The following is a 54,995-nucleotide window of genomic DNA, read 5'->3' as shown; positions in this document are numbered from 1 at the left end:
CAAAATGAGGCGATTTATTCAGGTTTCAAGCGCTTTTTTGACGTCCCGAAGGAGTTTTTGACATTTGACGCGCGGAAATTGCCTGGGCCGCGCCGGGCAGCCGCTGTCACGCGATCGGCACTGGCTTGTCGCTCGCCGAATTGGCGGATGTCGGCCCAACGGGGCCAGCGGACGGCACGGGCACGACAGGAATAATGGGGTGGATGCCGAGCAAGGCCGCGAGCGGGCCGTGCGGACCGGCGAGTTCGTCGATCGTATGGCGGTCCAGTTCCGCGAGAAATGCGTGACGCGCCGCCTCCAGCACGCTGCGCAACCGGCATTGAGGCGTGATGACGCAGGAGCGGCTCTCGCCGTTCTGGTCCGGCAAACAGGCGACCAGCGCGAAATCGCTTTCCGTGGCGCGCACGATCTCGCCGACGGTCAACGCGCGGCTGTTTTCGGCCAGCCGCAGGCCGCCGTTGCGCCCACGCACGGTCTCGACCCAGCCGAGTTCGCTGAGCTGCTGCACCACTTTCATCAGGTGATTTTTGGAAATGCCGTACGAATCGGAGATATCCTGGATCGTCGACAAGCCCTCGCCGCGGATAGCCAGGTAAAGCAGGACGCGCAACGAGTAGTCGGTGTAGTCGGTCAGTCTCATAGGTACAGTGTCACGATGAGCGCAAGCCGCGATCCGTGGGATAACCGCGTCGACGCAAGGGTTGCCGGGGGCCGCGGCTTCGCCATAAGATGCAGAGTTGCTACATTTTTAATTGGGCTGCACGAATGAGGCCGGACGTTAGACACCAATGGTAACGTTTCTCGGTGCCCGTTCACATGAAACGCATGGTATTTACGGCCCACTTCCGCTCGATCAGCCTAATTTGGGGGCAATCCTGACGGTTTGTGGCGCGGTGTGGCGAGCTGCGGAGCAATCGTCGCCTATTTCTGGAATTCGCATGAAACCCTCATTTCCCGCCGCGCCGGTTGTCGAGCGCGCCGCCGAGCCCACCGAAGCGAATATTCGCGCGCTCGTCTACGCCTTCTACGACCGCGTGCGCGCCGACCCGCTGCTCGGCCCCGTGTTCGATGCGACGCTGGCAGGCCGCTGGGACGATCATCTGCCGAAAATGTGCACCTTCTGGGCGTCGCTCGTGCTCGGCGCGAAGCAGTATCGCGGCAATGTGCAGCAGGCGCATCAGCCGCTCGAAGGTGTCGAGCCGCAGCATTTCAGCCGCTGGCTGTATCTGTTCCTGGACACGGTCGAGTCGCGTTACGAGCCGGTGGCCGCGGTCAGATTCATGGAACCGGCGCTGCGCATTGCGCAGAGCCTGCAATTGAGCCGCTTCGGCTGGGACTACAAGATTCCGGCGGAACAGCAGGCTTTGCTCGAACGCGTCGCGCCGAAGCGCCCTCCGCGCGACGATGAGCCGCAGCTTCCGGAGCGGCCCGCGGGCGAGCCGTTTCCGACGCGCATTATCGGGCGTTCGCGCGACGAGTGAGCTTGATGACTGGCAGCGTGGCCTGCGGCTACTGCGCGCCGCCATTCCCCGATTCGATTCCCCAGCGCGCAAGCGCGGCGTCGTCGGTCACGCGCGCGTCGACCCACCGCTCGCCCGTCTCGGTTTTTTCCTTCTTCCAGAACGGCGCCTGCGTCTTAAGGTAGTCCATCACGAATTCGCACGACGCGAATGCGTCCCCGCGATGCGCCGCCGTGGTCGCGACCAGCACAATCTGATCGAGCGGATAAAGCTTGCCGACGCGGTGCACGATCAGCACCTCGATGCCCTGCCAGCGCGCCTGTGCCTTCACGATGATCGCTTCCAGCGACTTCTCAGTCATGCCGGGATAATGTTCCAGCTCCATGGTTTCGACCGTGCTGCCGTCGTTCAGATCGCGCACGGTGCCGACGAAGCACACCACCGCGCCGATCTTCGGATTGCGGGCGCGCAGCGCGGCGACCTCGGAGGTGAGATCGAAGTTTTCGGTTTGGACACGAACGGGCATGGCCGGCTCCTGGCGGGTCAGCCGCCCGTGACGGGCGGGAAAAACGCGACTTCGCAGCCTTCGGTGATGCGCGTGCCTGCGTTCGTCATGACGTGATTGCAGGCCATGCGTAGCGCGCGGCCCTCGGCGAGCGTATCGGCCCAGATGCCGCCGCGCACGCGCAGCCAGGCGCGCACGTCGCCCACGGTCGCCACGCCGTCGGGCACCTCGACCGTCTCGTCGGCCAGATCGAGCGCTTCACGCACGCTCGCAAAATATCGGAGTTGAATCTTCATCGGATGCCGCCGGCGTCGCCGGCCTCAATTCAGCAATTCGGAAAAAGGGATGAAGCGCACGGTTTCGCCGGCGCTGATCGCATGGTTGGGCGGATTGTCGATCAGGCCGTCGCCCCATACGGTCGATGTCAGCACGGCCGAACTCTGGTTCGGGAACAGATCCAGCCCGCCGGCCGCATTGACGCGCGCCCGCAAGAATTCGTTGCGGCGATCCGCCTTGCCCTGCGTGAAGTCCGCGCGCAGCGACAGCGCGCGCGGCTCGACGGACGCAACGCCCGCCAGACGCAGAACGAATGGGCGCACGAGCAGCAGGAAAGTCACGAAGCTCGAAACAGGATTGCCCGGCAAGCCGATGAAAAACGTCTCGGTGCGGGCAGCCCCGGCGGTTTGCGCAGACGACGACGCCGCGCGCCGCACGGCGCCGAACGCGAGCGGCTTGCCGGGTTTCATGGCGATCTGCCACATCGCGAGGCGCCCTTCTGCCTCGACGGCCGGCTTCACGTGATCTTCCTCGCCGACCGACACGCCGCCGCTGGTCAGGATCAGATCGTGCGCCTGCGCGGCTTCACGCAACGTGGCGCGTGTGGCGTCGAGCTGGTCGGCGACGATGCCGTAGTCCGTCACTTCGCAGCCGAGTTTTTCCAGCAGGCCGTGCAGCGTGAAGCGATTCGAGTTGTAGATCGCGCCGGGTTTGAGCGGCTCGCCGGGCATGGTGAGTTCGTCGCCGGTGAAGAAAACCGCGACCTTTACGCGCCGCCGCACTTCGAGCTGCGCGCAACCGACCGACGCGGCGAGCCCCAACGCCTGCGGCGTGAGCCGCGTGCCGGCCGGAAGGATGACCGCTCCGCCGCGAATGTCCGCCCCTTGCGCGGTGATCCATTCGCCGGATTTCGGGCTGTGCAGAATCGTGACTTCGTCGCCGGCGGCTTCGGTTTGCTCCTGCATCACGATGGCGTCGGCGCCCGGCGGCACCGTCGCGCCGGTGAAGATGCGCGCCGCCGTGCCGGGCTTCAGCGGCTCGGGCGCGTGACCGGCGGGAATGCGTTGCGAGACCGGCAGACGGCGGTTGCCGTGCGTGGTGATGTCGGCGGCGCGGATCGCGTAGCCGTCCATGGAACTCGTGTTCATGGGCGGGACGTCGAGCGGCGACACGACGTCGGCCGACAACACGCGGCCAAGCGCTTCGAGCGTCGGAACAGATTCGCTGCCGATAACCGGGCTCGCGGCGCCGAGGAGCGTCGCGAGGGCTTCGGCGGTGGCGAGCATCGGAGCGCGGGGCGTGGGAGTGGACATCTCAGTTCGAAGCCGCAGGTTAAAAGAACATTGTAGCGGTCGATGGCCGCGGCTTGTCGTGCGGTGGCTTGGTGGAGGGTTTTTTCGGCGCTTGGGCCGGCGCTTGGGCCGGCGCTTCTGCCGGCGATTCTGCAGATTCTGGCCTGCTTGCCGCGGGGATTGCGGCAAGCGCGCTTGAACTCATGTTTGAACTCGCACGCGGGCCGCCGGCCCGCGCGTCACGGCAATCAGGCGCCCGTGTTCGCCGCGATAAAGTCCTTCACGCGCTGCGCGTCTGCCGGCACGACTTCGAATCGCTGCGGCAGCGACTCCAGCCCCGTGAACGCAGCCGGACGTTCCGGCTCGCGCAACAGCGCCTCGCGAATCGTTTCGCCGAATTTGATCGGCTGCGCGGTTTCCAGCACGATCATGGGAATACCCGACTGCAGATGTTCGCGCGCGACCTTCAGGCCGTCGGCCGTATGCGTGTCGATCATCGTGTCGTAGCGCTGGAAGACGTCGCGGATCGTCTCCACGCGGGTGTCGTGGTTGCTGCTGCCGGACACGAAACCGAACTCCTTCACGCGCGCGAAATCACCGCTTGCCGCGAGGTCGAAACCGCCTTTTTCCTCGACGTCGCGGAACAGTTGCAGCACGCGCGCCGGATCGCGGCCGAGCAGGTCGAACACGAAGCGCTCGAAGTTCGACGCCTTCGAAATATCCATGCTCGGGCTGCTCGTGTGATACGTCTCGGCCGCCTTGCGCACGCGGTAGATGCCGGTGCGGAAAAACTCGTCGAGCACGTCGTTTTCGTTGGTCGCGACCACCAGCTTTTCGATCGGCAAACCCATCATGCGCGCGATGTGACCCGCGCACACGTTGCCGAAATTGCCCGACGGCACCGTGAACGACACGCGCTCGTCGTTGCTCTTCGTGGCGGCGAAATAGCCCTTGAAGTAGTACACGACCTGCGCCACGACGCGCGCCCAGTTGATCGAATTGACCGTGCCGATCTTGTACTTCGCCTTGAACGCGTGATCGTTCGAGACGGCCTTCACGATGTCCTGCGCGTCGTCGAACACGCCTTCGACCGCGAGGTTGAAAATGTTCGGGTCTTGCAGGCTGTACATCTGCGCGGTCTGGAACGCGCTCATCTTCTTGTGCGGCGACAGCATGAAGACGCGAATGCCCTTCTTGCCGCGCATCGCGTATTCGGCGGCGCTGCCGGTGTCGCCCGACGTCGCGCCGAGAATGTTCAGCGTCTCGCCGTGCTTGTCCAGCGTGTATTCGAACAGGTTGCCGATCAGCTGCATCGCCATGTCCTTGAACGCGAGCGTCGGACCGTTCGACAGTTCCAGCAGCGACAGCGGCGCGCCGTTTTCGACGCCGAGCGTCTTGAGCGGCGTGATCTGCGCGGCGAGCCTGTCAGCCTCGCCGTCGTCGCGCACGTGGCAGTAGGTTTCGGCGGTGTACGTCTTGCGCGTGAGAGCGCGCAGATCTTCTACAGGAATGTCGTCGCTGAACTTCGACAGGATCTCGAAGGCGAGATCAGCGTACGGCAGCGTGCGCCAGCGCGTCAGCTCGTCGGCGCTGACACGCGGATATTGCGCGGGCAGATACAGGCCGCCGTCTTTCGCGAGACCGCCGAGCAGGATGTCGGAGAAGGTGTGGCGCTCGCCGGCTCCGGCGCCGCGCGTGGAGAGGTAGTTCATAGTTCGGCCTAGTTCAGCGCTTCCATGCGCAGCTTCGTGACTTGCGAGACGACGGTGTGCAACGCCTCGATCGACCTGATCGCGGCGTTCACATTCTTTTCTACCGTCTCGTGCGTGATCAGGATGATGTCGGTTTCGCCCTTGCCGTTCGCGTCGACCTGCTCCGATTCCTTTTGCAGCAGCGCGTCGATCGAGATGCCGGTGTCGGCCAGAATACGCGTGATGTCGGCCAGCACGCCGGTCACGTCCGCCACGCGCAGACGCAGATAGTAGCCGCTCGTGACTTCGTCGATGGGCAAGATCGGCGTGTTCGACAGCCGGTCCGGCTGGAACGCCAGATGCGGCACGCGATGCTCCGGGTCGGCCGTATGCAGGCGCGTCACGTCGACCAGATCGGCGACCACCGCCGAGGCCGTCGGCTCCGCGCCCGCGCCCTTGCCGTAATACAGCGTGGAGCCGACCGCGTCGCCGTGCACGACGACGGCGTTCATCGCGCCTTCCACATTCGCGAGCAGGCGTTTTTCCGGAATCAGCGTGGGATGCACGCGCAACTCGATGCCCTTTTCCGCGCGCCGCGCGATGCCGAGCAGCTTGATGCGGTAGCCGAGTTCCTCGGCGTATTTGATGTCGATCGCCGCGAGCTTGCTGATGCCTTCGACGTAAGCCTTATCGAACTGCACCGGCACGCCGAACGCGATCGCGCTCATGATGGTCGCCTTGTGCGCGGCATCCACGCCTTCGATGTCGAAAGTCGGATCGGCTTCGGCATAGCCCAGTTCCTGCGCGGCCTTGAGCGCGGTCGCGAAGTCGAGCCCGCGGTCGCGCATTTCCGAAAGAATGTAGTTGGTCGTGCCGTTGATGATGCCCGCGATGTACTGGATGCGATTGGCCGTCAGCCCTTCGCGCAGCGCCTTGATGATCGGAATGCCGCCCGCCACCGCAGCCTCGAACGCGACCATCACGCCGTTGGCGCGCGCCGCTTCGAAAATCTCGGTGCCGTGCACCGCGAGCAGCGCCTTGTTGGCCGTGACCACGTGCTTGCGGTTCTTGATCGCGCGCAGGACGAGGTCGCGCGCCACACCCGTGCCGCCGATCATTTCCGCCACGATGTCGATCGACGGGTCGTCGACGACCGCGTTGAAGTCGTCGGTCAGCGCGACGCTGGCCGCCTCGGCGCCGAGCGCCGCGGTCGCCTTCGCCGGATTGCGCACGGCAATGCGCGCAACCTCGATGCCGCGGCCCGCGCGACGTTTGATTTCTTCCTGATTGCGGCGCAGTACCGTGAAGGTGCCGCTGCCTACCGTGCCGAAGCCCAGCAGTCCAACTTTGATCGGTTCCATGCAGCGTGTGTCGAGTAAAGGATTAAAAAATGGGGCGCCGGGTGCGGCGCGGCTCGGGCCGCGCCTTGCGTATTGTGCGTCAGGCCGTGTGACGTTTGCGGTAACCGTCGAGGAAACGCGCGATCCGGTTGATGGAATCCGCGAGGTCGTCCACGTTCGGCAGGAACACGACGCGGAAATGGTCCGGCGTCTTCCAGTTGAAACCGGTGCCCTGCACGAGCAGCACACGCTCTTCCAGCAACAGATCGAGGATGAACTGCTGGTCGTCCTGGATCGGATAGATCTTCGGGTCGAGGCGCGGGAACATGTACAGCGCCGCTTCAGGCTTCACGCAGCTTACGCCGGGAATGGCCGTCAGCATGTCGTACGCGAGCTCGCGCTGTTTGTAGAGGCGCCCGCTCGGCACGATCAGGTCGTTGATGCTCTGATAGCCGCCGAGCGCGGTCTGGATCGCGTACTGGCCGGGCACGTTCGGGCACAGGCGCATGGAAGCGAGAATGCCGAGCCCTTCGAAATAGTCTTTGGCGTGGCGGCGGTTCTCGCCCGTCAGGCCCGAGATGAACATCCAGCCGGCGCGATAGCCGCACGAGCGGTAACTCTTCGACAGGCTGTTGAACGTGACCGTGAGCACGTCTTCGGAGAGCGAGGCCATGGAGGTGTGCGTCTTGCCGTCGTAGACGATCTTGTCGTAGACCTCGTCGGCGAAGATCACGAGGCCGTGCTGGCGCGCGATCTCGATCAGGCCGAGCAGCAGTTCGTCCGAATACAGCGCGCCGGTCGGATTGTTCGGGTTGATGACGACCAGCGCGCGCGTGTTCGGCGTGATTTTCGCGCGGATGTCGTCGAGATCGGGCATCCAGCGGTTCGACTCGTCGCAGATGTAATGCACGGGCGTGCCGCCCGAGAGGCTCACGCCGGCCGTCCACAGCGGATAGTCGGGCGCGGGCAGCAGCACTTCGTCGCCATCGTTCAGCAGGCCTTGCAGCGCCATCACAATCAGCTCGGACGCGCCGTTGCCGATGTAGATGTCGTCCAGTTCCACGCCGTGCACGCCCTTTTGCTGCGTGTAATGCATGATCGCCTTGCGCGCGGCGAACACACCCTTGGAATCCGAATACCCCGACGAGCTGGGCAGATTCAGGATCATGTCCTGAATGATTTCGTCCGGCGCCTCGAAGCCGAACGGCGCCAGATTGCCGATATTCAGCTTGATGATGCGATGGCCTTCTTCTTCGAGCCGTTTCGCGTGTTCGAGGACGGGCCCGCGAATGTCGTAGCAGACATTCAACAATTTGTTGGACTTGAGAATCGGTTTCACGGCGGGCACTTCATCCTGGTTAATTGGGCTTGGGGCATGGAGTTCGGGCACACCCGGCCCGGGGCAAACATTTCAACGCGCCGGCTGGCTCGCCGAGCTGGATTCCGGCGCCGGGCCGGCGAGACCGTTGCGCACGCGTCGCGGCGGATTGCGTTTGCGCAGCAAACGAAAAATCCCACGCGCAGCGGGACAAAAGCGGGACAAAATCAGACGAAAGCGGGCGAAACCGGGGCAGGTAGCCGACGGAGCCCACCCCGGGCCGTCAGCGCGGCTTGTGGCGGCACATGGGCGGGGGCGCCGCTGAGCGGCTAAAAAGTTATAATTTAGCGGATTTTGGCCGACTTCCGCAATGCACCAACCGCAACGGGAGCCTTTTCGGCCCTCTCGTGTCCCACTCGTGTAGAACCGCCCTGCTCGCGCTTCACGCCGACCAGGCCGTCAACGCACATGATGTCGCGCGACGACTTCGGAAAACGAATTTGAAATTACATCAGGATTCCAGCGGCGCCCTCAACACCGTGACCGGCTATGGCGCCGGCTATGTCGAAATCAATGCGGTGCGTCATTCGGGCAGCCTTCTCGTGCTGCCGGACGCGCCCGTCATCCCTTGGCCCGTGTCGTCTTTCGAGCAACTGAGCCCCGAACTTTTCGCGATGCTGGTGGAGCCCGCGCCCGAGGTCGTGATCTTCGGCAGCGGCGAGCGGCTGCGCTTTCCGCACCCGCGTCTGACGGCGGCGCTCACGGCCAAACGCATCGGCGTCGAAACCATGGACTTCAAGGCCGCCTGCCGTACCTACAACATTCTGATGGCCGAGGGCCGCAAGGTCGCGGCCGCGTTGCTGATCGAAGCGTAGCGGCCGTGCCGGGCCGCTCGCGTCGCCTCTGCGTGACCGACGACGGCCGCGCGAAGGCCCGCGCTTAGCGCCGGCGGGCCGCCCGCGCTCGCCGCGTCACCGGCGAATCACGTACACTGCGCGCCATCTGCGCCAGGCGGCACGCCCGATGGCGCAACAATTGCCCGCGCGCAACAGCGCAGCAAGACCGGCCGTCAGCCGCAGACAGCCGCCAGTTCCGAATAACAAACGCGAGCGCCGCGCATGCGGCGTCGCCCGAAAGGTTGAACATCCATGAACGATACGCCGTCGAGGCTACCGCTCAACCGCACCGCGATCCTGCTGCTGGTGCTGGCCCTTGCCGTGATCTGGTTCGTGCCGCTCGGCTGGCGCCATCTGCTGCCGAGCGACGAAGGCCGCTACGCCGAAATGGCGCGCGAGATGTTCGTCACCGGCGACTGGATCACGCCGCGCTACAACGGCTACAAGTACTTCGAAAAACCGCCGCTGCAAACCTGGTTGAACGCGCTCACCTTCGCGTGGTTCGGCATCGGCGAATGGCAGGCGCGGCTTTATACGGCGCTCACCGGCTTTGCCGGCGTGCTGCTGATCGGCTACACCGGCGCGCGCGTGTTCAACGCGGCGACCGGCGTGCTCGCGGCCATCGTGCTCGCGACCTCGCCGTACTGGAACCTGATGGGCCACTTCAACACGCTCGACATGGGCCTGTCGTTCTGGATGGAACTGACGCTCTGCGCGTTGCTGCTCGCGCAGCGCCCGGGCCTTTCGACCTCGTGCGTGCGCGGCTGGATGTGGCTGTGCTGGGGCTCGATGGCGCTCGCGGTGCTGTCCAAGGGACTCGTCGGTCTGATTCTGCCGGGCGCCGTGCTGGTGCTCTACACGCTGATCGCGCGCGACTGGGCGCTGTGGAAGCGTCTGCATCTGATCGGCGGCCTGATCGTGTTCTTCGCTATCGTCACGCCGTGGTTCGTGCTGGTGCAACAGCGCAATCCCGAGTTCCTGAATTTCTTTTTCATCGTTCAGCAGTTCAAGCGTTACCTGACGCCCGAGCAGAACCGGCCGGGGCCGTTCTATTACTTCGTGCCGGTGCTGATCGTCGGTTTCCTGCCGTGGCTCTCGGTGACCGTGCAGAGCGTGCGTCATGCCTTGCGCCTGCCGCGCCAGCCGAACGGCTTCGCGCCCATCACGTTGATGCTGGTCTGGACCGGTTTCATCTTCCTGTTCTTCAGCGCGTCGCATTCGAAACTGCTGTCGTACACGCTGCCCATCGCGCCGCCTATTGCGCTCATGATCGGCATGTACCTGCCGCTCGTCACGCGCGACCAGTGGCGGCGCCACCTCGCCGGCTATGCGCTGTTTCTCGTCGTGGCGGCGTTTGCCGCGCTGTTCCTGCCGCGCTTCGGCAGCGCGCGCAACCCGACCGAGCTGTACGCGGCGTATCGCGGCTGGGTGCTCGCGGCGCTCGGCGTCGCCTTCGTGCTGACGCTCGCCGCGCTCTGGCTGAATCGCCGCAACCGGGCCGCCAGTTTCGCCGCCATCGCGAGCTTCGGCGCGGCCTGGCTGCTGCTCGGCACGATCGCGGGCGTCGGTCACGACGTGTTCGGCCGCCTCAGTTCCGGCGCGCCGCTCGCGCCCGCGATCAAGGCGCAAATGGCGAAAATGCCGGCCGACACGCCGTTCTACTCGGTCGGCGTACTCGATCACACGCTGCCGTTCTACATCGGCCACACGATGATCATGGTCGCGCATCCGGACGAGCTCGCGTTCGGCGTTTCCGTCGAGCCGCAAAAATGGGTGCCGTCGGAGGACGCGTGGATCGCGCGCTGGAAGGCCGAGCGCTACGCCCTGGCGCTGATTCCGCCGCCCACCTACGACCGGCTTCTCAAGGCAGGCTTGCCGATGCAGGTAATCGCGCGCGACCCGCGCCGCGTCGTCGTGATGAAACCGCTTGCCGCGGCGGATGCCGCGAACGCGGCGCCCGCGCCCCTGGAAAAACCACAACCGTGACCCCATATCAGGATCTGAACACCCGATGAACCCGATTTCCCTCTTTTGTATTCTTGCCGGCGTCTCGTTGAACGCGGGCGCGCAGTTGCTGCTCAAAGCCGGAACGAATGCCGTTGGACACTTCGAATTCACCCGTGCGAACATCCTGCCCATTGCCTTTCGCCTCGCCACGCAGCCGCCGATCATCGGCGGGCTCGCATGCTATGTGATCAGCGTCGCGGTATGGGTGATCGGGCTGTCGCGCGTGGACGTGTCGATCGCGTATCCGATGCTATCGCTCGGCTACATCGTCAACGCTTTTGCAGCGTGGTATCTGTTCGGCGAAGTCATGTCGGTACAGAAGCTGGTGGGCATCGGCATCATCCTGCTCGGCGTGGTGATTCTCGCGCGCAGCTAGGCGGCCCGGCGGCAATCTTGCCGCGGCAAAGATAAGGTAAGCCGGCATCGGTGCCGGCTAAGCAAAACGTAAGGTTGATCGCGGTATGCTCCGCGGTTGCACTCTTTTTAGCCCTGGTCCGGGTTGGCGCGCAGTTGCACGAAGCGTGCGCCCTTCGGGCCGCGGCCCATTTCGATCGAGCGAAGCATTCATGACCCAGTCAACCGTTCCGTCTCTGCCGTTCCTGCCGTTCGTCAAACCGGAAATCGATGAAGAGACGATTCAAGGCGTAGCCGACGTCCTGCGTTCCGGCTGGATCACCACCGGTCCGCAGAACCAGAAATTCGAGGCGGCGCTCTCCGAATTCTGCGGCGGCCGTCCGGTGCGCACATTCAACTCCGGCACGGCCACGCTCGAAATCGGCCTGCGCATTGCAGGCGTCGGCCCGGGCGACGAAGTGATCACCACGCCCGCGTCGTGGGTCTCGACCAGCAATGTGATTTACGAAGTCGGCGCAACGCCGGTGTTCGCCGACATCGACCCGGTCACGCGCAACATCGACCTCGATCGGCTCGAACAGGCGATCACGCCGCGCACCAAGGCGCTGATTCCGGTTTTTCTTTCGGGCCTGCCCGTCGATATGGACCGTCTCTACGCAATCGCCCGCGCGCACAAGCTGCGCGTGGTGGAAGACGCCGCGCAGGCGTTCGGCTCGACGTGGAGCGGCAAGCGCATCGGCGCGATCGGCGACATGGTCTCGTTCAGCTTCCACGCGAACAAGAATCTCACGTCGATTGAAGGCGGCGCGCTCGTGCTGAACAACGAGGAAGAAGCCGTGCTCGCCCAGAAGTACCGGTTGCAAGGCATCACGCGCACGGGTTTCGACGGCATGGACTGCGACGTGCTGGGCGGCAAGTACAACCTGACGGACGTCGCCGCGCGCGTCGGCCTCGGCCAGTTGCCGCATCTGGAGCGCTTTCTCGCGCAGCGCAGGAAACTGGCGCGCGCGTATTTCGCCGGCTTCGAGGGCGGCGCGGCGCACAAGCTGGGCATCGGCCTGCCGTTTGCCGACTTCGAGAACAGCAACTGGCACATGTTCCAGATCACGCTGCCGCTCGAAAAATTGTCCATCGACCGCGCCGGTTTCATGGGTCAACTAAAAGAGCGCGGCATCGGCTCGGGCGTGCACTATCCGGCGATTCATCTGTTCTCGCTGTATCGCGCGCGCGGCTTTACTGAAGGCATGTTCCCCCATGCCGAGCGTTTCGGCGCGACGAACGTCACGCTGCCGCTCTTCACGCTGATGAACGAAGGCGACGTGGAGCGCGTGTGCCGCGCGGTCAACGAAATTTGCGAACAATACGGAAAATAAGCGGAAATGATTTATACGGAACAACGCGCCGTCACACCGGAAGTGTCGATCATCATTCCGGTGTACAACGAGGAAGCCGGACTGGCAGCGCTATTCGCGCGGCTCTACCCGGCGCTCGACGCGCTCGGCACGTCCTATGAAGTGATCTTCATCAACGACGGCAGCCGCGACAAATCCCCCGCCCTGCTCGCCGAGCAGTTCCGCGCGCGCCCCGACTCGACTCGCGTGATTCTGCTGAACGGCAACTACGGCCAGCACATGGCGATTCTCGCGGGCTTCGAGCAGTCGCGCGGCGACATCGTGATCACGCTCGACGCCGATTTGCAAAACCCGCCTGAAGAAATCGGCAAGCTTGTGTCGAAGATGCGCGAAGGCTTCGACTACGTCGGCACGATCCGTCTGCAGCGCCAGGACAGTTTGTGGCGCCGCAAGGCTTCGCGCGCGATGAACCGTCTGCGCGAGCGCATCACGCGCATCAAGATGACCGATCAGGGCTGCATGCTGCGCGCGTACAGCCGGCATATCATCGACACGATCAATCGCTGCGGCGAAATCAATACGTTCATTCCGGCGCTCGCGTACACCTTCGCGCAGAATCCGGTCGAGATCGAAGTCGCGCACGAGGAGCGCTTCGCCGGCGAATCGAAGTACTCGCTGTACTCGCTGATCCGCCTGAATTTCGACCTCGTGACCGGCTTCTCGGTCGTGCCGTTGCAGTGGCTGTCGTTCATCGGCGTAATCCTGTCGCTCGGCTCCGCGGCGCTCTTCGTGCTGCTGCTGATTCGCCGCTTCATTATCGGCGCGGAAGTTCAGGGCGTGTTCACCCTGTTCGCCATCACGTTCTTCCTGCTCGGCGTGATCATCTTCGCGCTCGGTTTGCTCGGCGAATACATTGGCCGGATTTACCAGCAGGTGCGAGCCCGTCCGCGCTATCTCGTGCAGACTATTCTCGAAGAGCGCAACGGCGCCGCCGCGAATCCGACACCGCGTCAGGCCATCGTGCAAGATGTGCAGGCCGCGCCGCTCGCCGGCCATCGCGACGAGGGTCCGAACCGATGAAACCGCGCGCCGTCGTATTCGCGTATCACAACGTCGGCGTGCGCTGCCTGCAGGTGCTGCTCGCGCGCGGCGTGGACGTGGCGCTCGTCGTCACCCACGAAGACAGCCCGACCGAGAACATCTGGTTCGGCAGCGTCGCGAGCGTGGCGGCCGAACACGGCATTCCCGTCGTCACGCCGGCCGATCCGAAGAGCCCGGAATTGCGCGCCATCGTGGGCGCCGCACGGCCGGACTTCATCTTTTCGTTCTACTACCGCCACATGTTGCCGGTGGATCTGCTCGCGCTCGCCGCGCGCGGCGCCTACAACATGCACGGCTCGCTCCTGCCGAAGTATCGCGGCCGCGTGCCGACCAACTGGGCCGTGCTGCACGGGGAAACTGAAACCGGCGCGACGCTGCATGAAATGGCCGCGAGGCCGGACGCGGGCGCGATCATCGCGCAAACTCCGGTGCCGATCCTGCCCGACGACACCGCCGCGCAGGTGTTCGACAAAGTCACCGTGGCCGCCGAACAGACGCTGTGGCGCGTGCTGCCGGCCTTGCTCGCGGGCGAAGCGCCGCATCTGCCGAATGATCTGCCGCACGGCAGCTACTACGGCGGCCGCAAGCCGGAAGACGGCCGCATCGACTGGACGCAGACGGCGCAGCAGATCTACAACCTGATCCGCGCGGTCGCGCCGCCCTATCCGGGCGCGTTCACCGATCTCGCCGGCCGGCGTTTCGTCGTGGCGCGGGCGCGCCTTGCCGCGCCCGGCGCGCTTCGTCCGGATTTGCCGCCGGGCCTGCACGTAAGCGATAATGCCGTTTTCGCGATAGGCGGCGACGGCCGCGCGCTCACCATCCACGAATTGCGGCAACAGCACGACGGCACTGAAACTGTCGTCAGTCCGGCCGAATTCGCCCAGCTCATCCAAACTCCCCGTCATTCATGAAAACCGAAGGTTTCGCTAAAAAAGTCCTGATCCTGGGTGTGAACGGCTTCATCGGCCATCACCTGTCCAAACGCATTCTCGAAACGACCGATTGGGAAGTTTTCGGAATGGACATGCAAACGGACCGTCTGGGCGATCTGGTCAATCATGAGCGGATGCACTTCTTTGAAGGCGACATCACGATCAACAAGGAGTGGGTCGAATATCACATCAAGAAGTGCGATGTGATCCTGCCGCTCGTCGCGATCGCCACGCCCGCCACGTACGTGAAGCAGCCGCTGCGCGTGTTCGAACTCGACTTCGAGGCAAACCTGCCGATCGTGCGTTCGGCCGTGAAGTACGGCAAGCATCTCGTGTTTCCGTCGACCTCCGAGGTCTACGGCATGTGCACCGACGAGCAGTTCGATCCGGAAGCGTCGCAACTGTCGTACGGCCCGATCAACAAGCCGCGCTGGATCTACGCGTGCTCGAAGCAGTTGATGGACCGCGTGATCTGGGGCTACGGCATGGAAGGCCTGAACTTCACGCTGTTCCGTCCGTTCAACTGGATCGGCCCCGGTCTCGACTCGATTTACACGCCGAAGGAAGGTTCGTCGCGCGTGGTCACGCAGTTCCTCGGCCACATCGTGCGCGGCGAGAACATCAGCCTCGTCGACGGCGGCGCGCAAAAGCGCGCGTTCACGGACATCGACGACGGCATCGGCGCGCTGATGAAGATCATCGAGAACAAAAACGGCGTCGCGTCGGGCAAGATCTACAACATCGGCAACCCGACCAACAACTTCTCGGTGCGTGAACTCGCGCACAAGATGCTGACGCTCGCCGCGGAATTCCCGGAATACGCCGACAGCGCGAAGAAGGTGCAACTCGTCGAAACGTCGTCGGGCGCGTACTACGGCACGGGCTATCAGGACGTGCAGAACCGCGTGCCGAAGATCGACAACACGATGCAGGAACTCGGCTGGGCGCCGAAGTCGACTTTCGACGAAGCGCTGCGCAAGATTTTCGAAGCGTATCGCGGCGACGTCGAACAGGCGCGCGCGCTTGTCGAACAGCAATAAGGGCTGATCCTTGGCTCGTATCGTCCTGAAGATCGACGTCGACACGCTGCGCGGCACGCGCGAAGGCGTGCCGAATCTCGCGCGCATTTTCGACCGCTTCAAGGCGCGCGCCACCTTCCTGTTCAGCCTCGGCCCCGATCACACCGGTTGGGCGATGCGCCGCGTGCTGCGGCCGGGCTTTCTGCAGAAGGTGTCGCGCACGTCGGTCGTCGAACATTACGGCGTCAAGCAGTTGATGTACGGCGTGTTGCTGCCGGGGCCGGACATCGGCGTGAAGGCGTCGGCGGAAATGCGCGCCATCCACGAAGCCGGCTTCGAGTGCGGCATTCATACGTGGGATCACGTGTACTGGCAGGACAACGTGCGCTCGAAAGATCGCGCGTGGACCGCCGCGCAAATGCAGAAAAGCCATGACCGTTTCGTCGAGGTGTTCGGTGCGCCGCCCGTCACGCACGGCGCGGCCGGCTGGCAGATGAACGGCCATGCCTTCGAGCAGATCGACGCGTGGGGCATGCACTACGCGTCCGACGGCCGCGGCCATTCGCCGTATCTGCCGGTCGTGAACGGCAGGACGCTCGCGCATGTGCAGATGCCCACCACGCTGCCCACGCTCGACGAAGTGCTGGGCGTCGACGGCGTGGACGAGCACAACGTTGCCGCGTTCATGCTGAAGCACACCGAAAACAATCCGCACGATCAGGTGTTCACGCTGCATGCGGAACTCGAAGGACAGAAGCTCGCGCCGATCTTCGAGCAGTTGCTGCAAGGCTGGCGCGCGCAGGGCCACACGTTCGCGACCATGGGCGACTACTACGCCACGCTGGACCGCGACGCGCTGCCATCGTACCCTGTTACATGGGGCGAAATTCCAGGGCGCTCCGGCGAGCTGATCGTCCAGCCCTGAGCGGCTAGCCGGCGTTTCTGGCGAGCCATGCTCAGTCGAGATTCAAGATGCCTGGCTGAAACGCTCGCCGGCGGCGCGACCCGACGACCCGACCGCCACGCGAGAACATGCGCGCACCGGTAGCCCCTCCCCAACTCGATGCCAGGCCGGCGCCGCCGTGTCGGATTCACACGGCGGCGCCGGCCATAACAACCGGAGAACCTCGTGCCCATCGCAGTCGACCAACCCATCCCCGACTTCACCGCTCCCGCCACCGGAGGCGAGATCACGCTGTCCGAACTGCGGGGCAAGAAGGTGGTGTTGTATTTCTATCCGAAGGACAACACGCCCGGCTGCACGACCGAAGGTCTGCAATTTCGCGACCTCTATCCGAAGTTCAGAAAGGCCGGCGCTGAAGTGCTCGGCGTGTCGCGCGACAGCCTGCGCTCGCATGACAACTTCAAGGCAAAGCTCGAACTGCCGTTCCCATTGATCTCGGACCCGGAAGAAAAGCTGTGCGCGCTCTTTAGCGTCATCAAAATGAAGAAAATGTATGGCAAAGAAGTACGGGGAATTGAACGCTCCACGTTCCTCATCGACGGTGAAGGTGTGTTGCGCGAGGAGTGGCGTGGCGTGAAAGTGCCCGGCCATGTCGACGAAATTCTGGAGGCTGTACAAGCCCTTTGAGGCGCGTTATATTCGGTTGCAATGAGTGCCTGTCCACCCCAAATTTTTCGTTGCTGCGCAAGACTTGACGGTCATGTCCTTGGGCCGGTCGGAGTCGTCAGGCGCAACGCGAGCACCGTAGGCGAGCCGCTTGCCCCGTACGCCGGGGCGGCGGCTTTTTCAATTGCGCGCGGCCGTTCATTCACTCGGCCCGCGCTTTCCGTTAAGGAGCCGATCGAAAACCAGGCGAACCGGCATCTCTAGACCGAATGCGCGCCTCCGGGCGCAAACTGCGTGCGCAACCTCGGCACCGGCAGAATGCGACAGGCGGCGCACGATATGTGACCCGATTATTTCGAGGGAAACCATGCCTTTGCCTACCCCCCCGAGCAAGCTCGGCAATCTCCTGCCCCCTGACGAATACAAGGTCAAGGCCGCCACACCGGCTCGCGCCGCGTCGAAGAAACAGGCCGAAGGAGAATCCGCGGAGTCGGCCGACTACGGCCGCACGAACGTCGCCACGCCTATGGCGCATGCCGCCAATGCCGCGACCACCTTGCGACCGGTGCCGGCATCGTCGGCTTCCGCCCCGGCGTCCGCAGGTGCGGGCCAGGCCGCTCAGGCGCGCGGCGCCGGGCGCAAGACCAAGCAAACCGCAGCGCTGTTGCAACCGGTTCCCGCTAGCCGTCCGCAAGCCGAAGCTTTTGCACCCGCTGTCGAGCCGCAGCCGGCCGTCGGACGTGCGCCGAGCGCGAAGCAAACCGAGGCCGCCGCGCCCGCTGCCGCGCCCACCGCGCGCGGCACGAGCAGGAAACGGGGCACGGCCACCCAGCCGGTCGAAATCCAGAAGCTCTTCGTGCTCGACACCAACGTGTTGATGCATGACCCGAGCTGCCTGTTCCGTTTCGAGGAGCACGACGTCTATCTGCCGATGATGACGTTGGAAGAACTCGACAACCACAAGAAAGGCATGTCGGAAGTCGCGCGTAACGCTCGCCAGGTGAGCCGCACGCTGGACGCGCTGGTGGCGAACGCCGGCAACATGTCCGACGGCATTTCGCTCGCGCGTCTGGGTAGCCGCGAGGCGTCCGGCCGCCTGTATTTCCAGACCAAGCTGACGGCGATCGAGCCGGTCGAAGGTCTGCCGGAAGGCAAGGCCGACAATCAGATTCTGGGCGTCGTGCGCGCATTGCAGCGCGACCGCACGGATCGCCAGGTCGTGCTGGTGTCGAAAGACATCAACATGCGCATCAAGGCGCATGCGCTGGGGCTGCCCGCCGAAGACTACTTCAACGACCAGGTGCTCGAAGACAGCGATCTGCTGTATTCGGGCATCCGCGCGTTGCCGCAGGATTTCTGGACGAAGCACGCGAAGGGCATGGAAAGCTGGCAGGACACCAAGACCGGCACCACCTATTACCGCGTGACCGGTCCGCTGTGCCCGTCCATGCTGGTCAACGAATTCGTCTATCTCGAGCCGCAAAATGGCGAGCCGGCGTTTCACGCCCTGGTGCGCGAGCTAAACGGCAAGACGGCGCTGCTGCAGACGCTGCGTGACTACGGCCACCACAAAAACAACGTGTGGGGCATCACGGCGCGCAATCGCGAGCAGAACTTCGCGCTGAATCTGTTGATGAATCCCGAAATCGACTTCGTGACGCTGCTCGGTCAGGCGGGTACCGGCAAGACGCTGGTCGCGCTCGCTGCCGGCCTCGCGCAGGTTCTGGACGATAAGCGCTATAACGAGATCATCGTGACGCGCGCCACGGTGCCTGTGGGCGAAGACATCGGCTTTCTGCCCGGTACGGAAGAGGAAAAAATGCAGCCGTGGATGGGTGCATTCGACGACAACCTCGAAGTGCTGCAGAAAACCGACGACGCCGCCGGCGAATGGGGCCGCGCCGCGACTCAGGAACTGATCCGCTCGCGCCTGAAGATCAAGAGCATGAACTTCATGCGCGGCCGGACGTTCGTGGATAAGTATCTGATTATCGACGAAGCGCAAAATCTGACGCCGAAGCAGATGAAAACGCTGGTCACGCGCGCGGGTCCGGGCACCAAGATCATCTGTCTGGGCAATATCGCGCAGATCGACACGCCTTACCTGACGGAGGGCAGCTCGGGTCTGACCTATGTGGTCGACCGCTTCAAGGGCTGGGCGCACAGCGGGCATGTGACGCTGGCGCGCGGCGAGCGTTCGCGCCTCGCGGATTACGCGTCGGAAATTCTTTAAAACTCAACGGTCTGGCTTTAGGCAAAGCCGCGTTCCGATGATTCGGAGCGCGGCTTTTTTCATGGCGCGGCGTCTTTGAAGAGCAACACTTAGCGCGTGAACTTCAAGTAATTTGTCAAGAATTCTTGCCGCTGTTCCGTTTCAGCGGCTACCATCCGGACATTGCGCGCCTTTAAACGCGCGCTTACCGCTTTCATCTTTCATGCTCCGACTCGCCTTCTCGCTGCTGACCGTTCTGCTGCTCGCCGCCTGCGCCGGCGCGCCGCAGAAGACGTCGTCGCGCTCGGGAAGTTCGGTTGTCGTCGCCAATGGCGCTTACCGCGCGCCGCCGCCCGGATTTCCGAATTTTGTGGATCACAGCATCGGCCGCGAGGAAATCTCGATTCAGGCGATGAGCCTCGTCGGCGTGCCGTACCGTTGGGGCGGCAACACGCCTGACAGCGGCTTCGATTGCAGCGGCCTCGTTCACTATGTCGTGGCGCGCGCGGCGTCGGTGAATCTGCCGCGCACCACCGCCGATATGAGCGGGCGCGGCGAATCGATCGAACCGGACGAGATCGCGCCGGGCGATCTGATCTTTTTCAATACCACCGGCCGCGCGCACTCGCATGTCGGTATCTACGTAGGCAAACTGCGCTTTGTCAACGCGCCTTCGACGGGCGGCACGGTGCGGCTCGATTATCTGACCAATCCGTATTGGGCCAAGCGCTTTGACGGCATTCGCCGCGTCGCCGGACCGGCCACGAAACCCGCGCCTTTCGATGAGCCGAGTTATCAGGCCGCGTCGCCGCAGCCGGAACGCCCGGTCGCGGCGACGAGCGCCGCGTACGGACGCGGTCAGGCGGGCGGTGCAAGTGCGTCGTCGGCGGCGGCAGCGGCAAAGGCAGCGCCGGACGATGCCGCGAGCGTATTGCCTTCCCAGGCTCTTGCGCGTGTGGCGACTGACGCGTGGGCGCCGTCGGCAACCGCGGCCCCCGCCACGACGAGCGCAGCGCGAACGCCGCAAGCTGATCCCTTCGAACCGCCACCGCCCGGCATGAGCGCGGCGCAGATTCAGGCACGGACAGCGGGTGCGGTATCGCCGGCGCCGGCGAATACCTATGACCCCAGCGGCGGCGCTCCCGCTCAACGGCAGCCCACGGTGACCGCGCGCGCGGTTCAGCCAACCCCGAGCGCACCGGATGCGATCGATGCCGCCGCCGATGCGTTCGAACCGCCACCAGCGGCTTCCGTTGCCGCCCGTCAGGCGCGCCAGGCACAGCAGGCACAGCAACCGGCGGACGAAGGCAGCGTGCAGATCATGCGAGCCTCGACGGCCTCACGAGGCGTCCCCGCGCCGTCGCAAACCAACGACGATCCGATCGCGCGCTTTGCCAACGGCAAGTTCTAGTTTCGCCAACGGCAATTTCTAGCGGCAGCGCCGAAAAAATCCGTCCGTCACGGCAGCGCGGCCAGCCTGTTTGAGCGCGCCGCTCACACATGCCGATTGAGTTCCTCGAGCGTAATCGGCGCGGTGCCGATTTTTCCGACCACAATGCCGGCCGCCACGTTAGCGAGCCGCGCGGCGCCTTCGATGTCATGCCCCGCGCCCAGCGCCGCCGCCATGGTGGCGATCACGGTGTCGCCCGCGCCCGACACGTCGTAGACCTCGCGCGCCTGTGCGGGAATGCGGATATGGCGATTCCCGACAAAGAGGCTCATGCCATCCTCCGAGCGTGTCACGAGCAACGCTGCAAGCTCCACTGTGTCGCGCAGTTTGAATGCGCGCCGTTCGAAATCCGCTTCGCCGATCCACGTGCCCGCAGCCTGCGCAAATTCACTCCGGTTCGGCGTCACGATGCTTGCGCCGCGATATATCGAGTAGTCCCGTCCTTTGGGATCGATCAGCACCGTGGCGTTGGCGGCCGTCGCGTCCGACAACATCAGGCGCAGGTGCGCGAGGCCGCCTTTGCCGTAGTCCGAAAACACAACCGTGCGGCATGCTTTCAGCTTTTCGCGGAATTGAGCCGCGAGCGGGAACAGCAGTTCGTGGTCCGGACGCTGCTCGAAGTCCGCGCGCACAATCTGCTGGTTGCGTGAAATGATGCGCAGTTTCACGGTGGTTTGCAGCGCCGGGTCACGCAGAAACGTGCAGTGAACGTTTCTGCGTTCCAGCAACGATTGCAGGACACGCCCGTCCTGATCGTCGCCGACAACCGATAGCAACGTGGTGCTCGCGCCCAGATTCACCGTGTTGATCGCCACATTCGCCGCGCCGCCCGCGACGTCCTGCGTACGCTGAACGTGAACGACCGGCACGGGCGCCTCCGGCGAAATACGCGTGCTGTCGCCGAACCAGTAGCGGTCGAGCATCACGTCGCCGGCGATGATCACGGAAGCCGATGAACAATCCAGGCTCACTTTGCAACTCCTTAAAGGTTTTTTCTCGAAGCGGACGCGTCAGGCGGGGAACATGCGGACCAACTGCCGTCCAACTGCCCGTTCCGGCCGCGCCCCGGCTTAATTGCTTCGTCATACTGAATAGTTTGCGCTCGTAAGCGAATAGACGGCGCGTGCAAAAGCGCACACATTCTTACAAATGAGATAGTCGGCAATGTCGCGCTGATGTCTTCACGCAACGATTGATGGAAATAGGATTCGTCCGATTGACGCATCAGCTCCATCCAACACGAATGCGGGCCGTATGCAGCCCACGCCGGCCGCCGATCTGCTATCGTCACCGGTATTCTTCCGAAGCGGGTGACGATAATGGATCTCGGGCTGAAAGAAAAAGTGGTGCTGATCACGGGCGGCAGCAAGGGGATCGGTTTTGCGTGCGCCCGGGCTTTTGCGCAGGAAGGCGCGAAGGTCGCCATCGTCTCGCGCGACCCCGCCAATCTGGCGCGCGCCTACGAGCAGCTAAAGCAGGAAGGCTTGCACGTGCATCGCACGCGCGCCGATCTGCACGAGCCGCACAGCGCCGCGGACATCGTCGAGGAAGTCAGCACCGCCGTCGGCCCAATCGATGTGCTGATCAACTGCGCGGGCGCGGCGCGCCGCTACGATCCGGAAACGCTTGACGCCGAAGCGTTCCGGGCCACGATGGAAGCCAAATATTTCCCCTACATCTACCCGCAGCAGGAAGTGCTGCGCCGCATGGCCGAGCGCGCGAAAACGAGCAATGGCGGCGAGCCTGGCACGGTCGTGAACATCATCGGCATGGGCGGGAAGATGGCAAGCGATATTCATATCGCGGGCGGCGCCGCGAATGCCGCGCTGATGCTGGCCACGGTCGGCCTCGCCCATTACTACGCGCGCTACGGCATTCGTATCAACGCGATCAATCCGGGCTCGACGCTTACTGAGCGCGTCGAAGAAGCCGTCAGGCTCGAAGCCGTGCAGCAAGGCATTCAGAGCGCGGAAGCGCTGGCGCGCGGGCAGGCCAAGGTGCCGCTCGGACGTTACGCGAACCCGGAGGAAATCGCCGATGTCGCGCTGTTTCTGGCGAGCCGCCGGGCGAGCTATGTGACGGGCGCGATCGTCCCGATGGATGGAGGCAGCGCGCCGCTGATCTGAGCGGCGCGCCGTTCAAAGCGCTTTGAAGGACTGCGGCTGCCTGAGCGGCTGCGCTGCGGCTGCGAGAGCGGCAGCCGTGACCCTCCCGCGAATTACAAGAAGCGGTGGCCGAGCCACCACGCGGCGGCCGCCAGTGCAGCGGATGCCGGGATGGTCAGAATCCATGCCCAGACGATGTTGCCCGCCACACCCCAGCGCACCGCGCTCAGTTTCTGCGTCGCGCCCACACCGACAATCGCGCCCGTGATGGTATGCGTGGTGGATACCGGAATGCCGAGGAAAGAGGCCGTGAACAGCGTGATCGCCCCGCCCGACTCCGCGCAAAACCCGCCGACCGGCTTCAGCTTGGTGATTTTCTGCCCCATCGTGCGGACGATTCGCCAGCCGCCGAACAAGGTGCCGAAACCCATCGACAGATAGCAGCCGCCGATCACCCACAGCGGCGGTGCATCGGCGATGGACGACGCATAGCCCGTGGCGATCAGCAGCATCCAGATAATGCCGATGGTTTTCTGCGCGTCGTTGCCGCCGTGGCCGAGGCTGTACAAGCCGGCGGACAGCAGCTGCAAACGCCGGAAACGCCGGTCGACCTTGCTGGGCGGCGTGCGGAAATAGATCCACGACACCGCCAGCATGAAAAACGACCCCAGCACGAAGCCCAGCAGCGGCGAGACGAAAATGAACGTGACTGTTTTCATGAGCCCGTCGAAATTGAGCGAGCCCCAGCCGGACTTGGCGAGCGCCGAGCCCACGAGCCCGCCGATCAGCGCATGCGACGAACTCGACGGGATGCCGTAATGCCACGTGATGACGTTCCAGCCGATCGCGCCCACCAACGCGCCAAAAATCACGTAATGATCGACGATGGCTGGATCGATCGTGCCCTTGCCGACCGTGGTGGCCACTTTCAGGTGGAACACGAAATACGCGATCACGTTGAACGCGGCGGCGAACGCCACCGCTTGCTGCGGCTTCAGCACGCCGGTCGACACGACCGTGGCGATCGAGTTGGCCGCGTCGTGAAAGCCGTTCATGAAGTCGAAAACGAGCGCGACCGCGACGAGGCCGGCAACGACCCAGATAGCGAGTTGTATCGATTGCATTATGCGTTTTCCAGCACGATGCCTTCGATGATGTTCGCGACGTCCTCGCACTTGTCCGTGATCGTTTCGAGCAATTCGTAAATGGCTTTCAGCTTGATCAGCGTCTTGACGTTGTCTTCTTCGCGGAAGAGTTTCGACATGGCCGCGCGCAGCACGCGGTCGGCTTCCGATTCCAGACGGTCGATTTCCTCGCACGCCCTGAGAATCTGGCTGGCCTGCTTCATATCCGACAGGAGGCTGACCGCGAACTGCACGCGTTCGCACGTGGCCGTGCAAATGTGCGCGAGCTGGCTCGCCTCGGAGGTGACGGACTGGACGTCGTAAAGGGAAATGGCAGTGGCGACGTCCTCCATCAGGTCGAGGATGTCGTCCATCGTGGTGATCAGCTTGTGGATCTCATCGCGGTCGAGCGGCGTGATGAAAGTCTTGTGCAGCAGGTCGATGGTTTCGTGCGTGAGCTTGTCGGCAGCCTTTTCGGCTTTCTGCACGTTTTGCTTGTGGGTCTCGGCGTCTTGCAGATTGTCGATCAACAACTCGAGTTCGCGGCTTGCCGAGATGATGCACTGTGCGTGCGCATTGAAATTATCAAAGAACTTGCCCTCGGTGGGCATGAATCGACCGAACATTGGGATCCCGAAAATTGGTCACATTATGGCTGACATAAAACTGCAATATTGTACCGTCGCGGGATCAATGCCGCACTTTGCAAAGCGCCGTTACAACAGCGGAATTGCCATGGCGCCGCTTATGCGCTGATTCGAGCTGATTCGCCTTCGCTTTCGTTAGTCGCTGTAAAAATTCTGCGCGCCGGCAAAGTTGTCGAACTTCGTGAATTGGCCATGGAACGTGAGGCGAACTGGTCCGATCGGGCCATTTCGCTGCTTGCCGATAATGATTTCCGCGGTGCCTTTATCCGGGCTGTCCGGGTTATACACTTCGTCGCGGTAGATAAACAGGATCACGTCCGCGTCCTGTTCGATAGCGCCGGATTCGCGCAAGTCCGACATGATCGGGCGTTTGTTCGGACGCTGTTCCAGACCACGGTTGAGCTGGGACAAAGCGATGACGGGCACGTCCAGTTCCTTGGCGAGACTCTTCAGCGAACGCGAGATTTCGGAGATTTCGGTCGCGCGGTTTTCCCCCGACGACGACCCGCTCATCAGCTGGAGATAGTCGATAATGATCAGCCCCAGCTTGCCGCACTGACGCGACAACCGCCGCGCGCGCGAACGAAGTTCCATCGGGTTCAGACCACCGGTTTCGTCGATGAAAATCTGTGCCTCGCTCATTTTCTGCACCGCGTGCGTGAGCTTCGGCCAGTCTTCGTCGGTCAGACGGCCCGTACGCATGCGGTGCTGGTCCAGTCGGCCGACCGAGCCGAGCATACGCATGGTGAGCTGCGAACCCGGCATTTCCATTGAGAACACCGCGACCGGCAAGCCGTACTCGACCGCCACGTATTCGCCGATGTTCATCGAAAACGCCGTTTTACCCATCGACGGGCGGCCGGCGACAATGATCAGTTCGCCGCCGTGCATGCCCGAGGTCATGCGGTCCAGGTCGACAAAACCCGTCGGCGTGCCGGTGACGTCGCTCGGATTGGCGGTGTGATACAGCGTGTCGATCCGCTCGACCACCTCGGTCAGAAGCGGCCCGATTTCCAGAAAGCCTTGCGTGCCGCGCGCGCCGTCTTCGGCGATCGAAAACACCTTCGACTCCGCCTCATCCAGCAATTGCCGCACTTCCTTGCCCTGCGGGTTGAACGCGTCGGCCGAGATTTCATCGGCGACGGACACCAGCCGGCGCAGCACCGCGCGGTCGCGCACGATTTCGGCGTAGCGGCGAATATTGGCGGCGCTCGGCGTGTTCTGCGCGAGCGCGTTCAGATAGGCGAGACCGCCCACCTCTTCCGCCTTGCCGGAGGTGCCGAGCGCTTCATAAACGGTGATGACGTCGGCCGGACGCGTGGCCGCGATCAGCTTGCCGATGTGCTCGAAAATGATGCGGTGATCGTAGCGGTAGAAATCGCTTTGCGAGAGGAAGTCGGCGATGCGGTCCCATGCCGCGTTGTCCAGCAACAAGCCGCCCAGCACCGATTGTTCGGCCTCGATCGAATGCGGCGGGACTTTCAGCGACTCGAGCTGGGGATCTTTGGACGGTGCGTTCATGGAGAGGAATTATCGTGGAAATCAGGCGACCGCGGCCAGCGGGCGAGCCAAAAAATAACCGGCACAAAAAAAGCAGGGGCCGGTTGCCCGGCCCCTGCCTCTAGCCAGCAACCGCCTGGCCGATACATCTGATGCTGCCCGGCTTAAACGTGCTCGCCGATCACAGCCACCGTCACGTCGACAACCACGTCGGTGTGCAGCGAAACCTGAATCGGGTGCTCGCCAACGGTCTTCAGCGGGCCTTCCGGCAGACGCACTTGCGCCTTTTCCACTGCGAAGCCTTGCTTGCCCAGCGCTTCAGCGATGTCCGCGTTCGTCACCGAGCCGAACAGACGGCCGTCCACACCGGCCTTCTGGCCGATCTGAACCGTCGAGCCCGCCAGCTTTTCGCCTTGAGCCTGAGCGGCAGTCAGCTTTTCAGCGGCGATCTTTTCGAGTTCGGCGCGGCGCACTTCGAATTCGGCGAGCGCTTCCTTCGTTGCACGGCGAGCTTGCTTGTTCGGGATCAGGAAGTTACGTGCGTAGCCGTCCTTGACCTTCACGATATCGCCCAGGTTGCCCAGATTGACGACTTTTTCCAGAAGAATGATTTGCATTCGGATGCTCCTTATCGCGTCGTCGGGTTAGGCCTTGTGCTGGTCGGTGTACGGCACGAGCGCGAGGAAACGTGCGCGCTTGATTGCCGTGTCCAGCTGGCGTTGATAGTGCGACTTCGTACCCGTGAGACGCGCCGGCGTGATCTTGCCGTTTTCGCCGATGAAGTCCTTCAGCGTATCGAGGTCCTTGTAGTCGATGTACTCGACGCCAGCGGCCGTGAAACGGCAGAACTTCTTGCGCTTGAAGAGCGGATTTTGTTGCTGACGACGCTTGTCGAATTTCTTACCAGTCGGGCGGGGCATGTTCAGTCCTTTCCAATGTCCTGCAATGCTGTGATGTGAAATACCAGAGTTCTCGCGTTGCGGTGCTTTTTCGCCAGGAAGCCTGTGAAGAGCGTTTCGACGCCCATCGGACAGCTTTCCAGCTTACCGCTCGCCTCGCCTGCGGCCACCGCCTGCATGGTCAGTTCGACTTGCCGGACAATGCCGGCCTCGACGACTTCCGTGCGATGCTGCAACGTGCAACCTGCTATCGGAACGCCGGCGGGTGTGTACCGTACCGGTTCGCGTTCGACGACGCTGGCCGTGAGTTGCAGCCGGTTCATGAAGCCTTTGACGAGGGTGACGCTTGATCTGGTAGCTTAAATAGTGTGTCTTAAGCCTGCGCTTCGGACGGTTGCGTAGCAGCCGACTTCTTGGCTTCTTCGCGCTGCACTTCCTTCATCATCGGCGACGGGCCGGTTTCGGCCTTCTTCATCTTGACGATGAGGTGACGCAGAACGGCGTCGTTGAACTTGAACGCGTGTTCCAGTTCGTCGAGCGTGGTCTGGTCGCATTCGATGTTCATGCAGACGTAGTGAGCCTTCGCGAGTTTCTCGATCATGTAGGCCAGTTGGCGACGGCCCCAGTCTTCGATACGGTGGATCTGGCCGCCGTGCGAGGTGATCGTGGACTTGTAACGCTCGATCATGGCGGGCACTTGCTCGCTTTGATCCGGGTGCACGATAAATACGATTTCGTAATGACGCATATTCACTCCTTGTGCTGACTTATGGATTAAAGCCACCCGGGCGTCGGAACCGGTGTGGCAAGTGAGAAGCCGAAGATTGTAGCCCGGTTGGGGCCGAGTTGCAAGGCTTTGCATGATCCGGCCACGCAATTCAGGCGTGTTTTCAACGGCTTAGCCTTGTCCTTCGCGCATAGGGACACGGCATCCGGCACGCTCAGCCGCCCTCCGTGCGCTCGCTGCCGCCTTGCAGACGTGCCTTCAGCGCCGCTTCGAGTCCGCTCAGCGCGTCGGGCGCGGCGTCCGTGACCGCCCACCACGTCATGCCTTCGGCGTTCCAGTGCGCGATCGAAAAGCCTTCCTGGGCCTGCCTCGCGGGCGCCCCGACGTCCGCGCCTGCCGTCTGCGGAAACACGTACACGTCGATCACATGTTTGCGATAGCGGTACACCAGGACGGCGACCCGCCGGTGCGCGAGGTAGTCGAGCCGCCCGCCTTGCAGCGCGAAGCCGCTCGCCGCCAGATCCTCGACGGGCGGCGAATAGTCCAGCCGGCCGTTGAACCACGGCTTCACGGTATGCCGGTCCGTCGAAATGACGTCGATGTCGCGCCCCGACACCTGCGCCCTTACGTGGCTCGACACGAGTTCGTCCGCGAAAGGCGCGAACTCGGCGGGACGGCGCAGGTTCAGCGTGAGCGTCACGCCGATCGCGCACACCGCGATCACCAGCGCCGCGAGCCAGCCCGACGCGAGGGGCCCGGCCGGGCCGCCCGTCGCGAGCGGGCGGCCAAAACCGCCAAAGCCGCCTTGGCCGCCCTGGCTGGCGCGTCCGCCAAACCACCGGTCGAACCAGCCCGATGCCCGTCCCGACGACGGACGGCGCTCGCGCGCCGGCTCCCCGCCGGCAGCCGCCTGCGGCGCCTGCTGCGTTTGCATCTCCGACGACGCGCTCGCGCCGCCGGCCAGCACGCTCTCTGTATCGGGCAAACCCGCCACGATCCGCGCCCGCAACGCCTGTGACGCGCGATGGTAAGGCGCCGCGCGCAGCGCGCCGCTCATCGCCCGAAGGTTTTCGCTTTCGCGCCGACAGGCCTCGCAGCTCTCGATATGCTGCTGCACGCGCCGCGCCTCGGGCGCGGGCAATTCGTGATCGGCGTTCGCATCGAGGAGCGGCCGCGCTTCGTTACAGTCCATCTGGCGTCTCCTGTGCGTTGCCGGCGGACGCGCCGCCGGGTGGCTTGAGCGGCCGGGCTTTGGTCACGCTGTTGGCCACGGCCCGAAGAGGCGTCACCGAGGCCGTCGGCGTCGCGGACGGCTCCGCCAGCAGCGCAGCGAGCCGCCGCCGCCCTCTCGCGAGCCGCGACATCACCGTGCCGATCGGCACATCGGCCACCTGCGCGATCTCGCGATAACCCATCTCTTCGAGTTCGCGCAAGATCAGCACCTCGCGATACTCGACCGGCAGCAGCGCGAGCGCCTCGTGCACGCGCTTCGTGTCCTCGTCGCGGATCAGAAGCGCCTGCGGATCGGCGCCGCCCGCGCTCCAGCCTTCGAACGTGGCATCGTCCATCGTGTCGTCGAACTCGACCGTTTCGTGCGACGACGCGCGCCGCCGCCATTCCGTGTACCACGTGCGGCGCACGATCGCGAGCAGCCATGGGCGCGCCGAGTCACCGCGAAACGTGTCGAAAAAGCGGAACGCGCGCATGAAGGCTTCCTGCACGACGTCGTCGGCATCGTGCGGATTGCCGCACAGCCAGCGCGCGAGGTTGTACGCCGCGTCGAGATGCGGCAGCGCGAGCTGCTGGAAACGGCGGCTTCGCGCGGCATCGGTCTCGCCGTTCGTGCAAGCGGCGTGTGAATCGGTCTGGACCACCTCGGGCCCTCCAGGGCATGTCGGCTACGCTGTGCGGTTCGTCGTGACGCTTCACACCGCATAACCGGCCATCCGCCGAGTTTATTCCCGCCGCCGCGCGCGCATCACAAAACAATCGCGAAAAGAGCCGACGGCGCGACGCTAATACGTCGGCCGGTTCCAGTAATCCTCGCTCGCGTAGATCTCTTTCAGATAGTCGATGAAGTACCGCACCTTGGCCGGCACATAGCGCTGCTGCGGATAGACCGCAAGAATGTCGTAGTCGGGCAGCGCGAATTCGTCGAGCACGGTTTCGAGTTCACCGCGCGCGAGTTGCTGCTGGATTTCCCACGTGGAGCGCCAGCCGAGCCCGAGCCCTTCCGACACCCAGCGGTGCAGCAGCTCGCCGTCGTTGCAATCGAGCGTGCCGCCCACCCGCACCGTGGCGAGCTTGCCGTTGCGGCGAAAATACCAGCCACGGTTTTGCCCGCCTTGCAGGTTGAACGCGAGGCAATTGTGCTGCGGCAGGTCTTCGAGCGTTTTCGGCTTGCCGTGCTGGCGGAAATAATCGGGCGTGCCGCACACCACGCGCCGATTCGAGGCCAGTTTCACGGCGACGAAGTTCGGATCGACCGCGCCGCCGATGCGAATCGATAAGTCATAGCCCTCGCGCACCAGGTCCACCACGCGGTCGGTCAGGTTGAAGGACACCTGCAATTCCGGCTTGTCGGCGAGAAAAGCCGGTGCGAGCGGCGCGACGTGCTTGCGCCCGAACGCGGCCGGCGCCGACACGATCAGATGACCGTTCACCGCGCGCCGTCCGGCGCTCAGTTCGTTCTCCGCCTGATCCCATTCGGTCAACAGCCCGCGGCAGCGTTCGAGAAACGCGGCGCCGTCTTCGCTGACGACAAGCCGACGCGTCGAGCGATACATCAGTTTCACGCCGAGGCGCTTTTCGAGCGCGTCGATGCGGCGCCCGAGGATCACCGGCGACACGCCCTCCTCCAGCGCGGCCGCCGCGAGGCTGCCCGCGTCCGCGACGCGCACAAAGGTTTCAATCTGCTTGAAGCGATCCATGTCCTGTCTCCCCACGGTTCCTGCCGGCACGACTGCACACGCGCGCGCCATTCCATACTTTTTGTTTCGAAATAAGCGACGCCGACTGATCTTATCAAACCTTTAGGTCGAGCCTAAAGTGCGTTCAAGAGCTTCGTTAGCCCATTCCCCAAGACATTCAGGAGACATTCATGGCCAAGATGAGAGCCGTCGACGCCGCCGTGCTGGTGCTCGAAAAAGAAGGTATCGACACGGCGTTCGGCGTGCCGGGCGCCGCGATCAACCCGTTCTACTCGGCCATGCGAAAGGCAGGCAACATCAGCCACGTGCTGGCGCGTCACGTCGAGGGCGCCTCGCACATGGCCGAAGGCTACACGCGCGCGCAACCTGGCAATATCGGCGTGTGCATCGGCACGTCCGGGCCTGCGGGCACCGACATGATCACCGGTTTGTACTCCGCCCAGGCCGACTCGATTCCTATTCTCGCGATCACGGGCCAGGCGCCGCGCGCGCGTCTGTACAAGGAAGATTTCCAGGCCGTCGATATCGAATCGATCGCCAAGCCCGTCACCAAGTGGGCCGTGACCGTGCGCGAGCCGGCGCTCGTGCCGCGCGTGTTCCAGCAGGCGTTTCACCTGATGCGCTCGGGCCGCCCCGGTCCGGTGCTGGTGGACTTGCCGATCGACGTGCAACTCGCCGAAATCGAATTCGACATCGACACGTACGAGCCGCTGCCGGTCTACAAGCCGAAGGCGACGCGCAAGCAGATCGAAGCCGCCCTCGCCTTGCTGAACGAGTCGGAGAAGCCGCTCATCGTCTCGGGCGGCGGCGTGCTGAACGCGGCCGCTGAAGATCTGCTCGTCACGTTCGCCGAAATCGTCGGCGTGCCGGTGATCCCGACGCTCATGTCGTGGGGCGCGATTCCCGACGACCATCCGCTGATGGCAGGCATGGTCGGTCTGCAAACCTCGCACCGCTACGGCAATGCGACGATGCTCGCGTCCGACTTCGTGCTCGGCATCGGCAACCGCTGGGCGAACCGCCACACGGGCAGTGTCGAGGTCTACACGAAGGGCCGCAAGTTCGTGCACGTGGACATCGAGCCGACGCAAATCGGCCGCGTGTTCGGCCCGGACCTCGGCATCGTATCGGACGCGAAGGCCGCGCTCGAACTGTTCGTCGAAGTCGCGAACGAATGGAAGGCCGCGGGCAAGCTGAAAGACCGCGGCGCATGGGTCGCCGACTGCCAGGAGCGCAAGCGCACGATGCATCGCAAGACGCACTTCGACAATGTGCCGATGAAGCCGCAGCGCGTCTACGAAGAGATGAACCAGGTGTTCGGCCGCGACACGTGCTACGTGAGCACGATCGGTCTGTCGCAGATCGCCGGCGCGCAATTCCTGCATGTGTACAAGGCGCGCAACTGGATCAACTGCGGCCAGGCGGGCCCGCTCGGCTGGACGATTCCCGCGGCGCTCGGCGTGCGCGCTGCCGATCCGCAACGGCCGATCGTCGCGCTCTCCGGCGATTACGACTTCCAGTTCATGATCGAAGAACTCGCGGCGGGTGCGCAGTTCAAGCTGCCGTACGTGCATGTGGTCGTGAACAACTCGTACCTGGGTCTCATCCGCCAGGCACAGCGCGCCTTCGACATGGACTTCTGCGTGCAGCTCGGCTTCGAGAACATCAACTCGCCGCAAACCAACGGCTACGGCGTGGACCACGTCGCGGTGGCCGAGGGTCTCGGCTGCAAGGCGATTCGCGTCTTCAGGCCGGAAGAGCTTAAGCCCGCGCTTGAAAAGGCCCAGTCGATGCTCTCCGAGTTCAACGTGCCGGTGATCGTCGAAGTGATTCTGGAGCGCGTGACCAATATTTCGATGGGCACGGAAATCGACGCGATCAACGAGTTCGAGGAACTGGCCGCGAAGCGCGAGGACGCGCCGACCGCCATCAGCATGCTCGACTGATCCGACGACTTTTATCAAGTGAGCGCGATTGGCACGGCAGCGTGCCGGCCGCCTCACGAAGCCATTCCACTGACCGACCAAAGAGACCTGACGCACCATGCCGAAATTTGCAGCGAATCTCACGATGCTCTTCAACGAAGTCCCGTTCCTCGACCGCTTCGCGGCGGCGGCGGACGCGGGCTTTCACGCCGTCGAATTCCTGTTTCCATATCCGTATGCCATCGCCGAATTGAGCGAGCGTTTGAAGCAAAGCCGCCTGAAGCTGGTGCTGCACAACCTGCCCGCGGGCAACTGGGAGGCCGGCGAGCGCGGCATCGCGTGTTTGCCGGATCGCGTGAGCGAGTTCCAGGAAGGCGTGGGCCGCGCGCTCGAATACGCGAGCGCGCTGAAAGTGCCGCAACTCAATTGCCTCGTCGGCATTCCGACGGCGGGCGTGGACGCGGACAAGGCGCGCGCGACCCTTGTCGATAACCTGCGTTTTGCGGCGGGTGAACTGAAGAAGGCCAGCATCAGACTGCTCGTCGAGCCGTGCAATTCCTACGACATTCCGGGCTTCGCGTTGAACCGTTCGAGCGAAGGCCTCGACGTGATTCGCGCAGTGGACTCGGACAACCTGTTCCTGCAATACGACATCTATCACATGCAACGGATGGAAGGCGAACTCGCGGCGACGATCAAAAAGAATCTGCCGCACATCGCGCATATCCAGCTCGCCGACAATCCGGGCCGCAATGAACCTGGCACCGGCGAAATCAATTACCCGTTCCTGTTCGAGCTGCTCGATTCGATCGGCTACGACGGCTGGGTCGGCTGCGAGTACAAGCCGCGCACAACCACCACGGCGGGCCTCGGCTGGGTGCAGAGCGTAGCGGGACAAACACGCGGCGCCGCGCACGCCGCAGCTTGAAAGACGCAGCCACGAGAGCGGCACAGCAATGTGCCGCACGAAGCACATCACGCTCGAAGCACGTCCCGCTCGGGACGGCACACAACACTGGAGAGTCAGACACATGGCAAAGATCGGTTTCATCGGCCTCGGCATCATGGGCGCCCATATGGCGCGCAACCTCATCAAGGGCGGTCACACGCTGTTCGTGAACGGTGCCTATCCGGTGCCGGAAGATCTCAGCAAGAGCACGAACGTGGTGGCGAATTCGACCGCCGTCGCGCAGGCCGCCGACATCGTCATCATCATGGTGCCCGACACGCCTGACGTGGCCAACGTTCTGTTCGCCGACGACGGCGTCGCCGCCGGCCTGACGGCGGGCAAGCTCGTCATCGACATGAGTTCGATCTCGCCGCTCGACACGCAGGCGTTCGCGAAGAAGATCAATGCACTCGGCGTCGAGTATCTCGACGCGCCGGTGTCGGGCGGCGAAGTCGGCGCGCGCGAAGCATCGTTGACGATCATGGTGGGCGGCCCGGAAAAAGCCTTTGCGCTGGCCAAGCCGCTCTTCGATCTGATGGGCAAGAACATCTCGCTGATCGGCGACAACGGCGCGGGTCAGACCTGCAAGGTCGCGAACCAGATCATCGTCGCGCTGAACATCGAAGCGGTGGCCGAAGCGCTGCTCTTCGCGTCGCGCTCGGGTGCCGATCCGGAGCGAGTGCGAAAGGCGCTGATGGGCGGCTTCGCGTCGTCGCGCATTCTCGAAGTGCATGGCGAGCGCATGACGAAGCGCACGTTCAATCCGGGCTTCCGCATCGAGCTGCATCAGAAGGATCTGAACCTCGCACTCGACGGCGCGCGCAAGCTCGGCATCGCGCTGCCGCACACGGCGAGCGCGCAGCAACTGTTCAGCGTGTGCGCGGCGAACGGCGGCAAGGCATGGGACCACTCGGCGATGGTGCGCGCGCTCGAAATCATGGCGAATTACGAAGTCGCGCAAGCGCCGGATAGCGAAGCGAAGGCCGCCTGATCGCGTGCCGCCTGCACTGAATCAACGCCGAATGGCGCAGTAATACCGATTGCCGCGCGGGTTGCATCGACAACTGCACGGCAGTCGCACGTGGGGCGCCCGCTGCTTCGCGCGGCATCGCGAGGCAACGGGCAAATCGCGCCGCTCTGGGCTGAGAGCGGCAAAGTGGGGTCCGCAGCGGCACCCGGCTACGCCGGGGAAGCCTTGGTCGGTCAGACGTCGTCGTCGGGTGTCCGGCTGTCGGATTTCATTGCGTTTTTTTGCCGTTTTTTTGCCGTCCTTTCCGGCCTTTTATCCCGCCTTTTTTCCCGCCAGCTCACTCTTCGCTCTGCGCGCCGCGGCTCATCATGCATGCCGCCGGCTTGCACGTCCGCTTGCATTTGCTTGCAACTCCGCGCCCTTTGCCGCACCTTTCTTGACACATCGTCGCTGGCATTTCTCCTACACTCGTGAGTCTGGTTGCACGCGTTCGAACGCACACGCCGCGTCTTCGTGACACACATGTGACGCGGCTTCGCAACCAGTGCTTAACCCTTACGCAAAGCCTGCCTGCGTACCAACATGAGGAGTGTGATCGATGGGTATTCTCAGTTTCATCAAGGAAGCCGGCGAAAAGCTGTTCAGCGCCGCCTCCACGCCGGCCGAGGCCGCGCCCGCCGCACCCGACCTTGACGCGCTGAACAAAACCGCGGGCGACGCGATCGCCACTTACATCCGCAGCCAGGGTCTGGACGCGGCCAACCTGCAAGTCACGTACGACGGCACGAGCCACGCAGTGACCGTCTCGGGCGAAGCCGCGGACCAGCCGACCAAGGACAAGATTCTGGTGGCCGCCGGCAATGTGCAGAACGTCGACAAGGTCGACGACCAGTTGACCGTCACCACGCCCGCCGCGTCGCCCACGCAGTTTCATACGGTCGTGCCGGGCGACAATCTGTGGAAGATCGCGGAGAAGTATTACGGCAGCGGCGCGAAGAACGACGTGATCTTCCAGGCCAACACGCCGATGCTGAAAAGCCCGGACAAGATCTATCCAGGCCAGGTGCTGGTGATTCCGGCTGAGCAGTAATCAATGCGCGTGCTCGCATCGCGCGAACACGGCACAGCGGTCAACGCAAAACGCGGCGCTCGAGCAACCTGCTCCTGCGCCGCGTTTTCATTCAACGTGTTGAATGCGTTTAACGTTCAGTTGCGTCAATACGTATCGAAAGTTTTTTGCAGCGCAACCGGACCTGCGACGCCCGCGGCCAGCGCGAGCATCAACAGCACGCGTGCTTTGTACGGATTCAGCGAGCCCGCGCTGACAAAGCCGAGCGCATCGTCGGCGGCCGCGCCGTTGCGCATCACATGCCCCGAACCTACGCGCGACGAGCGCACCACCGCCACGCCCTGCGCAGCGGCGTCGGCAAGCGGCTGCACGAGCGACGCGTGAATCGAACCATTGCCCGTGCCGGCCACAACGATACCGCGCACGCCGGCGCTCACGAGTGCATCGACGGCAAGGCGCGACACGCCCGCGTAGCTCAACACGACTTCCACCTGCGGCCAGTCGGCGCCGATTACAAACTCGGTCGCGAACGTGTGCGGACGCACCACGCCGCGCTGCAACTCGACGCGCCCGTCCTGCACCCAGCCCAGCGCGCCGATCTCCGGCGAGACAAACGCATCGACGGCATACGTGCTCGTCTTGACCACGTCGCGCGCGCTGTGAATCTTGTTGTTGAACGCGACCAGCACGCCCTGCCCGCGCGCGCCCGGATTCGCCGCCACCGTCACGGCGTTCAGCAGATTGAGCGGACCGTCGGCGGACAACGCGGACGCGGGCCGCATCGCGGCGGTCAACACCACCGGCTTGTCGGACTTGATCGTCAGATGCAGCAAATAAGCGGTTTCTTCGAGCGTGTCGGTGCCGTGCGTGACCACCACGCCGTCGATGTCGTCGGCGGCCACCAGCGCGTTGATGCGTTGCGCGAGCGTGGTCCACAGCGGCATCGCCATGTCCTTGCTGTCGACGCTCGCAATCTGCTCCGGCGCGATGCGCGCCACCGCGGACAAGGCCGGCACGGCGGCCAGCAATTGATCGACGCCCACCACGCCGGCCTGGTAGCCGGCCGTGTTGGTGGCGTCAGCGGCAGCGCCAGCAATCGTGCCGCCGGTGGCGAGCACGGCGATGCGCGGCAGCGGCGCCGCCGCCGTCGTGGAAGAAGAGGAAGTCGGTGTATTCATGGCGGCGATTGTAAGCGATGATGCGCCGCCGCCGCGCCCGCTCAAACCCTGAGCGACACCCCGCTCCGGCGCAAGCCGGTCATCAAACCAATCTTCAGGCCGCCTCGCGCAACTGCGCGGCGATTTGCGCTTCGGTCAGTTGCGGCGCGAACATCTCGATCAGCCGGTACGCATATGCGCGCAGGAACGCGCCCTTGCGCAAGCCGACGCGCGTCGTGCTCGCTTCGAACAGATGCTGCGTATCGAGCGCGACGAGTTCGCTGTCGCGCTTCGGATCGTAGGCCATGGCCGCGACCACGCCGATGCCCATCCCGAGTTCGACGTAGGTCTTGATCACGTCGGCGTCGATCGCCGTCAACACCACGTCGGGCAGCGCGCCCGCTTTCGCGAACGCCTGGTCGATATGCGAGCGGCCGGTGAAATCCTGGTCATACGTGACGATCGGAAATTCGGCGATCTCGTCGAGCGTCAGATTCGGCCGGCCCACCAGCGGATGATCCTTCGGCACGACCACGACGTGATGCCACGAATAGCACGGAAACGTGACGATATCCGGGAACCGGTCGAGCGCCTCGGTGGAAATGCCGATATCCGCCTCGCCGTTGATGATCATCTGCGCGATCTGCTGCGGACTGCCCTGCCGCAGCGCGAGATGCACCTTCGGGAAAACCTCGGTGAACTGGCGCACCACCTTCGGCAGCGCGTAACGCGCCTGCGTGTGCGTGGTCGCGACAACCAGATGGCCGCTGTCCTGATCCGCGTATTGACGCGCGACGCGACGCAGATTCTCGGCATCGAGCAACATGCGCTCGATCAGCTGATGCACTGCCTTGCCCGGCTCGGTGAGGCCCGTGAGCCGCTTGCCGCGCCGAATGAAAATGTCGACGCCGAGTTCGTCCTCCAGATCCTTGATCTGTTTGGACACGCCCGACTGCGACGTGTACAGCACGTTCGCCACTTCGGTCAGATTCATGTTCTGACGCACGGCCTCGCGCACAAAGCGCAATTGCTGGAAATTCATCTTGAAGTGTCCGGTAAAGCGAAAGTTGAGTGATTGCAGTTCAGTCGCCGCTCACGGCGCGGGAAAAACGCGCAACGCGCGCGGCACGGCAGTCACGCCGTCGCCGACCGCCAGTTGCAGATCGCGCCATGCGTCGCGATCGAGTTCGGCTTCGAGCAGGTTGCCTTCGCGGCTTGCAAGCTCGACCCGCACCGAGCCGCCCAGTGTCACGACGCGCCGCACGTCCACCAGAATGCCCTTGCGATGTCCCGCCGACTTCGGATGCAACTGCAGGTCGTGCGGGCGCACATAGGCGAAGGCCGGGCCGCTGAAATCGCTGCTGATCGCGACCGGCAACGCCGCGCCGTCCACCACGAAACCGCTCGCGTCGACCTTCCCGTGCAGACGGTTCGCCGCGCCGAGAAACTCATAGACGAACGAAGTTTGCGGATGGTCGTACACGTCCTGCGGACTGCCGACCTGCTCCACGTGCCCGCGATTCAACACGACGATGCGGTCCGCCACTTCGAGCGCCTCTTCCTGATCGTGCGTGACGAAAATCGTCGAGATGTGCAGATCGTCGTGCAGACGCCGCAGCCAGCCGCGCAGTTCCTTGCGCACTTTCGCATCGAGCGCGCCGAACGGTTCGTCGAGCAGGAGCACTTTGGGCTCGACGGCGAGCGCGCGGGCCAGCGCGATACGCTGCCGCTGGCCGCCCGAGAGTTCCGACGGATAGCGTTGCGCGAGCCAGTCGAGTTGCACGAGCTTGAGCAGTTCATGCACCTTCGCGCGAATCACCGCCTCCGAGGGCCGCTCCTTGCGCGGCTTCACGCGCAGCCCGAACGCCACGTTCTCGAACACCGTCATGTGACGGAACAGCGCGTAATGCTGGAACACGAAGCCCACTTCGCGCTCGCGCGCGCCGACCGTCGCGACGTCCTGGCCTTGCAGCACGACCTGGCCGCCATCGGCAAATTCGAGGCCCGCGATCACGCGCAGCAGCGTGGTCTTGCCGCAACCCGACGGCCCGAGCAGCGCAACCAGTTCACCCGGCGGAAAGTCGAGCGAGACGTTATCGAGCGCGACGAAATCGCCAAAGCGCTTGTGCAGGTGACGGACGGTGATACCCATTACAGCTCTCCTTGCTTGAGCGGGTGTGGCTGCGGAGCGCGCGTGCCGGGCGACCGCGCGCCCGGCGTCGATGAAGACGGCAATGAAGACGGCAAAGCGCACGCCAATGCCAATGAAAGAGCCGAGGACAACGCGGCGGAGCCGGCCTGCGCGGGCACCGTGCCCGCGTCCGGGCGTTGCGCCGACCGTTGCGCCAACAGATGGCGCTCGGCCAGCAGTTTCAGCGCGAGCGTCACAAGCGCGAGCAAGGCCAGCACCGACGCCACGGCGAACGCCGCCGAGAAGTTGTATTCGTTGTAGAGAATTTCGACGTGCAGCGGCATCGTGTCGGTCTGTCCGCGAATATGGCCCGACACCACCGACACCGCGCCGAACTCGCCCATCGCGCGCGCATTGCACAAGATCACGCCGTACAGCAGACCCCATTTCACATTGGGCAGCGTGACGCGGCGGAAAATCTGCCAGCCCGACGCGCCGAGCACATGCGCGGCTTCTTCCTCGTCGTTGCCTTGTGCCTGCATCAGCGGAATCAGCTCGCGCGCGACGAACGGGAACGTGACGAAGATCGTTGCGAGCACGATGCCCGGCACAGCGAAAATGATCTGCACGTCATGGGCTTGCAGCCACGGACCGAACCATCCCTGCGCGCCGAACATCAGCACGTAGATGAGACCGGAGATCACCGGCGACACCGAGAACGGCAGATCGATCAGCGTGGTCAAGAGTGCCTTGCCGCGAAACTCGAACTTCGCGATGCACCATGACGCCGCAAGGCCGAAGACGAGATTCAGCGGCACCGCGATCGCGGCGGTGATCGCGGTCAGCTTGATGGCCGCGAGTGCGTCCGGATCGGCGAGCGATTCCAGATAGAACCCGAGGCCCTTGCTCAACGCCTGATAAAACACCGCGACGAGCGGCACGACCAGAAACAGCGCGAGAAACAGCAGCGCGACGCCGGTCAGCAGCCAGCGCACCGTCGGCGGTTCGCTCACCGGATCAGGCCGCCGCGTCACGCCCCGCGGCGCGTGCGTGGACGGGTCACGCGCGGGGTGTGGCGCGGCGTGCGCTTGCGCGCTATCGGCGTTATCGGTTGCTTGACGGTTCATTGAACACCTCCGCGGACGTTCGCGACGTTCGCGACGTTCGCGACGCTAGCCGCAGCCGGTGCGGCTCTCGCGCCATCGCGGCTCGTGCGGCGCTGCAAATACCACTGCAGCGTGTTGATGAGAAGCAGCATCAGGAACGACACGACGAGCATCACGACAGCGAGCGCGGTCGCGCCCGCGTAATCGTATTGTTCGAGCTTCGTGATGATGAGAAGCGACGTGATCTCCGACTTCATCGGCACATTGCCCGCGATGAAAATCACCGAGCCGTATTCGCCGAGCGCCCGCGCGAACGCGAGCGCGAAGCCCGTCAGAAGAGCCGGCAGGACCGCCGGCAAGACCACGCGGCGAAACGTGAGCCAGCGCGATGCGCCGAGGCACGCGGCGGCTTCTTCCTGTTCGCGCTCGAACTCTTCGAGCACCGGCTGCACCGTGCGCACGACGAACGGCAACCCGATGAACGTCAGCGCGACCAGCACGCCCACCGGCGTGAACGCGATCTTCAGACCGAGCGGTTCGAGGAACTGCCCGATCCAGCCGTTGCCCGCATACACGGCGGCGAGCGAAATGCCGGCCACCGAAGTTGGCAGCGCAAACGGCAGATCGACCACGGCGTCGACGATGCGCTTGAACGGAAACGTGTAGCGCACCAGCACCCACGCGACCAGAAAGCCGAACAGCGCGTTGATCGATGCGCCGCCGAGCGCGGCAAAGAACGTCAGCCGATAGGATGCGAGCACGCGCGGCGAGCTGACCGCGCGCACGAACTGACTCCAGTCGAGCGTCGCGGTCTTCAGAAAGGTCGCGGCGAGCGGAATCAGCACCACGAGGCTCAGATAAGCCACCGTGATCCCGAGAGTCAGGCCAAAACCGGGCAATGCGCTCGGCTTTCGGAAGATGAACGTCGTCATGCTGGTTGCTCTTTCAGGTTGATGCTTGTGTTGCTGGCGGCGTCGCGGGCGGTTAGAAGCGCGCCGGCGGCGCGCTCCGGAGTGACGCGCCGTGGCGCGCAGTCATGCGATGCCATCTCAATGCCGTGCCATGCCGCGCCCGCTGTGCGGGCAGCCGGCCGTGTTACTGCGGCTGGTAGATCGAATCGAACACGCCGCCGTCCGCGAAATGAGTTTTCTGCGCGTGGGTCCAGCCGCCGAAGGAGTCGTCGACGGTGTAGAGCTTCAGCTTCGGAAACTTCGCGGTCAGATCGGCCGGCACCTTGTTCGAACGCGGACGGTAGAAGTTCTTCGCCGCGATGGCCTGACCTTCCTCGCTATACAGAAAGTTCAGATACGCTTCGGCCAGCTTGCGCGTGCCGTGCCTGTCGACGACCTTGTCCACCACCGCGACCGGCGGCTCGGCAAGAATGCTCACCGAAGGAACCACGATTTCGAACTTGTCCGGACCGAATTCGTTGATCGACAGGAACGCTTCGTTTTCCCACGCGATCAGCACATCGCCGATGCCGCGCTGCACGAAGCTGGTGGTCGCGCCGCGCGCGCCCGAGTCCAGCACGCCGGCATTCTTGTAGAGCCTCGCGACGAAATCTCTCGCTTTCTGATCGTTGCCGCCCGGCTGATGCGCGGCATACGCCCAGGCGGCGAGGTAATTCCAGCGCGCGCCGCCCGAGGTCTTCGGATTCGGCGTCACGATCGACACGCCCGGCTTGGTCAGATCGTCCCAGTCCTTGATGTGCTTCGGGTTGCCCTTGCGCACCAGAAACACGATAGTCGACGTGTACGGCGCCGCGTTGTCCGGCAGGCGCTTCTGCCAGTTTTTGTCGATCAGGCCTTTGTTCGCGAGCGCGTCGATGTCGTAGGCCAGCGCGAGCGTCACGACGTCGGCCTGCAGGCCGTCGAGCACCGAGCGCGCCTGGGCGCCGGAGCCCCCGTGCGACTGCCTGAACGTGATGGTTTCGCCCGTTTTCGCTTTCCATTCCTTGCCGAAGGCCTGATTCACGTCCTGGTAGAGTTCGCGCGTCGGATCGTACGAAACGTTGAGCAGCGTCGAGTCCGCCGCCTGCGCCTGGCTGATCGCGCCGAGCGCGGCTGCCGCGCCGAAGACGAGCGCCACGATGAATTTTCGGGTCTGGCCTGCGCGCGCCGTATGCGCCGCATGTCGATGGTTCATGCCTGGTTCTCCGCGTATTGGTCCGCTAAAACAGCGAGTGGTGTTGTTCTGCGTCGGATTCACGTGCACATGAGCGGCGACTGAAGGCCAGTCTATCGAAGGGCTTTCATCATTAAAAATAATGTTTCTTCATTTTTTAATACGCAAAAGTGGTAATGACAGCCAGATAAGGCGTTGCGGCCCAAAAAGGGATGTTGCGACGTCGATTTGCGGCGTTGCGGCGTAGCCGATCGCGTCGAAGTTAAAGTAAAGCTTGAATTGCGCCGGATACTGTATAAAAATACAGTCACCTGTTCATACATACAGTGGCGCCATGACCAAACTCACCGCACGACAGCAGCAGGTTTTCGATCTGATCCGCCGGGCCATCGAGCGCACCGGCTTTCCGCCCACCCGTGCGGAGATCGCCGCCGAACTGGGTTTCAGCTCGGCCAACTCGGCTGAAGAGCATCTGCGGGCGCTCGCCCGCAAGGGCGTGATCGAACTTGCGGCGGGCGCTTCGCGCGGCATTCGGCTGCTGCCGGGCCCGGACGACGTGCCGCATCAGTTCACGCTACCGCACGCCAGCATCATGCAACTGTCGCTGCCGCTCGTCGGCCGGGTGGCGGCAGGCAGCCCGATCCTCGCGCAGGAACATATCGCGCAGCACTATGCGTGCGATCCGGCGCTCTTCTCCAGCAAGCCCGATTACCTGCTGAAGGTCCGCGGCCTGTCCATGCGCGACGCGGGCATTTTCGACGGCGACCTGCTCGCCGTGCAAAAGCGAAGCGAGGCCAAAGATGGCCAGATCATCATCGCGCGGCTCGGCGACGACGTCACGGTCAAGCGCCTGAAGCGCCGGCCCAACGGCATTGAGCTGATCGCGGAGAACCCCGACTACGAGAACATCTTTGTCGAGACCGGTAGTGCGGACTTCGCGCTGGAGGGCATCGCTGTCGGATTAATTCGCCCGGGCGAATTCTGATTACGCCCGTTGCGCCCGGCTCGCTCGCCCACGCGCTCCTTGCGCAGCGCTCATTGCTCAGAGCCCCTTGCTCATTACTTATTACCGGGGCTCGTAGCCTGAGCTGAAGCTGCCTAAACATTGAATCGCCCGGAGAGACTTATGGAACGCCTTGCCCGTCTGTTGCCTTTTCGCCAGTTCGGCCGTCTGCGCCATTTGCGCAAGCTCGTGTCTTGCTCACTGACCGAAGCATCCACGGCCAGCACTGCGTCGCTGTTCGACTCGCCCGGGAGCGACTCGGGGCTGCCTTCGTCGTTGCCGGCCTTCGCACGCGTGTCGCTGAATTCGGGACTCAATACCGCCGAGCCGGCACGTCGCGCACCGGTGCGGGTCTATCACGGCCCGTCGCGCCTGATCATGGTCGGCACCATGGATGCCGTGTGCCGCATGATCGATCGCTGCATCGCCGAGGAAACCAATATTCACGGCGCCGTGTTCGAATCGTGATGTGTTCGAGGCGCGCGGGATCGTTTCGGCATGACCGCGGTCCACGTTAGATCACATCTAATGGAGAGTTCCGCCCGATGGCCGTTTCAACCCGCACCAAGCGCGGCGCCCGTCCGCTTATCGTCACCCTGATCGTTATCGTGATGATTGCCGCGTTGGGCTTTGCTTATGCATCGCCGTATATCGCGCTCAACAATCTGAAGCGCGCCGCCGACGCGCGCGACGCGCAAACCGTGAATCAATATGTCGATTTCCCCGCGTTGCGCGAGAGCCTCAAGCAGCAGGTTACGGATTTGCTGACGCGCCGGCTGGGAACGCACGCAAACGGCAATCCGTTGGCGGCGATCGGCGCGATGATCGGCGTCGCGTTGATTGGTCCACTGGTCGACGCGTATGCGACTCCCGACGGTGTCGCCGCGTTGCTGAACGGCATGCCGCCGCGCGGCGAGCCGGGAGAGCGGCCACCCGCGCCGGCCGCCGCTGATAATCCGTCAGCCGCTGCGAACGAATCCGCTTCCGCGGCGCCGGGTGCGGATAACCACGCGGATAACAGCTCGGGTAGCAACTTGGGTAGCAACTCGAATAACAACGCCACCCGCAGCGCCACGCCGCCGCAGCCGCCGCAAACCACAGCCGGATATCGCGGGCTCAACGAGTTCGCCGTGACCTATCAGCATGGCGTCGGCGACACGCGCTACTCCGCGATCTTCCTGCGCGAAGGTCTCTTCACGTGGAAGCTGGCCGCGGTCAACCTCAACGAGTAAGCCGAGGCGCGGCCTGATCGCTCAAGCCGCTTCTTGCTGTTGCTCCTGCGCGGACGAACACGCCACCAGAATGCTGCACGACACGCGGTCGAGCAGCGGCGTATTGCCCGCGCCCATCCACCATCGCGACAAGCCGGTGCGGCAACGGTGGCCGACCACCACGAGGTCGACGTGCAACTCATTAGCCAGATTGGCGATTTCGTCGATCGGATGGCCAAACGCAAAGTGGCCTTGCGCCTTCACGCCCCGCTCGGTCAGCCAGTCGACGCCTTCCTGCAGAATGTCCCGCGCGGTCTTCTCGAAGCTGCCGCACGCGACGTCGGTCAGCAGACCCGCGCTTTGCGCAATGCTGGAGCGCATGTCCACCACCGAGAGCAAATGGGTTTCCGCCTGGAGGTCCAGCGCGAGATCGGCGCCGCAACGCAGCGCTTTGCGGCCTTCACGCGAGCCGTCGTAGCACAGCAGGATTTTCTGGTAGCTCGCCATCGTTTTCTCCATTTCCGCAAAAGCGCGGTCTGAATCCATCATGGTGCGCCGCAATTCAGCTTGCAAGGGATGGAAAACGCTAAGTGCACAACCTGTTTGCCCCAGCCTTGTGCATAGGACGCTTGCGCCTGGCGAGCCGGGTTTGCGGCGCTCATGCGGCGGTGCAAGAACCGGCCGGCAGACGCGCGGCGCGGCCCGACAGTTCGCAGCCGATAGCCTAGAATGAGCAGCCTTCCCGGCCATTCGTGCGCTTTGAGAGGAGCTTCGATTCAATCCATGCCGCAGCCCGCCATCGAATTCCATCAGGTTGAAAAAAGTTACGGCGAGAAGAAGGTGATCGACGGACTGTCGTTTCATGTCGACGCCGGCGAGTGCTTCGGCCTGCTCGGACCCAACGGTGCGGGCAAGACCACGACATTGCGCATGCTGCTGGGCATCGCCGCACCGGACGCCGGCGCGATCCATCTGTGCGGCGAGCCGATTCCCGGGCGGGCACGCATTGCGCGTGCCCGCGTCGGCGTGGTGCCGCAGTTCGACAACCTCGATCCCGATTTCACGGTGCGCGAGAACCTGCTCGTGTTCGGCCGCTACTTCGGCCTGAGCGCCGCGCAATGCCGCGCGATGGTGCCCTCGCTGCTCGAATTCGCGCGACTCGAAAGCAAGGCGGACGCGCGCGTGAGCGAACTCTCTGGCGGCATGAAGCGGCGCCTCACGCTCGCGCGGGCGCTCGTCAACGATCCGGACGTGCTGATCATGGACGAGCCCACCACCGGCCTCGACCCGCAGGCGCGTCATCTGATCTGGGAGCGGCTGCGCTCGCTGCTCGCGCGCGGCAAGACGATTCTGCTGACCACGCATTTCATGGAAGAAGCCGAGCGGCTGTGCGACCGGCTGTGCGTGATCGAAGAAGGACGCAAAATCGCGGAAGGCGCGCCGCGCGAGCTGATCGAGTCGGAGATCGGCTGTGACGTGATCGAGATTTTCGGCCCCGACCCGCTCGCCTTACGCGACGAACTCGCGCCGCTCGCGCTGCGAACCGAGATCAGTGGTGAGACACTCTTCTGTTATGTGAACGACGCCCAGCCGGTGCATGCGCGCTTGAAGCAACGCGCGGATCTGCGCTATCTGCATCGCCCGGCGAATCTCGAAGATGTGTTCCTGCGGCTGACGGGCCGCGAGATGCAAGACTGAAGACGCAGGACTCACTTCGACTTCGAGCCCATCGTACGAAACACACACGAAATACGCACGAAATACGCACGAGAAACGCCATGGATGCACGCACCTACCGAAGCCGCGACGTTTCGCCCTCGCTGCAAGCGCCTCGCGCCGCCTTGCCCGCCAACGCGGTCAACTGGATCGCGGTGTGGCGCCGCAACTACCTCGTGTGGAAGAAGCTCGCGCTCGCCTCGATGTTCGGCAATCTCGCCGATCCGATGATCTATCTGTTCGGTCTCGGCTTCGGCCTCGGACTGATGGTGGGCCGTGTGGACGGCGTCTCGTATATCGCCTTTCTCGCCGCGGGCACGGTCGCCTCCAGCGTGATGATGTCCGCGAGCTTCGAGTCGATGTATTCCGGCTTCTCGCGCATGCACGTGCAGCGCACGTGGGAAGCGATCATGCACACGCCGCTCACACTCGGCGACATCGTGCTCGGCGAAGTGATCTGGGCGGCCAGCAAGGCGGTGTTGTCGGGCGCGGCGATCATGCTGGTGGCCGGCGCGCTCGGCTATGGGAATTTTCCTTCGATGCTGCTCGCGTTGCCTGTCATCGTGTTGACCGGACTTGCGTTCGCGAGCGCAGCGATGATCGTGACGGCGCTCGCTCCGTCGTACGACTTTTTCATGTTCTATCAGACGCTGGTTCTGACGCCGATGCTCCTGCTGTCCGGCGTGTTTTTCCCGATATCCCAATTGCCGGCGGCCGCGCGCACAGCGGCTCAAGTACTGCCGTTGGCGCACGCGGTGGATCTGATCCGGGCGGCCATGCTCGCCCGCCCGCTCGACGATGCGCTGTGGCATGTCGCGGTGCTCGCGGCTTATGCGGTGGGTGGGTTTCTCGTATCGGCGGTGCTGTTCCGGCGCAGGATGATGAAGTAGCGGCGGGCCGAATGGTGCTGCATGGTGTGACGGGCAGATTGAATTTGACGACGGGCGCCGGCGTTTTACGCGTCGGCGCCCGCTAAAGAGCGACGGAGAATCAGTCCTCGTCGTCGGTCCACGGAATGTCGACGTCGGAGATGAATGCGACGGTCGCAAACGGACCGCCTTCCTGACGCCCGATCTTGCCGTCCGCGCGCTGCCATTCGACGCGGAACACGGTGCTCGGATCGTCGGCGATCAGACGCACGGTGCGGACTTCGTCGGGATCGGCGTCTTCGACGGGGCCATCCAGCGAAATCTGCAGTTCTTGCGGCCACAGGCCGTCAGCCGGATCGTAAATCTTGTCGCCGTCCGGAATCAGCGTGAACGCCTCCACGCCGATGGTTGCGGAGGCATCCACGATCATCTTGGCAAGCGCTCGCAGCAACGCGGTGGCCCGCGCCGAATTCGCCTGACGGATTGCCAGATCCCCGCGCGTCAGCGCCTGCTCAAGTTTTGGGTTTGTTTTTTGTTGCGCCATTCGATGTCCTGAGTCCTATCGCTGGGTTGTGAACAGCAGAGCGCATGCCGCGCCGCCGCTGCCGGTTTTCGGGCTGCATCCTACCATTCGCATACGCTGCGCTGCGCCGTGCGGCACAGCGCGAGCGCCAAAGCCCGGCCTGCTCACCACAGTTTAGGTCGTGATTCGCCGACAGCCAGGGACATTTGCCTTGCGTTGCGTGTCCCAACCGTCTGAACAGCCTCGATTTCCACTGCTGATTCAAGGCGCCGGATTGGGCTGCAACTGATGCAGCGCGTCGATTTCATCGAGCACTTCCTGCGAGAGCTTTACGTCGACGCTCGCAATGTTCTCCTTCAACTGATCGAGCGACGTCGCCCCGATCAGATTGCTCGTGACGAACGGCCGGCTATTGACGAAGGCGAGCGCGAACTGCGCGGGCGACATGTCATGGCGCTTCGCGAGTTCCACATAACGCGTGGTCGCCTCGACCGCCTGCGGCTTGCTGTAGCGCTGGAAGCGCTCGAAGAGCGAAATGCGCGCGCCCGCCGGACGCGCGCCACCTTCGTATTTGCCCGACAGCCAGCCGAAGGCCAGCGGCGAGTATGCGAGCAAGCCGATGTTGTCGCGATGCGCGTATTCCGACAGCCCGGCTTCGTAGGTGCGGTTCAACAGACTGTAGGGGTTCTGAATACTGACGATGCGCGGCAAGCCGAGCTTTTCCGACGCGCGCAAGAATTGCGCGACACCCCACGGCGTTTCGTTCGACACACCCACGTGGCGCACCTTGCCCGCCTTCACGAACTCGGCGAGCACGGTTAGGGTTTCCTCGATCGGCACCGTGTATTCGTCGTCGACCCACGGGTAGGCCGCGCGGCCGAACGTCATTGTGCTGCGATCCGGCCAGTGCAGCTGGTACAGATCGACATAGTCCGTTTGCAGACGCTTGAGGCTGTCGTTCAGCGCCTCGGTGAGATTCTTGCGGTCGAACTGATTGGTCTCGCCGCGAATATGACGCGGGTTGTGCGGCTGACGCGCGGGCCCGGCGATTTTCGTGGCGAGCACGATCTTCTCGCGCGCGCTGCGATGCTGCGCGAGCCACGTGCCGATGAAGCGCTCGGTCGAACCTTGCGTTTCGGCGCGCGGGGGCACCGGATACATTTCGGCCGTATCGATCAGGTTCACGCCACGATCGAGCGCGTAGTCGATCTGCGCGTGCGCATCCTGCTCGCTGTTCTGCTCGCCCCACGTCATGGTGCCGAGCCCGATCAGGCTGACCTGCACATCCGAATCGCCGAGTCTGCGGTATTCCATCGAACTTTGTCCTGTTGTTTGTATGAAGGTGAGCCGGTCACGTTACCATGCCCGCGCGATGCCTGCAGCGCGGCTAGAATGCCGTTCTGCCGGCCGTCGGCCACGTCGCCGCGACCCACATTTTTCTGCGTCGATCCATCACGATGAATCCAGAACACCTCGAACTGCTGGTCACGCGCGTGATGCCTTATGGCAAGTACAAAGGCCGCCTGATCGCCGACCTGCCTGGGCATTACCTCAACTGGTTCGCGAGCCAGGGCTTTCCGCCGGGCGAGATCGGGCGGCTCATCGCGTTGATGCACGAGATCGATCACAACGGGTTGTCGTCGTTAATCGAGCCTTTACGCCAGCGCGCGAGGCCGTAACGCAAGGACACAAATCCGGGTGAACTCCTTTGCACGCGATCTTTCTCATTCTTTATGCAGGGATGGGAGACGATCGTGAGCAGACTCTTTGCGTCGATGGCATTACTGGCCTTGGTGGCGGGCGTCAGCGGATGCGCGGTCGCGCCCGGCTATGACTACGGCTACGCACAACCCTACTATCAGCCCTATTACCCCGACTACGGCTACGCATACGGACCGCCGTATGCACCTGTCTACGGCACGATTGGCATCTGGGGCGGATCGTGCTGCTATTACCACGGCGGCGGCCACTGGCATGGCGGAGGCGGTTGGCATGGAGGCCACGGCGGCGGCCACGGCGGCGGTGGATGGCACGGCGGCGGATATGGGGGAAGCCACGGCGGTAGTTCGTGGAGCGGCGGCGGGCGCAGCCATTGAGAGCTAAACCAGAAGCCAAAACAAAAACGGCGTTGTGATTTCTCACAACGCCGTTTGCAAAACTGACTGCTGAATTCTTTGGGGTGGCTGATGGGGCTCGAACCCACGACAACAGGAATCACAATCCTGGACTCTACCAACTGAGCTACAGCCACCACTAAAATCTGCTTTGACTTGCCGGGATTTCCCTGAAACTGCCGGAAAACCTAGCTCGCCAACGAAGAAACGAGATTATACGAAGAGGAATCGCGTTTGCCTAGTCCTTTATTCAAAAATCTCGACGGGCTCACGCAGATGTTGTCGCGCCTCGCCAAAGATGGCGAGGTCGCGCGCGGCAAGACGCTTGCTGTCGGACAACACGCGCCGCCAGCCGCGCGCGCCCGCTTCGCCGCGATACAGACCCAGCGCATGCCGCGTGATCGCGCCGAGATAGGTGCCGCGCGCCATTTCAGCCGCGCAATACTCGATCAGCTTCGCTTCCACCTGCTCGCGCGTGAGCGGCGCTTCTGTCGAGCCGTAGAAGCGTGCATCGACGTCGGCCAGCAGATACGGGTTGTGATACGCCTCTCGCCCGAGCATGACGCCGTCGACGTGCTGAAGATGCGTTTCCACTTCGTCAAGCGTCTTGATCCCGCCGTTGATGATGATTTCCAGATGCGGGAAATCGCGCTTCAAGCGGTACGCGTAGTCGTACTTGAGCGGCGGAATCTCGCGGTTCTCTTTCGGGCTCAGACCTTTGAGGATCGCGTTGCGCGCATGCACGACAAAAACGGTGCAGCCGGCGTCGGCGATCGTGCCGACGAAATCGCGCACGAAGCTGTAGTCTTCGACCGCGTCCACGCCGATGCGGTGCTTCACCGTCACCGGCACCGAGACCACGTCGCGCATCGCCTTGACGCAGTCGGCGACCAATTGCGGCTCGTTCATCAGACACGCGCCGAACGCGCCGCGCTGCACGCGCTCCGACGGGCAGCCGCAATTCAGATTGATTTCGTCGTAGCCCCATTGCTCGCCGAGTTTCGCGGCACGCGCAAGATCGTCGGGCTCGCTGCCGCCGAGTTGCAGCGCGACTGGCGCCTCTTCAGGCGTAAACGCCAGATGACGCGGCACATCGCCATGCAGCAGCGCTCCGGTCGTCACCATTTCCGTGTAAAGCCACGTATGGCGCGAAATCATGCGATGAAGCGAGCGGCAGTGACGATCGGTCCAGTCCATCATGGGCGCGACGGAAATACGGCGCGGACTGGGAGTGTGAGGTGAAGACATGAGGCGGCCAACGGCTTGAATCGAAACCGCAATTTTACCGCAACGCGGTAAATTGCCGGGCCGTATCGAATGGTCCCCCACCGCGGTTCAGAACGCGTGTTGCCACTCAGGACAGCGGGGCATCGTCGGCGACGCTCGGGCACGGCCAAGCAAGCCTTTTGCGTCCAAACGACCCGCCCCTTGCCCTTCAAAGCCCTTCTCACACGTGGGTCTTTTCCCGCCGAAAACCCTTGCCAAGCGGGGCCAGACCACCGCTCACGCCCGCCCCGCCTAGTGCTTGCCGATTATTTCAGCAGTGAAAACAGTAATTTCAAATTATCGGCACAAAGTTTCGATAGTAGGGGTATACACTGCCTTCCATCGACGTAGCAGATGCAGTTCACCCGCTCCTGCGACGCCACCCTGAACGAAATCGAAATATCACTGGAGGTACATCATGAAGACCAAATTTATCGCCGCTTTGCTCGTTGCCGTGTCCGCCTCGATCGCTGCGCCTGCTTTTGCAAGCGGCTATGGCCCGGCACCGTTCTATCGTCCGGCAGTCGGCGCACCGGCTTCGCAGCAAGGCCAGAGCGCGCAGACCGTGGCGGCCGAACGCGCCAACGCCGACTCGAACGCATACGGCGGCGTGACCAACGTGTCGTCGCAATCGGGTACGCGTGAGCCGGTTTCGGGCCCGCAGTCGGTTTTCTTCGGCCACTAAGCATTCGCCGTCGAGCGTGCCGCTTTGCTGCGGCACGTGAACTGGGCGCCGCGCATCGGATGTCGATGCCGGCGCCCAGTTGCGTTTACCGGCAGAATCGCGCCCGATGCGCTCGCCCTCTTACGCCGGCTGCCTTTCTTCCGGCGCTTTGCAGAAAGCGGAGCCGGTTGCCGAATGGATCGGCGACGTCCAGCACTTTTCCCCACGGCCGTGCCTCGGCGCCCGGCTTCGCGTACTTGCAGTCTTTCGCAGGCAACTCGCGATGCACTACGACGACGCCCTGCATCCGCACGAAAATCGTCGCGCCGGGCGCGGCATCGCCGTGATGCTCGCTCAGATGCAAGACAAGATCGGAGCGCCGCACTTGCGCATACAGCGGGAAAGTTATCGCCGAAACGGTGTTCCCAATCCACGGTAAAGCCGAGAAAACCCACGTAAAACTCGTGGGTTTTTTCTTCGCAGAAGATACGGATGATGAGTACGGCAGGCGCGAAATGGATAGCGGCCGCCACAGAGCAATGGCATGCGCCGGCTGGCTCAAGTGGCGGGACCCGCGTCGATCAGATCGCGCGCGGCGCGAAAACCGGCCTCGGCGGCGGCATGCTCGGTGGACCAGAGGGTATCGATATGCACGAGCCGCCAATCGACCACCACCGCCTCGTCCCGCAGCACGCGAAAATGCGCCTTGACGCCGGTGAGCACCTGTTCGACCGCGACCTCGATGTCGTAGTCCTGATAGCGCTCCTGATAATCCCCCATGTCGAGGCCCTTCGGCTTCATGTTCGATCTCCTCGCTGGATAGATGCGTCTCGCCATGATCGGCTCGACGTGCACGCGCAATACCCGCGCGACACCGCCAGCGCCGACAGAGATCCACGCTGCTTCGTCTCGCGCGCGTCCAACCCGCGCACCGGCGCACCTCAGCCGCACCTCAGCCGCACCTCAGCAACAATCGCCGGACAAATACTGTCTGCCGTTGCAGGTGATTTCGATCTCGTCGCCGCTTGCTTCGGCGACGAGCCCGCACGCCAGCAATTCGGCGGTCACGGACTGAGGGAATGTCGGCGGCGCCTGACCGACGCCCACTTCGTTCAGGCGCCGCAACGCTTCGACCGCTTCGGGACTCAATGACTTCGACATGGCCGTCTCCGTCGAGATGACTGAATTTATCCTAGCAAGTTTAGCGGGCAGTTGCAGGTAGGGTCGCGCCTAACGAGCCGATCGAGCCTCATGCGCTAACGGGCATAACGCTTGTAACGCGTGTAACGAACCACGGCAAACCCGCAGAACCATGCGGCACGTGAATTTTCCTTGCACCGCCGGGTCTACCCGGCAAGCCTGACACGGCCGAACCGGCAGCATGGACGCAAAGGAGAAGGACATGAAACGAAGCACTCTTGCAGCGCTGACAGCAGGCGCCGCGCTCGCGGCGGCAGGCGCGAGCGGCACCGCGTGGGCGCAAACCGGCGCCGCAGCGCCGTCGCATAAAGCGGCGCCGCGCGCGAAACACGCGGCGCAAACCGATGCCGCCGCGTCGATGGTGAAACCGCCCGAGGCGGGCTCGGGCTCGACCGGATCGGACAATCCGGACAACATGCCGATCAAGCGTCCGCGCAAGCCGCCCAACGACAGGATGATGCACGCGCCGCCCGCGAGCAGCGCGAACGCAAAATAGCGTGGGCCGTCCACGGGTTAAAGACGCTACAGCCCCTACAGCCGCGCGATCGAAACCTCAGTCGACTTGACCAGCGCGACGACCTCCGAGCCGATCTGGAGGTCGAGTTCGTCGATGGAACGCGTCGTGATCACCGAAGTGACGACGCCGAACGGCGTATCGACATCGACTTCGGACACAACCGGGCCCCGGATAATTTCCTTGACCTTGCCTTTGAACTGATTGCGTACGTTGATGGCGGAAATGCTCATGGCGAATGGCTCCAGAAAAGCGATTGAAAACAGTCAGTCAAGGAATGTCAGACCGCCCAGCGGACATCCGTGGGCTGGGTGAAGCGGCCTTCGCCGCGGGCGCGATACATGCGTTCGGAGAACGCGGCGTCGTTCGGCGCATGCTTCAGCACGCGCTGCAACACATGTTCTTCGAGCGCCGCAAATCCCGCCGACGCCCGCGCGCGCGGACGTTCGAGCAGCACCGGCTGATCGAGCGCGATGCGCCCTTCCTCGATCAGCAGAATCCGGTCGCCGAGCGCCACCGCCTCGTGCACGTCATGCGTGACGAGCAGCGCGGTGAACCGATGCTCGCGCCACAAGCGCGCGATCAGCGCGTGCATTTCGATGCGCGTCAACGCGTCGAGCGCGCCGAGCGGCTCGTCGAGCAGCAGCAATTGCGGCCGATGCACAAGCGCCCGCGCGAGCGCCACGCGCTGACGCTGACCGCCCGAGAGTTGCGCGGGCCAGTCGTTGGCGCGTTCTAGCAAGCCGACTTCGGCAAGCACCGCGCGCGCATCGTCACGCGCGCTGCGCGGCAAGCCGAGCATCACGTTTTGCAGCACGTTCTTCCACGGCAACAGACGCGCGTCCTGGAACATGATGCGCGTGTCGGGCGGCCGGCCGTCTTCGGCGCGCTTTTCGAGCACGCCCGCGCTGGCCTTCTCCAGGCCCGCGACGAGCCGCAGCAACGTCGATTTGCCGCAGCCGCTGCGTCCCACAATCGCGACGAAGCCGCCGCGCTCGATCGACAGATCGAAGCCCGTCAGCACCTTGCGTTCGCCATATTGTTTGCCGATACCGCGTAGTTCGACGGCATAGTCGGCGGCGTCGGCGGCGGCACGCCCGGCATCGCGTGAAGCCGCCCCTTCGCGCGCGAGCGCCGCGCCCCGCGCATCGCCATGCCCGGATTCGGCGGCCACGTTCGCGCGATGATCCGCGATGCGCAGTTGCGCCAGTTCCGCTTCCAGATCGCTGCCCGCGATCCCCCCGAACGACGCCAGGAATGTCGTTGCGCTCATGCTTTATCTCCTCGTTGATAGGCCGGATGCCAACGCAGCGACGCGCGCTCAAGGCTTTTCGCGAGCACGTCGGCGATCTTGCCGAGCGCCGCGTACAGCAGAATGCCGACCACGACGACATCGGTTTGCAGGAATTCCCGCGCGTTCATCGTCATGTAGCCGATGCCCGATTGCGCGGAAATCGTCTCCGCGACGATCAGCGTCACCCACATCAAGCCGAACGCGAAGCGCACGCCGACGAGAATCGACGGCAACGCGCCCGGCAGAATCACGTGGCGGTACAGTTGAAACCCCTTCACGCCGTAACTGCGCGCCATTTCGATCAGAGTCGAATCCACCGCGCGAATGCCGTGATACGTGTTCACGTAGATCGGGAAAAACACGCCGAGCGCGACCAGAAATACCTTCGCTTGCTCCTCGATGCCGAACCACAGAATCACGAGCGGGATCATCGCGAGCGCCGGAATGTTGCGGATCATCTGCAACGTCGAATCGAGCGCGATT

General features: G+C 63.6%; 59 protein-coding genes, 1 tRNA gene and 1 pseudogene (1 of these 61 running past the window's edge). 26 read left to right on the top strand and 35 right to left on the bottom strand.

The window, feature by feature from the left end; all coding sequences use genetic code 11:
• Positions 1–106: 106 nt before the first annotated feature.
• Positions 107–640: an Rrf2 family transcriptional regulator gene (locus VOM14_RS14180; protein ID WP_327629342.1), complete on the bottom strand. Its 534-nt coding sequence runs from the start codon at positions 638–640 to the stop codon at positions 107–109.
• 298 nt (positions 641–938) lie between these two features.
• Between VOM14_RS14180 and VOM14_RS14175 the strand changes: the two genes are divergently transcribed.
• Positions 939–1,481: a group III truncated hemoglobin gene (locus VOM14_RS14175; RefSeq protein ID WP_327629341.1), complete on the top strand. Its 543-nt coding sequence runs from the start codon at positions 939–941 to the stop codon at positions 1,479–1,481.
• A gap of 28 nt (positions 1,482–1,509) precedes the next feature.
• Here the strand turns inward: VOM14_RS14175 and VOM14_RS14170 are convergent, their stop codons facing one another.
• From VOM14_RS14170 to VOM14_RS14145, 6 genes are all read right to left on the bottom strand, one after another.
• Positions 1,510–1,986, bottom strand: coding sequence for a molybdenum cofactor biosynthesis protein MoaE (locus tag VOM14_RS14170; RefSeq protein WP_327629340.1), 477 nt, complete (start codon positions 1,984–1,986; stop codon positions 1,510–1,512).
• Positions 1,987–2,003: 17 nt separating this feature from the next.
• Positions 2,004–2,261, bottom strand: coding sequence for a molybdopterin converting factor subunit 1 (moaD, locus tag VOM14_RS14165; RefSeq protein WP_327629339.1), 258 nt, complete (start codon positions 2,259–2,261; stop codon positions 2,004–2,006).
• A gap of 24 nt (positions 2,262–2,285) precedes the next feature.
• Positions 2,286–3,527 (bottom strand): molybdopterin molybdotransferase MoeA, encoded by a 1,242-nt coding sequence (locus VOM14_RS14160; protein WP_327629524.1) that lies wholly within the window; start codon positions 3,525–3,527, stop codon positions 2,286–2,288.
• A gap of 254 nt (positions 3,528–3,781) precedes the next feature.
• Positions 3,782–5,245: a threonine synthase gene (gene thrC, locus VOM14_RS14155; RefSeq protein WP_327629338.1), complete on the bottom strand. Its 1,464-nt coding sequence runs from the start codon at positions 5,243–5,245 to the stop codon at positions 3,782–3,784.
• 8 nt (positions 5,246–5,253) lie between these two features.
• Positions 5,254–6,585: a homoserine dehydrogenase gene (locus VOM14_RS14150; protein WP_327629337.1), complete on the bottom strand. Its 1,332-nt coding sequence runs from the start codon at positions 6,583–6,585 to the stop codon at positions 5,254–5,256.
• A 79-nt stretch (positions 6,586–6,664) separates the two neighbouring features.
• Positions 6,665–7,912, bottom strand: a complete 1,248-nt coding sequence (locus tag VOM14_RS14145) for a pyridoxal phosphate-dependent aminotransferase (RefSeq protein WP_327629336.1) — start codon at positions 7,910–7,912, stop codon at positions 6,665–6,667.
• A gap of 470 nt (positions 7,913–8,382) precedes the next feature.
• Here VOM14_RS14145 and VOM14_RS14140 point away from each other — a divergent pair, with 470 nt between their 5' ends.
• From VOM14_RS14140 to VOM14_RS14090, 11 genes are all read left to right on the top strand, one after another.
• Positions 8,383–8,757 carry an Mth938-like domain-containing protein gene (locus VOM14_RS14140; RefSeq protein ID WP_327629335.1) on the top strand — a complete coding sequence of 125 codons (375 nt, stop codon included), beginning with the start codon at positions 8,383–8,385 and terminating at the stop codon, positions 8,755–8,757.
• A 273-nt stretch (positions 8,758–9,030) separates the two neighbouring features.
• Positions 9,031–10,764 carry a glycosyltransferase family 39 protein gene (locus VOM14_RS14135; RefSeq protein WP_327629334.1) on the top strand — a complete coding sequence of 578 codons (1,734 nt, stop codon included), beginning with the start codon at positions 9,031–9,033 and terminating at the stop codon, positions 10,762–10,764.
• 25 nt (positions 10,765–10,789) lie between these two features.
• Positions 10,790–11,161, top strand: a complete 372-nt coding sequence (locus VOM14_RS14130; protein WP_327629333.1) for an SMR family transporter — start codon at positions 10,790–10,792, stop codon at positions 11,159–11,161.
• 190 nt (positions 11,162–11,351) lie between these two features.
• The gene (locus VOM14_RS14125) at positions 11,352–12,512 is read left to right on the top strand and encodes a DegT/DnrJ/EryC1/StrS family aminotransferase (protein WP_327629332.1); all 1,161 of its coding nucleotides are present in this window, start codon (positions 11,352–11,354) and stop codon (positions 12,510–12,512) included.
• 6 nt (positions 12,513–12,518) lie between these two features.
• Positions 12,519–13,571 carry a glycosyltransferase gene (locus tag VOM14_RS14120; protein ID WP_327629331.1) on the top strand — a complete coding sequence of 351 codons (1,053 nt, stop codon included), beginning with the start codon at positions 12,519–12,521 and terminating at the stop codon, positions 13,569–13,571.
• Positions 13,568–14,503, top strand: coding sequence for a formyltransferase (locus VOM14_RS14115; RefSeq protein ID WP_327629330.1), 936 nt, complete (start codon positions 13,568–13,570; stop codon positions 14,501–14,503). The genes VOM14_RS14120 and VOM14_RS14115 overlap by 4 nt, the downstream gene beginning before the upstream one ends.
• The gene (locus tag VOM14_RS14110) at positions 14,500–15,564 is read left to right on the top strand and encodes a bifunctional UDP-4-keto-pentose/UDP-xylose synthase (protein WP_327629329.1); all 1,065 of its coding nucleotides are present in this window, start codon (positions 14,500–14,502) and stop codon (positions 15,562–15,564) included. Before VOM14_RS14115 ends, VOM14_RS14110 begins: the two co-directional genes overlap by 4 nt.
• A 10-nt stretch (positions 15,565–15,574) precedes the next feature.
• Positions 15,575–16,468: a polysaccharide deacetylase family protein gene (locus VOM14_RS14105; protein ID WP_327629328.1), complete on the top strand. Its 894-nt coding sequence runs from the start codon at positions 15,575–15,577 to the stop codon at positions 16,466–16,468.
• A 204-nt stretch (positions 16,469–16,672) separates the two neighbouring features.
• A complete protein-coding gene (locus VOM14_RS14100) occupies positions 16,673–17,134 on the top strand; it encodes a peroxiredoxin (protein ID WP_327629327.1) in 462 nt (153 codons plus the stop codon).
• 346 nt (positions 17,135–17,480) lie between these two features.
• On the top strand, positions 17,481–19,346 hold the full coding sequence (locus tag VOM14_RS14095) for a PhoH family protein (protein ID WP_327629326.1): 1,866 nt from the start codon (positions 17,481–17,483) through the stop codon (positions 19,344–19,346).
• Between the two features lie 202 nt (positions 19,347–19,548).
• Positions 19,549–20,736: an NlpC/P60 family protein gene (locus VOM14_RS14090; protein ID WP_327629325.1), complete on the top strand. Its 1,188-nt coding sequence runs from the start codon at positions 19,549–19,551 to the stop codon at positions 20,734–20,736.
• A gap of 83 nt (positions 20,737–20,819) precedes the next feature.
• Here the strand turns inward: VOM14_RS14090 and rfaE1 are convergent, their stop codons facing one another.
• Positions 20,820–21,746: a D-glycero-beta-D-manno-heptose-7-phosphate kinase gene (rfaE1, locus tag VOM14_RS14085; protein ID WP_327629324.1), complete on the bottom strand. Its 927-nt coding sequence runs from the start codon at positions 21,744–21,746 to the stop codon at positions 20,820–20,822.
• Positions 21,747–22,094: 348 nt separating this feature from the next.
• Between rfaE1 and VOM14_RS14080 the strand changes: the two genes are divergently transcribed.
• Complete coding sequence (locus VOM14_RS14080) at positions 22,095–22,901, top strand: SDR family NAD(P)-dependent oxidoreductase (protein ID WP_327629323.1); 807 nt, start codon at positions 22,095–22,097, stop codon at positions 22,899–22,901.
• A gap of 92 nt (positions 22,902–22,993) precedes the next feature.
• Here VOM14_RS14080 and VOM14_RS14075 read toward each other — a convergent pair whose 3' ends face one another.
• From VOM14_RS14075 to VOM14_RS14030, 10 genes are all read right to left on the bottom strand, one after another.
• The gene (locus VOM14_RS14075; RefSeq protein WP_327629322.1) at positions 22,994–24,004 is read right to left on the bottom strand and encodes an inorganic phosphate transporter; all 1,011 of its coding nucleotides are present in this window, start codon (positions 24,002–24,004) and stop codon (positions 22,994–22,996) included.
• Positions 24,004–24,630: a DUF47 domain-containing protein gene (locus tag VOM14_RS14070; RefSeq protein WP_327629321.1), complete on the bottom strand. Its 627-nt coding sequence runs from the start codon at positions 24,628–24,630 to the stop codon at positions 24,004–24,006. The genes VOM14_RS14075 and VOM14_RS14070 overlap by 1 nt, the downstream gene beginning before the upstream one ends.
• A 156-nt stretch (positions 24,631–24,786) precedes the next feature.
• Positions 24,787–26,172, bottom strand: coding sequence for a replicative DNA helicase (locus VOM14_RS14065; RefSeq protein ID WP_012432804.1), 1,386 nt, complete (start codon positions 26,170–26,172; stop codon positions 24,787–24,789).
• A gap of 143 nt (positions 26,173–26,315) precedes the next feature.
• Positions 26,316–26,768, bottom strand: a complete 453-nt coding sequence (gene rplI, locus VOM14_RS14060; protein WP_327629320.1) for a 50S ribosomal protein L9 — start codon at positions 26,766–26,768, stop codon at positions 26,316–26,318.
• 27 nt (positions 26,769–26,795) lie between these two features.
• Positions 26,796–27,071 (bottom strand): 30S ribosomal protein S18, encoded by a 276-nt coding sequence (rpsR, locus tag VOM14_RS14055; protein WP_327629319.1) that lies wholly within the window; start codon positions 27,069–27,071, stop codon positions 26,796–26,798.
• A 2-nt stretch (positions 27,072–27,073) separates the two neighbouring features.
• Positions 27,074–27,373 (bottom strand): primosomal replication protein N, encoded by a 300-nt coding sequence (priB, locus tag VOM14_RS14050; RefSeq protein ID WP_327629318.1) that lies wholly within the window; start codon positions 27,371–27,373, stop codon positions 27,074–27,076.
• Positions 27,374–27,423: 50 nt separating this feature from the next.
• Complete coding sequence (gene rpsF, locus VOM14_RS14045) at positions 27,424–27,798, bottom strand: 30S ribosomal protein S6 (protein ID WP_006048823.1); 375 nt, start codon at positions 27,796–27,798, stop codon at positions 27,424–27,426.
• Between the two features lie 193 nt (positions 27,799–27,991).
• Positions 27,992–28,969 carry an anti-sigma factor family protein gene (locus VOM14_RS14040; RefSeq protein WP_327629317.1) on the bottom strand — a complete coding sequence of 326 codons (978 nt, stop codon included), beginning with the start codon at positions 28,967–28,969 and terminating at the stop codon, positions 27,992–27,994.
• The gene (locus VOM14_RS14035; RefSeq protein WP_327629316.1) at positions 28,959–29,651 is read right to left on the bottom strand and encodes an RNA polymerase sigma factor; all 693 of its coding nucleotides are present in this window, start codon (positions 29,649–29,651) and stop codon (positions 28,959–28,961) included. Before VOM14_RS14035 ends, VOM14_RS14040 begins: the two co-directional genes overlap by 11 nt.
• Positions 29,652–29,792: 141 nt before the next feature.
• Positions 29,793–30,707 (bottom strand): LysR family transcriptional regulator, encoded by a 915-nt coding sequence (locus VOM14_RS14030; protein WP_327629315.1) that lies wholly within the window; start codon positions 30,705–30,707, stop codon positions 29,793–29,795.
• 170 nt (positions 30,708–30,877) lie between these two features.
• Between VOM14_RS14030 and gcl the strand changes: the two genes are divergently transcribed.
• The 4 genes from gcl to lysM all read left to right on the top strand — a co-directional run bounded on the left by gcl (position 30,878) and on the right by lysM (position 35,641).
• Positions 30,878–32,653: a glyoxylate carboligase gene (gcl, locus tag VOM14_RS14025; RefSeq protein WP_327629314.1), complete on the top strand. Its 1,776-nt coding sequence runs from the start codon at positions 30,878–30,880 to the stop codon at positions 32,651–32,653.
• A 97-nt stretch (positions 32,654–32,750) separates the two neighbouring features.
• Positions 32,751–33,560 (top strand): 2-oxo-tetronate isomerase, encoded by an 810-nt coding sequence (otnI, locus tag VOM14_RS14020; RefSeq protein ID WP_327629313.1) that lies wholly within the window; start codon positions 32,751–32,753, stop codon positions 33,558–33,560.
• Positions 33,561–33,663: 103 nt separating this feature from the next.
• A complete protein-coding gene (locus tag VOM14_RS14015) occupies positions 33,664–34,572 on the top strand; it encodes a 2-hydroxy-3-oxopropionate reductase (protein ID WP_327629312.1) in 909 nt (302 codons plus the stop codon).
• A gap of 577 nt (positions 34,573–35,149) precedes the next feature.
• Complete coding sequence (gene lysM / locus VOM14_RS14010; RefSeq protein ID WP_327629311.1) at positions 35,150–35,641, top strand: peptidoglycan-binding protein LysM; 492 nt, start codon at positions 35,150–35,152, stop codon at positions 35,639–35,641.
• Positions 35,642–35,766: 125 nt separating this feature from the next.
• Here lysM and VOM14_RS14005 read toward each other — a convergent pair whose 3' ends face one another.
• The 6 genes from VOM14_RS14005 to VOM14_RS13980 form a co-directional block, all read right to left on the bottom strand.
• Complete coding sequence (locus VOM14_RS14005; protein ID WP_327629310.1) at positions 35,767–36,798, bottom strand: asparaginase; 1,032 nt, start codon at positions 36,796–36,798, stop codon at positions 35,767–35,769.
• A 94-nt stretch (positions 36,799–36,892) separates the two neighbouring features.
• Positions 36,893–37,819: a CysB family HTH-type transcriptional regulator gene (locus VOM14_RS14000; protein ID WP_327629309.1), complete on the bottom strand. Its 927-nt coding sequence runs from the start codon at positions 37,817–37,819 to the stop codon at positions 36,893–36,895.
• 51 nt (positions 37,820–37,870) lie between these two features.
• Positions 37,871–38,929 carry a sulfate/molybdate ABC transporter ATP-binding protein gene (locus VOM14_RS13995; protein ID WP_327629308.1) on the bottom strand — a complete coding sequence of 353 codons (1,059 nt, stop codon included), beginning with the start codon at positions 38,927–38,929 and terminating at the stop codon, positions 37,871–37,873.
• Entirely contained in the window at positions 38,929–40,035 is a 1,107-nt protein-coding gene (gene cysW, locus VOM14_RS13990; RefSeq protein WP_327629307.1) for a sulfate ABC transporter permease subunit CysW, read from the bottom strand. Before cysW ends, VOM14_RS13995 begins: the two co-directional genes overlap by 1 nt.
• Positions 40,032–40,946, bottom strand: a complete 915-nt coding sequence (gene cysT / locus VOM14_RS13985) for a sulfate ABC transporter permease subunit CysT (RefSeq protein ID WP_327629306.1) — start codon at positions 40,944–40,946, stop codon at positions 40,032–40,034. The genes cysW and cysT overlap by 4 nt, the downstream gene beginning before the upstream one ends.
• A gap of 163 nt (positions 40,947–41,109) precedes the next feature.
• A complete protein-coding gene (locus tag VOM14_RS13980) occupies positions 41,110–42,159 on the bottom strand; it encodes a sulfate ABC transporter substrate-binding protein (protein ID WP_327629305.1) in 1,050 nt (349 codons plus the stop codon).
• A 313-nt stretch (positions 42,160–42,472) separates the two neighbouring features.
• Between VOM14_RS13980 and lexA the strand changes: the two genes are divergently transcribed.
• From lexA to VOM14_RS13965, 3 genes are all read left to right on the top strand, one after another.
• A complete protein-coding gene (gene lexA, locus VOM14_RS13975; protein ID WP_327629304.1) occupies positions 42,473–43,123 on the top strand; it encodes a transcriptional repressor LexA in 651 nt (216 codons plus the stop codon).
• 141 nt (positions 43,124–43,264) lie between these two features.
• Positions 43,265–43,609, top strand: coding sequence for a hypothetical protein (locus VOM14_RS13970; RefSeq protein ID WP_327629303.1), 345 nt, complete (start codon positions 43,265–43,267; stop codon positions 43,607–43,609).
• Positions 43,610–43,686: 77 nt separating this feature from the next.
• On the top strand, positions 43,687–44,373 hold the full coding sequence (locus tag VOM14_RS13965; protein ID WP_327629302.1) for a DUF2939 domain-containing protein: 687 nt from the start codon (positions 43,687–43,689) through the stop codon (positions 44,371–44,373).
• A 21-nt stretch (positions 44,374–44,394) separates the two neighbouring features.
• On the opposite strand, the gene VOM14_RS13960 is transcribed toward VOM14_RS13965, so the two are convergent.
• Positions 44,395–44,859, bottom strand: a complete 465-nt coding sequence (locus VOM14_RS13960; protein WP_327629301.1) for a universal stress protein — start codon at positions 44,857–44,859, stop codon at positions 44,395–44,397.
• A 276-nt stretch (positions 44,860–45,135) separates the two neighbouring features.
• Between VOM14_RS13960 and nodI the strand changes: the two genes are divergently transcribed.
• Both nodI and VOM14_RS13950 read left to right on the top strand, forming a co-directional pair.
• On the top strand, positions 45,136–46,050 hold the full coding sequence (gene nodI, locus VOM14_RS13955) for a nodulation factor ABC transporter ATP-binding protein NodI (RefSeq protein ID WP_327629300.1): 915 nt from the start codon (positions 45,136–45,138) through the stop codon (positions 46,048–46,050).
• Between the two features lie 80 nt (positions 46,051–46,130).
• On the top strand, positions 46,131–46,958 hold the full coding sequence (locus VOM14_RS13950; RefSeq protein WP_327629299.1) for an ABC transporter permease: 828 nt from the start codon (positions 46,131–46,133) through the stop codon (positions 46,956–46,958).
• 100 nt (positions 46,959–47,058) lie between these two features.
• On the opposite strand, the gene VOM14_RS13945 is transcribed toward VOM14_RS13950, so the two are convergent.
• Positions 47,059–47,481 (bottom strand): hypothetical protein, encoded by a 423-nt coding sequence (locus VOM14_RS13945; protein WP_327629298.1) that lies wholly within the window; start codon positions 47,479–47,481, stop codon positions 47,059–47,061.
• 240 nt (positions 47,482–47,721) lie between these two features.
• The gene (locus VOM14_RS13940; protein WP_327629297.1) at positions 47,722–48,774 is read right to left on the bottom strand and encodes an NADP(H)-dependent aldo-keto reductase; all 1,053 of its coding nucleotides are present in this window, start codon (positions 48,772–48,774) and stop codon (positions 47,722–47,724) included.
• Between the two features lie 143 nt (positions 48,775–48,917).
• On the opposite strand from VOM14_RS13940, the gene VOM14_RS13935 reads away from it, so the two are divergent.
• Both VOM14_RS13935 and VOM14_RS13930 read left to right on the top strand, forming a co-directional pair.
• Entirely contained in the window at positions 48,918–49,139 is a 222-nt protein-coding gene (locus tag VOM14_RS13935; RefSeq protein WP_327629296.1) for a DUF3820 family protein, read from the top strand.
• Between the two features lie 75 nt (positions 49,140–49,214).
• A complete protein-coding gene (locus VOM14_RS13930) occupies positions 49,215–49,556 on the top strand; it encodes a hypothetical protein (RefSeq protein WP_327629295.1) in 342 nt (113 codons plus the stop codon).
• Positions 49,557–49,635: 79 nt separating this feature from the next.
• Here the strand turns inward: VOM14_RS13930 and VOM14_RS13925 are convergent.
• Positions 49,636–49,711, bottom strand: a tRNA-His gene (locus VOM14_RS13925).
• Positions 49,712–49,820: 109 nt separating this feature from the next.
• Positions 49,821–50,822, bottom strand: a complete 1,002-nt coding sequence (gene dusA / locus VOM14_RS13920) for a tRNA dihydrouridine(20/20a) synthase DusA (protein WP_327629294.1) — start codon at positions 50,820–50,822, stop codon at positions 49,821–49,823.
• Positions 50,823–51,258: 436 nt separating this feature from the next.
• Here dusA and VOM14_RS13915 point away from each other — a divergent pair, with 436 nt between their 5' ends.
• Positions 51,259–51,525, top strand: coding sequence for a hypothetical protein (locus VOM14_RS13915; protein WP_327629293.1), 267 nt, complete (start codon positions 51,259–51,261; stop codon positions 51,523–51,525).
• Between the two features lie 85 nt (positions 51,526–51,610).
• Here the strand turns inward: VOM14_RS13915 and VOM14_RS13910 are convergent.
• The 3 genes and pseudogenes from VOM14_RS13910 to VOM14_RS13900 form a co-directional block, all read right to left on the bottom strand.
• Positions 51,611–52,025 (bottom strand): annotated as a pseudogene (locus VOM14_RS13910) (glyoxalase superfamily protein).
• Between the two features lie 37 nt (positions 52,026–52,062).
• Entirely contained in the window at positions 52,063–52,305 is a 243-nt protein-coding gene (locus VOM14_RS13905; RefSeq protein ID WP_327629292.1) for a DUF6566 family protein, read from the bottom strand.
• 162 nt (positions 52,306–52,467) lie between these two features.
• A complete protein-coding gene (locus tag VOM14_RS13900) occupies positions 52,468–52,665 on the bottom strand; it encodes a hypothetical protein (protein WP_327629291.1) in 198 nt (65 codons plus the stop codon).
• A gap of 241 nt (positions 52,666–52,906) precedes the next feature.
• Here VOM14_RS13900 and VOM14_RS13895 point away from each other — a divergent pair, with 241 nt between their 5' ends.
• Entirely contained in the window at positions 52,907–53,200 is a 294-nt protein-coding gene (locus VOM14_RS13895) for a hypothetical protein (RefSeq protein ID WP_327629290.1), read from the top strand.
• A 35-nt stretch (positions 53,201–53,235) separates the two neighbouring features.
• Here VOM14_RS13895 and VOM14_RS13890 read toward each other — a convergent pair whose 3' ends face one another.
• The 3 genes in view from VOM14_RS13890 to ssuC are tightly spaced (at most 47 nt apart) and all read right to left on the bottom strand, a layout consistent with a single transcriptional unit that may run on beyond the window.
• Positions 53,236–53,451, bottom strand: coding sequence for a TOBE domain-containing protein (locus VOM14_RS13890; protein ID WP_327629289.1), 216 nt, complete (start codon positions 53,449–53,451; stop codon positions 53,236–53,238).
• A gap of 47 nt (positions 53,452–53,498) precedes the next feature.
• Positions 53,499–54,491, bottom strand: coding sequence for an ATP-binding cassette domain-containing protein (locus tag VOM14_RS13885; protein ID WP_327629288.1), 993 nt, complete (start codon positions 54,489–54,491; stop codon positions 53,499–53,501).
• Positions 54,488–54,995, bottom strand: the 3' portion of a protein-coding gene (gene ssuC / locus VOM14_RS13880; RefSeq protein ID WP_327629287.1) for an aliphatic sulfonate ABC transporter permease SsuC. 389 nt of this gene lie beyond the right edge of the window; 508 of the gene's 897 nt are visible here — the last part of the coding sequence; its start codon lies off the right edge, out of view; the stop codon is at positions 54,488–54,490. The genes VOM14_RS13885 and ssuC overlap by 4 nt, the downstream gene beginning before the upstream one ends.

This window comes from Paraburkholderia sp. MPAMCS5, assembly GCF_036016995.1.
Classification (GTDB): domain Bacteria; phylum Pseudomonadota; class Gammaproteobacteria; order Burkholderiales; family Burkholderiaceae; genus Paraburkholderia.
Note: the sequence above shows the minus strand (reverse complement) of the source record. Positions and strands in the feature narration are given on the sequence as shown.

Excerpts from the sequence above, each read along its gene's own strand:
- gcl (WP_327629314.1), top strand. The coding sequence starts at position 30,878 with ATGGCCAAGATGAGAGCCGTCGACGCCGCCGTGCTGGTGCTCGAAAAA.
- VOM14_RS14005 (WP_327629310.1), bottom strand. The coding sequence starts at position 36,798 with ATGAATACACCGACTTCCTCTTCTTCCACGACGGCGGCGGCGCCGCTG.
- VOM14_RS14130 (WP_327629333.1), top strand. The coding sequence starts at position 10,790 with ATGAACCCGATTTCCCTCTTTTGTATTCTTGCCGGCGTCTCGTTGAAC.
- VOM14_RS14180 (WP_327629342.1), bottom strand. The coding sequence starts at position 640 with ATGAGACTGACCGACTACACCGACTACTCGTTGCGCGTCCTGCTTTAC.
- cysW (WP_327629307.1), bottom strand. The coding sequence starts at position 40,035 with ATGAACCGTCAAGCAACCGATAACGCCGATAGCGCGCAAGCGCACGCC.
- VOM14_RS13940 (WP_327629297.1), bottom strand. The coding sequence starts at position 48,774 with ATGGAATACCGCAGACTCGGCGATTCGGATGTGCAGGTCAGCCTGATC.
- VOM14_RS13965 (WP_327629302.1), top strand. The coding sequence starts at position 43,687 with ATGGCCGTTTCAACCCGCACCAAGCGCGGCGCCCGTCCGCTTATCGTC.
- lysM (WP_327629311.1), top strand. The coding sequence starts at position 35,150 with ATGGGTATTCTCAGTTTCATCAAGGAAGCCGGCGAAAAGCTGTTCAGC.
- VOM14_RS14150 (WP_327629337.1), bottom strand. The coding sequence starts at position 6,585 with ATGGAACCGATCAAAGTTGGACTGCTGGGCTTCGGCACGGTAGGCAGC.
- VOM14_RS14160 (WP_327629524.1), bottom strand. The coding sequence starts at position 3,527 with ATGCTCGCCACCGCCGAAGCCCTCGCGACGCTCCTCGGCGCCGCGAGC.
- VOM14_RS13960 (WP_327629301.1), bottom strand. The coding sequence starts at position 44,859 with ATGGCGAGCTACCAGAAAATCCTGCTGTGCTACGACGGCTCGCGTGAA.
- VOM14_RS14135 (WP_327629334.1), top strand. The coding sequence starts at position 9,031 with ATGAACGATACGCCGTCGAGGCTACCGCTCAACCGCACCGCGATCCTG.
- rpsR (WP_327629319.1), bottom strand. The coding sequence starts at position 27,071 with ATGCCCCGCCCGACTGGTAAGAAATTCGACAAGCGTCGTCAGCAACAA.
- rplI (WP_327629320.1), bottom strand. The coding sequence starts at position 26,768 with ATGCAAATCATTCTTCTGGAAAAAGTCGTCAATCTGGGCAACCTGGGC.
- VOM14_RS14120 (WP_327629331.1), top strand. The coding sequence starts at position 12,519 with ATGATTTATACGGAACAACGCGCCGTCACACCGGAAGTGTCGATCATC.
- VOM14_RS14125 (WP_327629332.1), top strand. The coding sequence starts at position 11,352 with ATGACCCAGTCAACCGTTCCGTCTCTGCCGTTCCTGCCGTTCGTCAAA.
- VOM14_RS13890 (WP_327629289.1), bottom strand. The coding sequence starts at position 53,451 with ATGAGCATTTCCGCCATCAACGTACGCAATCAGTTCAAAGGCAAGGTC.
- VOM14_RS13900 (WP_327629291.1), bottom strand. The coding sequence starts at position 52,665 with ATGTCGAAGTCATTGAGTCCCGAAGCGGTCGAAGCGTTGCGGCGCCTG.
- rpsF (WP_006048823.1), bottom strand. The coding sequence starts at position 27,798 with ATGCGTCATTACGAAATCGTATTTATCGTGCACCCGGATCAAAGCGAG.
- VOM14_RS14110 (WP_327629329.1), top strand. The coding sequence starts at position 14,500 with ATGAAAACCGAAGGTTTCGCTAAAAAAGTCCTGATCCTGGGTGTGAAC.
- thrC (WP_327629338.1), bottom strand. The coding sequence starts at position 5,245 with ATGAACTACCTCTCCACGCGCGGCGCCGGAGCCGGCGAGCGCCACACC.
- VOM14_RS13885 (WP_327629288.1), bottom strand. The coding sequence starts at position 54,491 with ATGAGCGCAACGACATTCCTGGCGTCGTTCGGGGGGATCGCGGGCAGC.
- VOM14_RS14090 (WP_327629325.1), top strand. The coding sequence starts at position 19,549 with ATGCTCCGACTCGCCTTCTCGCTGCTGACCGTTCTGCTGCTCGCCGCC.
- VOM14_RS13950 (WP_327629299.1), top strand. The coding sequence starts at position 46,131 with ATGGATGCACGCACCTACCGAAGCCGCGACGTTTCGCCCTCGCTGCAA.
- VOM14_RS13945 (WP_327629298.1), bottom strand. The coding sequence starts at position 47,481 with ATGGCGCAACAAAAAACAAACCCAAAACTTGAGCAGGCGCTGACGCGC.
- VOM14_RS14095 (WP_327629326.1), top strand. The coding sequence starts at position 17,481 with ATGCCTTTGCCTACCCCCCCGAGCAAGCTCGGCAATCTCCTGCCCCCT.
- cysT (WP_327629306.1), bottom strand. The coding sequence starts at position 40,946 with ATGACGACGTTCATCTTCCGAAAGCCGAGCGCATTGCCCGGTTTTGGC.
- VOM14_RS13905 (WP_327629292.1), bottom strand. The coding sequence starts at position 52,305 with ATGAAGCCGAAGGGCCTCGACATGGGGGATTATCAGGAGCGCTATCAG.
- VOM14_RS14080 (WP_327629323.1), top strand. The coding sequence starts at position 22,095 with ATGGATCTCGGGCTGAAAGAAAAAGTGGTGCTGATCACGGGCGGCAGC.
- nodI (WP_327629300.1), top strand. The coding sequence starts at position 45,136 with ATGCCGCAGCCCGCCATCGAATTCCATCAGGTTGAAAAAAGTTACGGC.
- VOM14_RS13935 (WP_327629296.1), top strand. The coding sequence starts at position 48,918 with ATGAATCCAGAACACCTCGAACTGCTGGTCACGCGCGTGATGCCTTAT.
- otnI (WP_327629313.1), top strand. The coding sequence starts at position 32,751 with ATGCCGAAATTTGCAGCGAATCTCACGATGCTCTTCAACGAAGTCCCG.
- VOM14_RS14040 (WP_327629317.1), bottom strand. The coding sequence starts at position 28,969 with ATGGACTGTAACGAAGCGCGGCCGCTCCTCGATGCGAACGCCGATCAC.
- VOM14_RS14015 (WP_327629312.1), top strand. The coding sequence starts at position 33,664 with ATGGCAAAGATCGGTTTCATCGGCCTCGGCATCATGGGCGCCCATATG.
- dusA (WP_327629294.1), bottom strand. The coding sequence starts at position 50,822 with ATGTCTTCACCTCACACTCCCAGTCCGCGCCGTATTTCCGTCGCGCCC.
- VOM14_RS14000 (WP_327629309.1), bottom strand. The coding sequence starts at position 37,819 with ATGAATTTCCAGCAATTGCGCTTTGTGCGCGAGGCCGTGCGTCAGAAC.
- VOM14_RS13970 (WP_327629303.1), top strand. The coding sequence starts at position 43,265 with ATGGAACGCCTTGCCCGTCTGTTGCCTTTTCGCCAGTTCGGCCGTCTG.
- VOM14_RS14065 (WP_012432804.1), bottom strand. The coding sequence starts at position 26,172 with ATGAACGCACCGTCCAAAGATCCCCAGCTCGAGTCGCTGAAAGTCCCG.
- moaD (WP_327629339.1), bottom strand. The coding sequence starts at position 2,261 with ATGAAGATTCAACTCCGATATTTTGCGAGCGTGCGTGAAGCGCTCGAT.
- VOM14_RS13995 (WP_327629308.1), bottom strand. The coding sequence starts at position 38,929 with ATGGGTATCACCGTCCGTCACCTGCACAAGCGCTTTGGCGATTTCGTC.
- VOM14_RS14175 (WP_327629341.1), top strand. The coding sequence starts at position 939 with ATGAAACCCTCATTTCCCGCCGCGCCGGTTGTCGAGCGCGCCGCCGAG.
- priB (WP_327629318.1), bottom strand. The coding sequence starts at position 27,373 with ATGAACCGGCTGCAACTCACGGCCAGCGTCGTCGAACGCGAACCGGTA.
- lexA (WP_327629304.1), top strand. The coding sequence starts at position 42,473 with ATGACCAAACTCACCGCACGACAGCAGCAGGTTTTCGATCTGATCCGC.
- VOM14_RS13915 (WP_327629293.1), top strand. The coding sequence starts at position 51,259 with ATGAAGACCAAATTTATCGCCGCTTTGCTCGTTGCCGTGTCCGCCTCG.
- VOM14_RS14030 (WP_327629315.1), bottom strand. The coding sequence starts at position 30,707 with ATGGATCGCTTCAAGCAGATTGAAACCTTTGTGCGCGTCGCGGACGCG.
- VOM14_RS13980 (WP_327629305.1), bottom strand. The coding sequence starts at position 42,159 with ATGAACCATCGACATGCGGCGCATACGGCGCGCGCAGGCCAGACCCGA.
- VOM14_RS14075 (WP_327629322.1), bottom strand. The coding sequence starts at position 24,004 with ATGCAATCGATACAACTCGCTATCTGGGTCGTTGCCGGCCTCGTCGCG.
- VOM14_RS14070 (WP_327629321.1), bottom strand. The coding sequence starts at position 24,630 with ATGTTCGGTCGATTCATGCCCACCGAGGGCAAGTTCTTTGATAATTTC.
- VOM14_RS14170 (WP_327629340.1), bottom strand. The coding sequence starts at position 1,986 with ATGCCCGTTCGTGTCCAAACCGAAAACTTCGATCTCACCTCCGAGGTC.
- VOM14_RS14115 (WP_327629330.1), top strand. The coding sequence starts at position 13,568 with ATGAAACCGCGCGCCGTCGTATTCGCGTATCACAACGTCGGCGTGCGC.
- VOM14_RS13895 (WP_327629290.1), top strand. The coding sequence starts at position 52,907 with ATGAAACGAAGCACTCTTGCAGCGCTGACAGCAGGCGCCGCGCTCGCG.